This is a genomic window from Shinella sp. HZN7 (genome assembly GCF_001652565.1).
GTDB classification, from domain to species: Bacteria; Pseudomonadota; Alphaproteobacteria; order Rhizobiales; family Rhizobiaceae; genus Shinella; species Shinella granuli.
On record NZ_CP015737.1, the window covers coordinates 228188 to 284254 of the forward strand.

Annotated in this window: 54 protein-coding genes and 1 pseudogene (2 of these 55 only partly in view); 37 read left to right on the plus strand and 18 right to left on the minus strand. The window is 66.4% G+C overall.

Annotation, left to right across the window (positions count from 1 at the left end):
- From shn_RS23460 to shn_RS35970, 5 genes are all read left to right on the plus strand, one after another.
- Positions 1–632, plus strand: partial view of an SDR family NAD(P)-dependent oxidoreductase gene (locus shn_RS23460; protein WP_064332935.1) — the 3' portion only. The gene continues 67 nt to the left of window position 1, outside the view; 632 of the gene's 699 nt are visible here — the last part of the coding sequence; the start codon falls outside the window, past its left edge; the stop codon is at positions 630–632.
- Positions 583–1797: an iron-containing alcohol dehydrogenase gene (locus shn_RS23465; protein ID WP_245337453.1), complete on the plus strand. Its 1215-nt coding sequence runs from the start codon at positions 583–585 to the stop codon at positions 1795–1797. Before shn_RS23460 ends, shn_RS23465 begins: the two co-directional genes overlap by 50 nt.
- 374 nt (positions 1798–2171) lie before the next feature.
- Complete coding sequence (locus tag shn_RS23470; RefSeq protein WP_064332937.1) at positions 2172–3368, plus strand: PepSY domain-containing protein; 1197 nt, start codon at positions 2172–2174, stop codon at positions 3366–3368.
- On the plus strand, positions 3365–3910 hold the full coding sequence (locus shn_RS23475; protein ID WP_064332938.1) for a hypothetical protein: 546 nt from the start codon (positions 3365–3367) through the stop codon (positions 3908–3910). The genes shn_RS23470 and shn_RS23475 overlap by 4 nt, the downstream gene beginning before the upstream one ends.
- Complete coding sequence (locus tag shn_RS35970) at positions 3907–4116, plus strand: hypothetical protein (RefSeq protein ID WP_145926041.1); 210 nt, start codon at positions 3907–3909, stop codon at positions 4114–4116. Before shn_RS23475 ends, shn_RS35970 begins: the two co-directional genes overlap by 4 nt.
- A 270-nt stretch (positions 4117–4386) precedes the next feature.
- On the opposite strand, the gene shn_RS23480 is transcribed toward shn_RS35970, so the two are convergent.
- The 7 genes from shn_RS23480 to shn_RS23510 all read right to left on the minus strand — a co-directional run bounded on the left by shn_RS23480 (position 4387) and on the right by shn_RS23510 (position 10938).
- On the minus strand, positions 4387–5181 hold the full coding sequence (locus shn_RS23480) for an ABC transporter permease (RefSeq protein ID WP_064332939.1): 795 nt from the start codon (positions 5179–5181) through the stop codon (positions 4387–4389).
- Between the two features lie 11 nt (positions 5182–5192).
- On the minus strand, positions 5193–6056 hold the full coding sequence (locus shn_RS23485; protein WP_064332940.1) for an ABC transporter permease: 864 nt from the start codon (positions 6054–6056) through the stop codon (positions 5193–5195).
- Positions 6053–7126 (minus strand): ABC transporter ATP-binding protein, encoded by a 1074-nt coding sequence (locus shn_RS23490; protein ID WP_064332941.1) that lies wholly within the window; start codon positions 7124–7126, stop codon positions 6053–6055. The genes shn_RS23485 and shn_RS23490 overlap by 4 nt, the downstream gene beginning before the upstream one ends.
- A gap of 119 nt (positions 7127–7245) precedes the next feature.
- Positions 7246–8292 carry an ABC transporter substrate-binding protein gene (locus tag shn_RS23495; RefSeq protein ID WP_064333269.1) on the minus strand — a complete coding sequence of 349 codons (1047 nt, stop codon included), beginning with the start codon at positions 8290–8292 and terminating at the stop codon, positions 7246–7248.
- A 67-nt stretch (positions 8293–8359) separates the two neighbouring features.
- Positions 8360–9022 carry an RraA family protein gene (locus tag shn_RS23500; protein WP_064332942.1) on the minus strand — a complete coding sequence of 221 codons (663 nt, stop codon included), beginning with the start codon at positions 9020–9022 and terminating at the stop codon, positions 8360–8362.
- Positions 9023–9133: 111 nt separating this feature from the next.
- On the minus strand, positions 9134–9937 hold the full coding sequence (locus tag shn_RS23505; protein ID WP_084438403.1) for a carbon-nitrogen hydrolase family protein: 804 nt from the start codon (positions 9935–9937) through the stop codon (positions 9134–9136).
- 104 nt (positions 9938–10041) lie between these two features.
- The gene (locus tag shn_RS23510; RefSeq protein WP_064332943.1) at positions 10042–10938 is read right to left on the minus strand and encodes a LysR family transcriptional regulator; all 897 of its coding nucleotides are present in this window, start codon (positions 10936–10938) and stop codon (positions 10042–10044) included.
- Positions 10939–11212: 274 nt separating this feature from the next.
- Between shn_RS23510 and shn_RS23520 the strand changes: the two genes are divergently transcribed.
- The 9 genes from shn_RS23520 (at position 11213) to shn_RS23560 (ending at position 19686) form a co-directional block, all read left to right on the plus strand.
- The gene (locus shn_RS23520; RefSeq protein ID WP_064333271.1) at positions 11213–11827 is read left to right on the plus strand and encodes a cupin domain-containing protein; all 615 of its coding nucleotides are present in this window, start codon (positions 11213–11215) and stop codon (positions 11825–11827) included.
- A gap of 137 nt (positions 11828–11964) precedes the next feature.
- Positions 11965–12906: a substrate-binding domain-containing protein gene (locus shn_RS23525; RefSeq protein ID WP_064332945.1), complete on the plus strand. Its 942-nt coding sequence runs from the start codon at positions 11965–11967 to the stop codon at positions 12904–12906.
- A gap of 70 nt (positions 12907–12976) precedes the next feature.
- The gene (locus shn_RS23530; protein ID WP_064332946.1) at positions 12977–13777 is read left to right on the plus strand and encodes an ATP-binding cassette domain-containing protein; all 801 of its coding nucleotides are present in this window, start codon (positions 12977–12979) and stop codon (positions 13775–13777) included.
- A gap of 86 nt (positions 13778–13863) precedes the next feature.
- Positions 13864–14784 carry an ABC transporter permease gene (locus shn_RS23535; RefSeq protein WP_245337462.1) on the plus strand — a complete coding sequence of 307 codons (921 nt, stop codon included), beginning with the start codon at positions 13864–13866 and terminating at the stop codon, positions 14782–14784.
- 1 nt (position 14785) lies between these two features.
- Entirely contained in the window at positions 14786–15877 is a 1092-nt protein-coding gene (locus shn_RS23540) for a phosphotriesterase (RefSeq protein ID WP_064332948.1), read from the plus strand.
- A 28-nt stretch (positions 15878–15905) separates the two neighbouring features.
- Positions 15906–16670, plus strand: coding sequence for a glutamine amidotransferase (locus tag shn_RS23545; RefSeq protein WP_064332949.1), 765 nt, complete (start codon positions 15906–15908; stop codon positions 16668–16670).
- A 24-nt stretch (positions 16671–16694) separates the two neighbouring features.
- The gene (locus shn_RS23550; protein WP_064332950.1) at positions 16695–17606 is read left to right on the plus strand and encodes a PfkB family carbohydrate kinase; all 912 of its coding nucleotides are present in this window, start codon (positions 16695–16697) and stop codon (positions 17604–17606) included.
- Between the two features lie 5 nt (positions 17607–17611).
- Positions 17612–18445 (plus strand): BtpA/SgcQ family protein, encoded by an 834-nt coding sequence (locus shn_RS23555; protein ID WP_064333272.1) that lies wholly within the window; start codon positions 17612–17614, stop codon positions 18443–18445.
- Entirely contained in the window at positions 18442–19686 is a 1245-nt protein-coding gene (locus shn_RS23560) for a Zn-dependent hydrolase (protein ID WP_064332951.1), read from the plus strand. The genes shn_RS23555 and shn_RS23560 overlap by 4 nt, the downstream gene beginning before the upstream one ends.
- Positions 19687–19689: 3 nt before the next feature.
- Here the strand turns inward: shn_RS23560 and shn_RS23565 are convergent, their stop codons facing one another.
- From shn_RS23565 to shn_RS23605, 9 genes and pseudogenes are all read right to left on the minus strand, one after another.
- Positions 19690–20994, minus strand: coding sequence for an aspartate aminotransferase family protein (locus shn_RS23565; RefSeq protein ID WP_064332952.1), 1305 nt, complete (start codon positions 20992–20994; stop codon positions 19690–19692).
- The gene (locus shn_RS23570) at positions 20972–21676 is read right to left on the minus strand and encodes a cysteine hydrolase family protein (protein WP_064332953.1); all 705 of its coding nucleotides are present in this window, start codon (positions 21674–21676) and stop codon (positions 20972–20974) included. Before shn_RS23570 ends, shn_RS23565 begins: the two co-directional genes overlap by 23 nt.
- Complete coding sequence (locus shn_RS23575; protein WP_064332954.1) at positions 21673–22701, minus strand: branched-chain amino acid ABC transporter permease; 1029 nt, start codon at positions 22699–22701, stop codon at positions 21673–21675. The genes shn_RS23570 and shn_RS23575 overlap by 4 nt, the downstream gene beginning before the upstream one ends.
- A gap of 12 nt (positions 22702–22713) precedes the next feature.
- Positions 22714–23604, minus strand: a complete 891-nt coding sequence (locus shn_RS23580; protein WP_064332955.1) for a branched-chain amino acid ABC transporter permease — start codon at positions 23602–23604, stop codon at positions 22714–22716.
- 5 nt (positions 23605–23609) lie between these two features.
- On the minus strand, positions 23610–24317 hold the full coding sequence (locus tag shn_RS23585; protein WP_064332956.1) for an ABC transporter ATP-binding protein: 708 nt from the start codon (positions 24315–24317) through the stop codon (positions 23610–23612).
- Positions 24310–25044: an ABC transporter ATP-binding protein gene (locus shn_RS23590; protein ID WP_064332957.1), complete on the minus strand. Its 735-nt coding sequence runs from the start codon at positions 25042–25044 to the stop codon at positions 24310–24312. Before shn_RS23590 ends, shn_RS23585 begins: the two co-directional genes overlap by 8 nt.
- A 52-nt stretch (positions 25045–25096) precedes the next feature.
- The gene (locus shn_RS23595; protein ID WP_064332958.1) at positions 25097–26269 is read right to left on the minus strand and encodes an ABC transporter substrate-binding protein; all 1173 of its coding nucleotides are present in this window, start codon (positions 26267–26269) and stop codon (positions 25097–25099) included.
- 121 nt (positions 26270–26390) lie between these two features.
- The gene (locus shn_RS23600; RefSeq protein WP_064332959.1) at positions 26391–27041 is read right to left on the minus strand and encodes an isochorismatase family cysteine hydrolase; all 651 of its coding nucleotides are present in this window, start codon (positions 27039–27041) and stop codon (positions 26391–26393) included.
- Positions 27031–27847 (minus strand): annotated as a pseudogene (locus shn_RS23605) (N-formylglutamate amidohydrolase). The gene shn_RS23600 and the pseudogene shn_RS23605 overlap by 11 nt, the downstream one beginning before the upstream one ends.
- Before the next feature lie 148 nt (positions 27848–27995).
- Here shn_RS23605 and shn_RS23610 point away from each other — a divergent pair.
- The 3 genes from shn_RS23610 to shn_RS23620 all read left to right on the plus strand — a co-directional run bounded on the left by shn_RS23610 (position 27996) and on the right by shn_RS23620 (position 30511).
- A complete protein-coding gene (locus tag shn_RS23610; RefSeq protein WP_064332961.1) occupies positions 27996–28892 on the plus strand; it encodes a MurR/RpiR family transcriptional regulator in 897 nt (298 codons plus the stop codon).
- Positions 28882–30195, plus strand: a complete 1314-nt coding sequence (locus tag shn_RS23615) for a glutamine synthetase family protein (RefSeq protein WP_145926042.1) — start codon at positions 28882–28884, stop codon at positions 30193–30195. Before shn_RS23610 ends, shn_RS23615 begins: the two co-directional genes overlap by 11 nt.
- 82 nt (positions 30196–30277) lie before the next feature.
- Positions 30278–30511 carry a DUF2171 domain-containing protein gene (locus tag shn_RS23620; protein WP_064332963.1) on the plus strand — a complete coding sequence of 78 codons (234 nt, stop codon included), beginning with the start codon at positions 30278–30280 and terminating at the stop codon, positions 30509–30511.
- Positions 30512–30574: 63 nt separating this feature from the next.
- On the opposite strand, the gene shn_RS23625 is transcribed toward shn_RS23620, so the two are convergent.
- Positions 30575–31336 (minus strand): DeoR/GlpR family DNA-binding transcription regulator, encoded by a 762-nt coding sequence (locus shn_RS23625; protein ID WP_064333273.1) that lies wholly within the window; start codon positions 31334–31336, stop codon positions 30575–30577.
- A gap of 230 nt (positions 31337–31566) precedes the next feature.
- Between shn_RS23625 and shn_RS23630 the strand changes: the two genes are divergently transcribed.
- The 7 genes from shn_RS23630 to dmeF all read left to right on the plus strand — a co-directional run bounded on the left by shn_RS23630 (position 31567) and on the right by dmeF (position 40475).
- Positions 31567–32532, plus strand: a complete 966-nt coding sequence (locus shn_RS23630) for an ABC transporter substrate-binding protein (protein ID WP_064332964.1) — start codon at positions 31567–31569, stop codon at positions 32530–32532.
- A 94-nt stretch (positions 32533–32626) separates the two neighbouring features.
- Positions 32627–33646: a glycine betaine/L-proline ABC transporter ATP-binding protein gene (locus tag shn_RS23635; RefSeq protein WP_064332965.1), complete on the plus strand. Its 1020-nt coding sequence runs from the start codon at positions 32627–32629 to the stop codon at positions 33644–33646.
- Positions 33647–33650: 4 nt separating this feature from the next.
- A complete protein-coding gene (locus shn_RS23640) occupies positions 33651–35684 on the plus strand; it encodes a proline/glycine betaine ABC transporter permease (protein WP_064332966.1) in 2034 nt (677 codons plus the stop codon).
- Positions 35684–36595, plus strand: coding sequence for a choline/ethanolamine kinase family protein (locus tag shn_RS23645; protein WP_064332967.1), 912 nt, complete (start codon positions 35684–35686; stop codon positions 36593–36595). The genes shn_RS23640 and shn_RS23645 overlap by 1 nt, the downstream gene beginning before the upstream one ends.
- The gene (locus shn_RS23650; protein ID WP_064332968.1) at positions 36592–39033 is read left to right on the plus strand and encodes an FAD-dependent oxidoreductase; all 2442 of its coding nucleotides are present in this window, start codon (positions 36592–36594) and stop codon (positions 39031–39033) included. Before shn_RS23645 ends, shn_RS23650 begins: the two co-directional genes overlap by 4 nt.
- 89 nt (positions 39034–39122) lie before the next feature.
- Positions 39123–39395 carry a metal/formaldehyde-sensitive transcriptional repressor gene (locus shn_RS23655; RefSeq protein WP_064332969.1) on the plus strand — a complete coding sequence of 91 codons (273 nt, stop codon included), beginning with the start codon at positions 39123–39125 and terminating at the stop codon, positions 39393–39395.
- 87 nt (positions 39396–39482) lie between these two features.
- Entirely contained in the window at positions 39483–40475 is a 993-nt protein-coding gene (gene dmeF, locus shn_RS23660; protein ID WP_064332970.1) for a CDF family Co(II)/Ni(II) efflux transporter DmeF, read from the plus strand.
- Between the two features lie 14 nt (positions 40476–40489).
- Here dmeF and shn_RS23665 read toward each other — a convergent pair whose 3' ends face one another.
- Entirely contained in the window at positions 40490–41131 is a 642-nt protein-coding gene (locus tag shn_RS23665) for a class I SAM-dependent methyltransferase (protein ID WP_064332971.1), read from the minus strand.
- An 80-nt stretch (positions 41132–41211) separates the two neighbouring features.
- On the opposite strand from shn_RS23665, the gene shn_RS23670 reads away from it, so the two are divergent.
- The 13 genes from shn_RS23670 to shn_RS23730 all read left to right on the plus strand — a co-directional run.
- The gene (locus shn_RS23670; RefSeq protein ID WP_064332972.1) at positions 41212–42117 is read left to right on the plus strand and encodes a phosphotransferase family protein; all 906 of its coding nucleotides are present in this window, start codon (positions 41212–41214) and stop codon (positions 42115–42117) included.
- 205 nt (positions 42118–42322) lie between these two features.
- The gene (locus tag shn_RS23675) at positions 42323–43351 is read left to right on the plus strand and encodes a substrate-binding domain-containing protein (RefSeq protein WP_064332973.1); all 1029 of its coding nucleotides are present in this window, start codon (positions 42323–42325) and stop codon (positions 43349–43351) included.
- 101 nt (positions 43352–43452) lie between these two features.
- Positions 43453–44973 (plus strand): sugar ABC transporter ATP-binding protein, encoded by a 1521-nt coding sequence (locus shn_RS23680; protein WP_064333274.1) that lies wholly within the window; start codon positions 43453–43455, stop codon positions 44971–44973.
- Positions 44974–44995: 22 nt separating this feature from the next.
- The gene (locus shn_RS23685) at positions 44996–45985 is read left to right on the plus strand and encodes an ABC transporter permease (RefSeq protein ID WP_064332974.1); all 990 of its coding nucleotides are present in this window, start codon (positions 44996–44998) and stop codon (positions 45983–45985) included.
- 1 nt (position 45986) lies between these two features.
- Entirely contained in the window at positions 45987–46994 is a 1008-nt protein-coding gene (locus tag shn_RS23690; RefSeq protein WP_064332975.1) for a sugar-binding transcriptional regulator, read from the plus strand.
- A complete protein-coding gene (locus tag shn_RS23695; RefSeq protein WP_064332976.1) occupies positions 46991–47986 on the plus strand; it encodes an aldo/keto reductase in 996 nt (331 codons plus the stop codon). Before shn_RS23690 ends, shn_RS23695 begins: the two co-directional genes overlap by 4 nt.
- A gap of 12 nt (positions 47987–47998) precedes the next feature.
- On the plus strand, positions 47999–49747 hold the full coding sequence (locus shn_RS23700; protein ID WP_064332977.1) for a glycerol-3-phosphate dehydrogenase/oxidase: 1749 nt from the start codon (positions 47999–48001) through the stop codon (positions 49745–49747).
- Complete coding sequence (locus shn_RS23705; RefSeq protein WP_064332978.1) at positions 49720–50562, plus strand: class I fructose-bisphosphate aldolase; 843 nt, start codon at positions 49720–49722, stop codon at positions 50560–50562. Before shn_RS23700 ends, shn_RS23705 begins: the two co-directional genes overlap by 28 nt.
- 29 nt (positions 50563–50591) lie before the next feature.
- A complete protein-coding gene (locus tag shn_RS23710; protein ID WP_064332979.1) occupies positions 50592–52121 on the plus strand; it encodes an FGGY-family carbohydrate kinase in 1530 nt (509 codons plus the stop codon).
- 17 nt (positions 52122–52138) lie between these two features.
- On the plus strand, positions 52139–53743 hold the full coding sequence (locus shn_RS23715) for a GMC family oxidoreductase (RefSeq protein WP_064333275.1): 1605 nt from the start codon (positions 52139–52141) through the stop codon (positions 53741–53743).
- 70 nt (positions 53744–53813) lie between these two features.
- On the plus strand, positions 53814–54062 hold the full coding sequence (locus tag shn_RS23720) for a type II toxin-antitoxin system VapB family antitoxin (RefSeq protein ID WP_064333276.1): 249 nt from the start codon (positions 53814–53816) through the stop codon (positions 54060–54062).
- Positions 54059–54472 carry a type II toxin-antitoxin system VapC family toxin gene (locus shn_RS23725; protein ID WP_064332980.1) on the plus strand — a complete coding sequence of 138 codons (414 nt, stop codon included), beginning with the start codon at positions 54059–54061 and terminating at the stop codon, positions 54470–54472. Before shn_RS23720 ends, shn_RS23725 begins: the two co-directional genes overlap by 4 nt.
- 226 nt (positions 54473–54698) lie before the next feature.
- Positions 54699–56067, plus strand: partial view of a bifunctional diguanylate cyclase/phosphodiesterase gene (locus shn_RS23730; RefSeq protein ID WP_064332981.1) — the 5' portion only. Its footprint extends 680 nt past the window's final position; 1369 of the gene's 2049 nt are visible here — the first part of the coding sequence; its start codon is at positions 54699–54701; its stop codon lies beyond the right edge, outside the window.

Sequence of the window (56067 nt, forward strand, 5' to 3'; positions counted from 1 at the left end):
TGCTCGTCGAGCGCGGTTGGCAGGTGACGGCTGCGGGCCTGGAGCGGGAAGACGGCTTTCCCGATGCCGCCCGCTTCGTCGAATGCGACGTCACCGATGCCGCCTCGCTGGCCAAAGTCTTCGAGGGGATCGAGACGCTCGGCGGGCTCGTGACCTGCGCAGGCACCATCCAGTATGACAGGGAGTGGGACGAAGCGGTTTTCGAGAAGGTCATGGCGGTGAACGTCACCGGCGTCCTTTCCTCCTGCACCGCGGCCCGCGACGCGCTCCAGCGCGGCGGCGGCGCGGTCGTCAACATCGCCTCGATGTGGAGCTGGTTCGGCAACCCCGTCGCGCCCGCCTACGGCACCAGCAAGGGGGCCGTCGCGGCGCTGACGCGTTCGCTGGCCGTCGCCTGGGGCGCGAGCGGCATCCGCGTCAACGCGGTGGCGCCCGGCTGGGTGGAGACGCGCATTTCGGAAGGGGCGCGGGCGGATGCGGCGCGGCGCGCCCGGATCGACGCGCGCATTCCCATCGGCCGGTGGGCCGCCACGGTGGAGATCGCACGGGTCGTGGCGTTCCTCCTGTCGGAAGATGCTTCCTATGTCCACGGCGCCATCGTGCCCGTCGACGGCGGCTATCTGGCGGCCTGATCCCATGCAGCCGTTCCAGTTCAACACCGTTCCGAGCCTTGCCGTCGAATGGGGCGGAGCGGCCCATATCGGCGAGAGGCTGGGTGCCTGGTTTGCCGCGCGCAACCTCCTGCTCGTCACGGATGGCGGCCTCACGGCCTCGGGCGTTCTGGACCCCGCGCTTGCCTCGCTTCAGGCGAGCGGCTTCGCCGTCACCGTGTTCGACGCCGTCGTTGCCGACCCGCCCGAAAGCGTGCTTCTCGATTGTGTCGCGCGCGCCAGGGCCGCGCAGGCCGACATCGTGCTCGGCTTCGGCGGCGGCTCGTCCATGGACGTGGCGAAGCTCGCCGCCGTTCTCATCCGGTCCGGGCAAAGCCTTGCCAGCCTCTACGGCATCGGCAAGGTCGAGGGCGGGCGCCTGCCGCTCGTGCAGGTCCCGACCACGGCCGGCACGGGATCGGAGGTGACCAACATCACGATCCTGACCACGGGCGAGACGACGAAGATGGGCGTGGTCGCCGACCAGCTCTATGCCGACCGGGTGCTGCTCGACGGGGCGCTCACCTGCGGCCTGCCGCCGCTCCACACGGCCGCAACCGGCATCGACGCCATGGTGCATGCGATCGAAGCCTATACGTCGCGGCACAGGAAGAACCCCATATCCGACCTTCTCGCCTGCGAGGCGTTGCGGCTTCTGTCCACCCACCTGGTTGCCGCATGCCGCAACGGCAGTGACCGCACGGCGCGCGAGGCGATGCTTCTCGGCGCGACGCTGGCCGGGCAGGCCTTCGCGAATGCGCCTGTGGCCGCGGTCCACGCTCTGGCCTATCCGCTCGGCGGCCGCTGCCACATCCCGCACGGCCTCGCCAATGCGCTCATGCTCGGACCGGTGCTCGATTTCAACCTGAAGGCCGCAGCGCCGCTTTACGCCCGGCTTGCCGTGCCCGTCGGCGCAGATCTCGTCGGTGCGAAAAGCGAAATGGACTGCGCCCGCCGCTTTCTCGATCGCATGCTGGAGCTTATGGATGCTTCCGGTGCGCCGCGCCGGCTGCGCGACGCCGGCGTGGTGGAAGACATGCTTCCAACGCTTGCGGCCGACGCGATGTTGCAGACCCGGCTTCTCGCCAACAATCCGGTGCCATTGAGTGAAGCGGATGCGCTGTCACTGTATCGCTCCGCCTATTAGCGCGTTTCCTCGAATCGCGAGAACGCGTCGCGCGTTTGCCGGAATTGCACCACGCCGGATCGGCATGCGCTGCATCCCTATCGTCGCGGCGAGGAGATGGATGAGCCTTTGACGTGGACCGTCCCGCGTTCATAGCGGGTTGTGAAACGTCGCCCTTCTCGGCTCTGCCGGCATCGCGTGTCATGCGGACCGCGAAACTTCCTCCTGCCGCTCCGCAGCACCTCCGGGGAACGAAGACAGGCGGGCGGGACGCCGGCCGGCACCAACTTGGAAAAATATTTCACTTTGAGGGGTGAGACGCCGGGCAGCGTCGTTCGTCCTGGACAGTAGAGCCATTGTCCCGGCGTTTTGGAAGTTTGGAATTGTTGGAAGCGATGCGGCCCGCGAAGGAAAAGAAGAAGACGTCCCGTTTGTGGCTGATCGTTCATAGCTGGCTGACCTTGCCGCTGTGGGTCCTGATCTTCTTCGTCTGCCTGACGGGAACGATTGCGACCGTCAGCCAGGAGCTCGTGTGGCTGGCAAAGCCGGAGGTTCGGGCGAACCGCCCGGCGCCGGATGCCGTGCCGCTCGGCTACGATGCGGTCCTTGCCGCCGTGGAGCAGGCCGAGCCCGGTATCGCGGTGAACTCCATCGCGCGCCCGGTGAAGTCGATCTTCGCGCTGGATGTCTTCGTGACCTATCCGGACGGGCGGACACGTTCGCTCTACGTCAACCCGTATACGGGCGCCATCCAGGGCGTCGGCGGCGTGTTCGACTTCCGCTACTTCATGCGCGCGCTGCACGGCTGGCTGCTCGTGCCCTTTGTCGGGGCGACGAGCTGGGGCTGGTATCTCGTGTCGGCCTTGTCGATCCCCATGCTTGGCTCGCTCGTCACGGGGCTTCTCGTCTACAAGAAATTCTGGCGCGGCTATCTCAACCCGCGCCTGCGTCTGCGCAACGGTGCGCGCATCTTCTGGGGCGATTTCCATCGGCTGGCAGGCATCTGGTCCGTTCCGTTCATCGCCATCATGGCGGTGACGGCGGGCTGGTTCCTGATTCAGCAGATTCTCGCGGACAACAGCATCACCGTTTCGACCGCCGGCGTGCCCCCGGTCGTGGCACGAGAGGACATACCGGCCGGGAGCGGAGCGAAGGCGCCGTGGATTTCGCTCGACCGGGCCGGCGAGCTGGTCCGCGAGAAATTTCCGGATCTGAGCCCGGATTTCGTCTCGCTGCCCGGCAATGCCTTCAGCCATATCGTCGTCGGCGGGCGTGGGGCCTATCCGCTGATCTTCGAAACCGCCAACGTCAATCCCTACAACGGCAAGGTCGAATGGACGCGCCGGGTCTCCGACCGGTCGGCGCTCGAACTCGTGACCGAGAGCATGCGCCCGCTGCATACCGGCGACTTCGCCGGTCTCTGGCTGAAGCTCGTCTATTTCGTCTTCGGGCTGCTGCTCACCATGATGGTGTTCTCCGGCATGATGATCTGGCTGAAGCGCACGGCGCAGGCGACCGCCAAGCTGGTGCGCGATGTCAGGGCCGAGCGTGCCGCGCCGTCGGTGGGCCGTGCGCGGGAGGCGGCGGAATGAGCACGGCGAAGGTAAAGACCAATCCCCATGCCGGTCTGCCCGGCGGGCGGCATCGGTGGCGCTTTCATCTCAGTGTCCTGCTGCTCATCATTCCGATTGCGCTTGCTCCGAAATTCCTCCGCGAGGAGGCGTTGTTCTTCGGCGATTCCGGCCTCGGCCAGCGCGAACTGGGTGAGATGGCCATCGGCCCCTGGCATGTCAGCGTTGCCGAATACATGGCAGATACGCCGATCGACCAGGGCCTTGCCGGTCATATGAAGACCTTCGCCATCCGCTGGAACCCTGAAGACGCTAATCATATCAAGGCGAGCTATTTCAAGATCGGCAAGCCGCGCTCACTGCGTGCCGCCGGCGTCGTCCTGTCGGGAGCTCCCTATCGACAGATGGCCGATGTGCCGATCCCGCAGCGCGCCAGGCCTGACGACGCCCTGTGGCTGACCGTCGAGGGCTGGGATGACACCGTGCACCAGGTGGCCATTCCTCTAAACGAAGCATCACCCGCCACCATCGCGTGGCAGAAGCAGCGCGAAGAAGCGCAATGAGAAAACGGAATCTCTGGCGCGTCGCCGCGCTGGCCGCAGCGATCGCTTCGCCCGCACAGGTGCATTACCCTACTGCACCTGTGCGATGGAGACGGGGCACCCTCACCGCAGCTCCCGGCGAATGGACCACAGCGCGCGTCGAAAAAATTGCCGCATGGCTCAAAGCCAACAGCGTCTCCGTCGTGCTGCTCGATGCCGCGCCCTGACCGGAGCTCTCGGTGGCCATGAAGGCGGTGAGGCCCGTCCTGCTTGCGACCGTCGGGGCGGACAAGCCCGATATCCTCCAGGTGACGGCCGGCAATCTAGAAGCGCTGACGCGGGCATTCCGGGTGTGACAACCCCCTCCCTTGCACGACCAGGCGGGCGTGCAAGGGGGCTCGGGAAACGGGCGGAGAACGCCCGGTATTTTCGATCAGACCGCTGTCCGCAGGCAGCCATGACTTTGGCATGCCTGGGCAGTCGTGTCGTGCCGCCGCCTATTTGACGAAGGCCTTGCCGAGGCCCATCGCGCGCTCGACGATCATGATCACGGCGAGCGTCAGCAGGATCAGCAGCGCCGAGGCGGCGGCGACGAGCGGGTCGGCCTGGTTGTAGACATAGTTGTAGAGCTCGACCGGGAGCGTGCTGATGCGCGGGCCGGTGAGGAAGAGCGTGATCACCACCTCGTCGAAGGAGACGAGGAAGCAGAGCGCGGCGGCGGCGACGATGCCGGGCGTCAGCATCGGCACGGTGACGCGGAAGAACACGGTGAGCGGCTTTGCGCCGAGCGTGCGCGCCGCCTCCTCGCAGGCGCGGTCCTGCGTGCTGAGCGAGACGGCGAGGACGCGCAGCGCATAGGGCAGCGTCACCACCAGATGGGCGAAGACGAGGCCCTGCATCGTCGCGAGCAGCCCGAAGGAAGCGAAGACGATGAGGATGGCAAGGCCGAGCACGATGGTGGGCAAAAGCAGCGGCGCGGTGAAGAGGTTGAACAGCAGATCCCGTCCGGTGAATTTCAGCCGGGTCATCACCCAGGCGGCCGGCACGGCGATGACGATCGAGAGCGCCGTGACGATCGCCGCCAGCGACAGGCTGGTCCAGAAGGCCTTCAGCATCTGGCTGTTGGCGAAGAGCGCCGAATACCACCGCGTCGACCAGAAGGAGGGCGGGAAGCGCAGCACCTGGTCGCCGGAAAACGACAGCGGGAAGACGAGAATGACCGGCGCCAGCAGATAGACGAACAGCACGAAGACGAGGATGCGCATCGGCCAGGAGGTCTTGTGGATTTCCATGGATTTACCTCCTAGTCGAGACGCCGCAGCACGGCGGAATAGGCCCAGAGCGCGGCGCCGAACACGATGAGCACGAGGATCGAGAGGGTGGAGGCGAGCGGCCAGTTGAGCGTCACGATCGCCTGGTCGTAGATCTCGGTCGCCAGCAGGAAGACCCGCCCGCCGCCCATCAGCTTGGGCGTGATGAAGGACGAGACGGCCAGAACGAAGCAGAGCAGGCAGCCGAGCGCGATGCCGGGCAGCGTCAGCGGCAGGATCACCTTGCGGAAGGTGCGCGCCGGCGTCGCGCCGAGCGTGCGCGCGGCTTCCTCCACCCGCGGATCGAGCCGGCCGAAACCGGCCATCAGCGCCAGGATCATGTAGGGCATCAGGATTTCGGTGAGGCCGATGAAGACGCCCTTGATGTTGAACATCAGGCTCGGCGCCGGCAGGCCGAGCGCCTTGATGGCGCTGACCACCGGGCCGTCGTCGGTCAGGATCGCGATCCAGCCATAGGTGCGCACCACGGCGGAGGTGAGCAGCGGCGAGATGACGAGGACGGTGAGGAACGTCCGCCAGGAGCCGGAGGCGCGATGCAGGTAGAGCGCGATCGGGTAGGAGACGACGAGCGTCGTCAGCGTGATGGCGAGGCTGATCCAGACGGAATTGAGCACCAGCTCCAGATAGAAGGGATCGCTGAGCAGGCCCGCCCAGTTCTCCCAGGTGAAGACCTGCTCGATGCCGCCGCCGATGCGCGACCGGTTGAAGGAATAGCGGGCGAGGTTCAGCACCGGCAGGATGAAGCCGATCGCGTTGATGAGCGCGATGGGGAGCAGCAGGAGGACGGCGAGCTGGCCGTCGCGCCAGGCGCGCGGAAGGGCGGGGGCGGCGCTCATTTCTCGCCCGCCGGATAGATGAGCGTGTCCTCGGCCGACCAGCCGAGCGTGACGCTGTCGCCGGCGGCAAGCGGGCTGCGGCCCCGCCGCGTCGCTTCCTCGACGACGATCTCCTCGCCGCCGACGCTGACGCCGTATTGCACGAGGTCGCCGATGAAGGTGATGGTCGATACGGTGCCCTCGACCTTGTTGTCGGCCTCACCCGTCTCCTGGAGGCGGATGCGGTGCGGGCGGACGAGGATGTCGACGGCGCCGGCGGGCAGGCGCGTGGCGGAGCGGAGCTGCTGGCCGGCCCCCGTGAGGGTGCCTTCCGCGGTTACCACGCCCTTGAGGCGGTTCGTGCGGCCGACGAAATTGGCGACGAAGGCCGTCGCCGGGCGCTCGTAGACCTCGGTCGGCGTGCCGAACTGCTCGACATGGCCGCCGCGCATGACGACCACGCGGTCGCACATCGACAGCGCCTCGACCTGGTCGTGGGTGACGAAGACGGCGGTGATGCCGCTCTGCTGTTGGAGGGCGCGGATCTGCACGCGCATCTCGTCGCGCAGCTTGGCATCGAGATTGGACAGCGGCTCGTCGAGCAGCAGGATCGACGGTTCGATGACGAGGGCGCGGGCGAGCGCCACGCGCTGCTGCTGGCCGCCCGACAGCTCCTTCGGCTTGCGATGGGCGAGGTGGCCGAGCTGGACCATTTCCAGCGCCTGCGCCGCCCGCTTTTCCGCCTCGCGGGCGGGGACGTTGCGCATCTGCAGCCCGAACTGGACGTTGTGTGAAACGTCCATGTGCGGGAAGAGGGCGTAGCTCTGGAAGACCATGCCCATGTCGCGATCATGGATGGGAAGGTGCGTGATGTCGCGCCCTCCCACCATGATGCTGCCCCGGGAGGGTTTGTTGAGGCCGGCGATGATCCGGAGCGTCGTGGTCTTTCCGCATCCCGAGGGGCCGAGGAAGGCGACCATCTCGCCCTTGCGGACGGAAAGATCGAGCGAGGGGATCACGTTGACGGCGCCGAAGCTGACGCCGATCCCCTCCAGTCTGAGATGCTCGTCGGGAGCGGAAGTCGTGGGCATGGGGAACTCCTGGGGCAATTCCTGCAGGGAACGCGGCCTGTCCAAGGGCGGAACTGCGGAAAGACAGACAGATAAAGCGTTTCCGTGATCGGAGAAAACGGAAACGCTTCCGGCCGGCATCAGCGGCTGAGCGGAATGACGCGGCGGCGCCACTGCTCGGTGATGGCGTCGCGGACCTTGGCGACCTCGAGCCAGTTGATGTCGATCATCCTGTCCATGGCGCCGGCCGCCGTGCGCTGCAGCGCCTTCTCCGAGATGAGCGCCGCGGCCTTGGCGTTGGTGGGCGCGTAGAACATCTGCTCGGTGAAGGCGGCCTGCGCCTCGGGGCTCAGCGCATAGTCGATGAATTTCTTCGCGCTTTCGCTGGCCGGCCCGCCCTTGACGAGGCCGATCACGTTGATCTGGAAGCCGCTGCCTTCCTCAGGCAGAACCACGCCGAGCTTGCCGTCCGACAGGTCGGCATAGACCTGCGCGCGGGCGTTCCAGCCGATGCCGATCGCCGCCGTGCCGCTGGAGATCGGCTGGTAGACGTCGGGCCGCGGCTCCCAGGTCTGGACGAGGGGCGCAAGTTCCTCCAGCCGCTTGATGCCGGCCTCGACGCTCTCGATATAGTTCGTGCCGCCGGCCATCTTGTCGGTGATGATGGTCAGCGTCGTGCCCTGGATGTCCGGCACGGCCGGAATGGAGACCTGCTTGGCATATTGCGCGTCCCACAGCGCGTTCCAGGAGGTCGGCGCCTGCTGCACCTTGTCGGTGTTGTAGAGCAGGATGAGGTTGTCGAAGGTGACGCCGGCGGCGTTGACGCCCTCGTAGCGTGCCTGGGGATAGAGGTCGGCGAGATGCTTCGTCACCGTCTCGTCCATCGGGGCGAAGATGCCCTCGTCGGTCGCGGCCTTGGCGACCGAGACGTCCATGATGGCGATGTCGATCTGCGGCGCGCTTGCCTGGGCGCGCAGCGTGCCCAGCATCTGGGCGGAGTTCGGCATGCCGTAGAATTCCACGGTGATGTCGGGATTGGCCTTCATGAAGGGCTCGACGACGGCCTTCACGTAGTTTTCCTGGAAGATGCCGGAATAGGCGGTCAGCACCACCGTATCGGCCATCGCCACGGATGTGGCGAGAGCCATTGCAAGCGCGGCAAGGCCGGCGCGGGTTGCGTTCTTCATTGCGGTCATGAGTTTTCCTCCGCTCTTGAACCGATTGTTCCCATTCGCTTTATCGTATTGAGCCGCTTTAGGCGGCCGAGGCTTCCACGATTTTCGTGGCGCCGGAAATGTCGGGCAGCTTTTCGCCGTTGCGCAGTCGCTCGAGCAGGACGAGTTCGCTTTCCTGCATGCCGAGCGCCTTGTCCACGGCCCATTCGGCCTTGGAAGGGTCGAGCACCAGGACGCCGCTCTCGTCGGCAATGATGGCGTCGCCCGGGTTCACCGTCTGGCCACCCACCGAGACGGGCACGTTGATCGCCCCTTCGAGGCCGAGGATCTTCGTGGTGATCGGCGAGGGGCCGCGGCACCACATCGGCAGGTCGACGCGGCGGATCTCGGAAAAGTCCGTCGCCGGGCCGTCGATGACTGCGCCGACGATGCCGCCGAGCTTCATGGAGTGGGTCACGACGCCGCCCCAGCAGGCATGCTTGTCGTCGCCGCAGCGGTCGACGACGATGAAGTCGCCCGGCCGCACCAGCTTGGTCAGGTAGTGCAGGATGGTCGAGTCGGCATGGGGCAGGCGCACGGTGACCGCGGTGCCGGCAATGCGCTTTTCGGGCAGCACGGCGCGAAGCTCGCGGCTCATGAAGCCGGAATGCAGGAAATGGCCGACCGTGGCGGTCTCGACCTGTTCCATCTTCTTGATGAGGGCCGGGGCGATCTGCTGCGGCATGGGATTGACGACGAACATGACAGGAATTGCTCCATAAGGCAGTTCCGGCAAAAATGCGTAACACTTTTGCGTCCGGACCTGCACAAAAACAAAGAGATGGATTTTTCCGGCTGGAAGGGCCGGGATGTCCTAGAGGACGTGGTGCTGGGCGACCGGCACGTCGCGGCGCACGGCGCCGATGCGGCTGAGGTCGATCCTGGCCGTGGCGGCGCCGACGCCGTCCGAGCACTGCGCGACCATGTGGCCCCAGGGGTCGATGACCATGGAATGGCCCCAGCACCATTTCTTGCCGTCCGCATGGGCGCCGGCCTGGCCGACGGCGACGAAATAGGTCTGCGTCTCGATGGCGCGGGCCCGGGCGAGCACTTCCCAGTGGTCCTTGCCGGTCATCAGCGTGAAGGCGGCGGGAAGCACGATGACGTCGGCGCCCTTGTCGCGCAGCGCCCGGAAGAGCTCGGGGAAGCGGATGTCGTAGCAGATGGCGCAGCCGACGGTCGTGTCGCCGACCTTGTAGGTCACCACGTCCTCGCCGCGGCCGATCGTGTCGGATTCGCGGTAGGAGACGCCGCCGGGCGTGTCCACGTCGAAGAGGTGGATCTTGCGGTACTTTGCGATTTCCTTGCCTTCGGGGCCGAAGACGACCGAGGCGTTGTAGTGGTTGTTGCCGGCCTTCTCGACCATCGAGCCGCAATGCAGCGTCACGCCGAGCTCCCTGGCAAGCGCGGCGAAGCGCTGGTAGGTGCTGCCGTCCGGGAAGCTCTCGCCGCTGCCGTGCACGGCGTCGCGTCCCTCGCCGAGAAAGGCGAAATATTCCGGCAGCACGACGAGGTCCGGCTTCTCCCCGGCCACCACGTCGCGCACCATGCGCTCGGCGTCGTCGAGGTTCTTGGCTTTGTCGGAACCGGAATTCATTTGCACAACACTGATCTTCATCGAAGTCCTCCAAGTCTCAGTGGAGGCATCGTCGGGCCTTGCGACGGGAATGACAAACGATAAAGAATTGTCGTTCACGATAGAAAAAACTTGTGGCGAAAACGCTAGGCGGTGATGCCCGTCGTGTCGAGCGAGGCCTCCCGGGCGATCACCGAAAGTATTGACGGGATTAGGTTTTCCGGGTCGTCGGCATAGACGGCGTGGAGCTTCAGGGCCGGGAAGCGCGGCGTGATCGCAAGCGCCTCCAGCGTGCCGTCGGCGATCATCGGCGCCACCATGGGCACCGGCAGCAGCGCGATGCCGATGCCGTCCCGGGCGAGCCGCAGCATGGCGGAAAGCGAGTTGGAGTTGGAAATGACCGGCGGCTGCACGCCCAGCTCCTCGAACTGCCGCAGCAGCCAGATATGCGGCACGCTGTTGCGCGAGAAGGTGAGCACGGGATAGGCGGACAGGTCCTGCAGGCGCAACTCCCGGCCGCCGAACCGGAAGGCGGGGGCGGCGACCCAGGCGCATTCCATCGTGCCGAGGTCGATGTTCTTGAGGCCGGGAGTGAGAACCGGCCCCATCAGCAGCGCGAGATCGAGCCGCCTCTCGCTGATGTCGCGGCCGATCGCCAGCGACGTGTCCACGTTGAGGTCGAGGCCGAGCGCGGGAAAGCGTTCCTTCACCCGCTCGATGAAATTCGGCAGCCAGGCATGCACGATGGAATCGATGGTGCCGATCGACACGGTAGCGCGCAGGTGCTGCGGGCTGCCGACCGCCATCTTGAAGCTGGTGGCCGCCTTCAGCAGCTCCTCGGCGGGCTGCATGGCGCGCTGGCCGACGGCCGACAGCCGAACGCCGCCCGGCACCCGCTCGAAGAGCTCGCACCCCATCTCCGCCTCCAGGCTGGCGATGCGGTTGGAAACGGCGGCCTGGGTGGCGTTCAGCCGGTCGGCCGCGGCGCGGAAGCTTCCGAGCCGGGCCACCCACACAAATGTCTCGACGAAGCGCAGGTTCATTGCCCGTCCATCTCAGGAATTCGTCTTCCTTCGATATACGCGACGACGGGCGATTTCTACGGCTTTGGGACGGGACGGATGTCGCGGCGCATGCGGTCCGCGGCACCCCCTCTGCCGGCCGGCCGCGCTTCGTCATCGCCGACGAGGCGGTCTCGGCGCGCGACGTCACCGTCCGGGCGACGGTGCCGGGTCAACGGCCGGCGGTCTCTGGACAGCCGTCGATCGAAGGATTTATGATTATGGTCTCGATCAATGCGATACTCATATCATGAACATGCTCAAGCCGCCTTCGCCGTCTGACGGCAGCCGGGAGGACAGGATCCAGTCGAATCCGGTGCGGCTCGGCGCACGCCTGAAGCTCGCCCGCCAGACGCGCGGCCTGACGCTGAAGGCGCTGGCGCAGGCGGCGGAGTGTTCCGAAAGCCTGCTTTCCAAGATCGAGAACGGCAAGGCCTCGCCCTCGCTGCCCATGCTGCACCGGCTGGTGCGCGCGCTCGATTCCAATATCGGCTGGATGTTCGAGGAGACCGACGGCGAGGAGGGCGTGGTCTTCCGTGCCGGGACCCGCCCGCTCATCGCGCTCGATCCCCTTCGGCGCGGCGAGGGCATTTCGCTCGAACGCATCATTCCCTATTCGGCCGGCCATCTTCTCCAGTGCAACATCCACCACATCGATGCCGGCGGCCAGAGCGCCGGGCCGATCCAGCATATCGGCGAAGAGGTGGGCTACGTGCTGGTCGGCGAAATCGAATTGATGATCGGCGACAAGACCTTTCGGCTTTCGGCCGGCGACAGTTTCGTGTTCAATTCCGAGCTTGCGCACTGGTATCGCAATGTAGGGGCCGAGCGTGCTTCGATCTTCTGGGTGAATACACCGCCAACCTTTTGATATTTCTTTTAAAAATTCCCTCAGCGGATTCAGCGGCAGCGCCATTCAAGTCTCTTGACAAGAATTCAAGTCACTTGAATAATGCCTCTCGTAAATTCCGGTTGCCGCCAACGGCATCAAACAAGGGGAACATCAAAATGGGTCGGACCAAATATCTCCTCGGCTGCGCTGCAGCCGTCGCCATGACGCTTTCCATAGGCGCCGCAAACGCCTTCGCCGATACGTTCGCGCTCGTCACCATCAACCAGCAGGCGCTCTTCTTCAACCAGATCAATGACGGCGCCAGCGCGGCGGCCAAGGAGGCCGGCGCCGAGCTCGTCATCTTCAACGCCAACAACGTGCCCTCCGCCCAGAACGACGCGATCGAGACCTACATCACCCAGAAGGTCGACGGCATCATTCTGGTCGCCATCGATGTCAACGGCGTGAAGCCCGCCATCACCGCCGCCAAGAATGCCGGCATTCCCGTCATCGCCATCGACGCGCAGATCCCTGATGGCGACAACATCGCCTTCGTCGGCGTCGACAACACGGCGGCGGGCGGCGAGATCGGCAAGTTCTTCTCTGACTATGTGAAGAGCGACATGGGCGGCACCGCCAAGGTCGGCGTCGTCGGCGCGCTCAACTCCTTCATCCAGAACCAGCGCCTCGACGGCTTCAAGGCGGCGGTGACAGAGGGCGGCCAGAACGTCGAATTCCTCAACACCGTCGACGGCCAGAACGTGCAGGACGTGGCGCTTGCGGCCGCCGAAAACCTGATGACCGCCAACCCGGACATGACGGCGCTCTACGCCACCGGCGAGCCGGCGCTGCTCGGCGCGGTCTCGGCCGTCGCCAGCCAGGGTCGCGGCGACAGCATCAAGGTCTTCGGTTGGGACCTGACGAAATCCGCCATCGACGGCATCGACCAGGGTTTTGTCACCGCCGTCATCCAGCAGGACCCGGCCGGTGAAGGCAAGGCCGCCGTCGAAGCGCTCGTCAAGGTGAAGAAGGGCGAGACTATCGAGCCGATCATCAACGTGCCGGTGACGATCGTCACCAAGGAGAACGTCGACCAGTATCGCGACATGTTCAAGTAAGCCGAACCGCCGCTGCCCTGTCCGCGCAAGCGGGCCGGGCAGCCGGAACCTCCTCCAGGGGCCATCGAACATGACCGACACTGACGTCAGCCGCGTCCGGATGACCGGCATATCCAAGCGCTATGGCGCGCTGCAATCGCTCGACAACGCCTCGCTCAACCTCATGCCGGGCGAAGTGCTCGGGCTGGTGGGCGACAACGGCGCGGGAAAATCCACCATGAGCAAGGTGCTCTCGGGCGCCGTCATCCCCGACGCCGGCACGATCGAGATCGACGGCCGGCCGGTGTCCTTCACCTCGCCTGCCGAGGCGCGCGCCGCACGCATCGAGATGGTCTACCAGGACCTCGCGCTCTGTGACACGATCGACGTCGCCGGCAACCTCTTCCTCGGCCGCGAGCCGAAGCGGCGCCTCGCCGGCGTGCCGCTGCTCGACAAGAAGACGATGCACGAGCGGGCGCGCGACATGCTCTCCAATCTCGGCATCGTCATTCCCGATACGCGCATGAAGGTGGAGAACCTTTCCGGCGGCCAGCGCCAGTCGATCGCGATCGGCCGCGCCGCCTCCTTCAATCCCTCCGTTCTGATCATGGACGAGCCGACGGCCGCCCTTGCGGTCGCCGAGGTGGAGGCCGTGCTCGAACTCATCCGCACCGTCTCGAAGCGCGGGGTCTCCGTCATCCTTATCACGCACCGGCTGCAGGACCTCTTCCTCGTCTGCGATCGCATCCAGGTCATGTACGAAGGCCGCAACGTCGCCGAGCGGCGCATCGAGGACACCAATATCGAGGACGTCGTCAATCTCATCGTCGGGCGGAAGTTCACCGCCCGTTCCGCCGGCCACAACCACCAGGAACGAGGCGCCTCCGCATGAGCTCCGAGCCCAACGCCTATTCCAGCCATCCGCCGCGCCTGCGGGATGCGACCATCCTCGACAAGGTCGTCGCCAATGGCGGCGTCATGTCGATCGCGCTGTTCTTCATCGTCTGCTGCCTCTTCTTCGCGGTGACGACGGATGCCTTCCTCACGGCACCGAACCTCCTGAACATCATCCGCCAGTCCGCGCCGCTGCTGATCGTCGCGGCCGCCATGACCTTCGTCATCACGACGGGCGGCATCGACCTTTCCGTCGGCTCCGTCCTGGCGCTGACCGCGACGCTCTCCGCCGCCGCCCTGCAGGCCGGCGTTCCCTGGCCGCTCGCCATCCTGCTGATGCTCGCGCTCGGCGGCGTGGTGGGGCTGATCCAGGGTTATTTCATCGCCTATGAGCGCATCCCCGCCTTCATCGTCACGCTGGCCGGCCTCTCCGTCATCCGCGGCTTCGCGCTCCTGATCACCGGCGGCTATTCGATCCCGATCGAGCCGACGAGCCCGTTCGTCACGATCGGCCGGGCCTGGATCCTCGGCATTCCGGCGCCGGCGCTCATCGCCATCGTCGTGCTGATTGTCGCCTATATCGCCTTCAACGAGACCCATTTCGGCCGCTACGTCACCGGCGTCGGCGCCAATGCGGAGGCCACGCGCCGGGCCGGCGTCAACACGCGGCGCATCATCCTGTGGGTCTACATCCTGTCGGGCACGGCCTCGGCAGCGGCCGGCGTCATCCTCTCCGCCCGTCTCGGTTCCGGCTCCTCGAATGCGGGGCAGGGGTTCGAACTCGACGTCATCGCGGCCGTGGTGCTCGGCGGCACCAGTCTCTTCGGCGGGCGCGGCTCGCTGGTCGGCACGATCCTCGGGGCGCTGACGGTCGCGGTGCTGGCGAACGGCCTCATCCTGTCGCATCTCTCGCCCTTCTTCACGCCCATCGTCACCGGTCTCATCATCCTGGTCGCGATCTGGCTCAACTTCCGCCTCTTCAAGGGCGGGGCGAGGGGGCGCTGACATGCTCGATCACCTCTTTGCCGAGGAGCCGCGGAAACGCCATCCGATCGGCGTCAGGTCCGGCACCGCGATGACCGTGACGGGACCGGTCCCGATCGAAGATCTCGGCGTGACGCTGATGCACGAGCATATCTTCCTCGATGGTGCGCGCAGCTGGATCTGCCCCTGCCATCCCGATGAGAAGGCGATCGCCGAGCAGAAGGTCAATATCGAGATCGTCGGCGAGCTGCGGATGAACCCCTACATGAACCGGGACAACGTCTCGCTCGACGACGGGGACCTGGCGCTCAGCGAGTTGAAGCGCTTCCAGGCGCTGGGCGGCTGCACCGTGGTGGAGACGACGAATTTCGGCATCGGCCGCGATGCGGCCGGCCTGGCCCGCATCGCCCGCATGTCCGGTCTCCGGATCATCATGGGCACCGGCTTCTATCTCGAACACACCCATCCCGACTGGCTGAAGGCGATGGATGTGGAGGAGGTGACGCAGTTCATCGTCGAGGATGTCGGCGGCGGCGAGAGCCAGCCGGAGATCATGGCAGGCATCATCGGCGAGGTCGGCGTCAGCCGCAACTTCACCACTGAAGAGGAAAAGTCGCTGCGCGCCTCGGCGCGGGCGGCGCGCATCACCGGCCTGCCGCTCTCCATCCATTTGCCGGGCTGGGAACGCCTCGCCCACCGCGTGCTCGACGTGGTGGAGGAGGAGGGCGCCGATCCGGCGCATACCGTGCTCTGCCACATGAACCCGAGCCACAGCGATCCCGACTACCAGATGGCGCTCGCAAGGCGCGGTGCCTTCCTGGAATACGACATGATCGGCATGGATTATTATTATGCCGACCAGGACGCCCAGTCGCCGTCCGACGAGGAGAATGCCCGCGCCATCGCGGCCCTTGTCGACAGGGGCTTTGCCGACCGGCTGCTGCTGTCGCAGGACGTGTTCCTCAAGATCATGCTCACCCGCTACGGCGGCTTTGGCTATGGCTACATCCTCAAGCATTTCCTGCCGCGCCTGAAGCGGCACGGCGTCGAGCAGGCGGCCATCGACCGCATGCTGATCGACAATCCGAAATCCGTCTTCTCTGCCGCGCACTGAGCGCCGGCCAACCGTTCAAGGAGCTACCATGACCAAGAAGAAAGTGCTGCTGGCCGGCGAATCCTGGGTTTCGACCGCGACCCACATCAAGGGCTTCGACCAGTTTCCGACCGTCACCTACCATACCGGAGCCGACGAACTCCTGAAGGCGCTGAAGGACAGCCCCTTCGACGTCACCTTCATGCCGGCGCACGAGGCACAGAAGGAGTTTCCGAGCACGCTGGAGGGCCTTCAGACCTATGACGCCATCGTGCTCTCGGATATCGGCGCCAACACGCTGCTGCTGCATCCCGACACCTGGATCCACTCCCGCCGCACGCCGAACCGCCTGAAGCTGCTGCGCGACTATGTCGCCAAGGGCGGCGCGCTCCTGATGTTCGGCGGCTACTATTCCTTCCAGGGCATCAACGGCGGCGCGCGTTTCCGCAATACGGCCGTCGAAGAGGTCCTGCCCGTCGCGTGCCTCTCGGTCGACGACCGCGTGGAAGTGCCGGAAGGCTTTACGCCCGTCGTCTCGGGCGATGCGTCGCACCCGATCCTGTCGGGCATTTCCGGCGAATTCCCCTATCTGCTCGGCTTCAACGAGGTGACGCTGAAGGACGGCGCCAACCAGTTGATGACCGTTTCCTCCGAATATGGTTCGCTGCCGCTGCTCGTCACCGGCACCTATGGCGAGGGCCGCACGGTGGTCTGGACGTCGGATGTCGGCCCGCACTGGCTGCCGCCGGAATTCATCGCCTGGCCCGGCTACAAGACCCTGTTCGAGCAGATGCTCGCCTGGGCGACGGACTGACCGGAGGTTCCAGGAAACAGCCCCATGACCATCCACGTCGTCGGCAATGTCTGCGTCGATACGAGCTTTCGCCTGGCGCGGCTGCCGCTGCCCGGCGAAACGCTGAATGCGGCCGCTGCCGGCGACGGTCCAGGTGGCAAGGGCGCCAACCAGGCGGTTGCCGCGGCCCGTACGGGGGCTGCGGTGGCGCTGTGGGCGCCGGTCGGCCGGGATGCGGCGAGCGACTGGGTCGAGGGGGTGATCGCCGCCGAGATCCCGGATCTCCGCCTCGTGCATCTCGACCTGCCCTGCGACCGCTCGGTGATCATGATCGACCGCGCCGGCGAGAATGTCATCATCACCGCCGCGGCCTGCGCGGAGGCCTTCGACCCGCTCGCCATGACCACCCTCGGCGACACATGGGCGGCCGGCGACATGCTGCTGATGCAGGGGAACCTTTCGACGGCCGCGACGATGGCCTGCCTGGCGGCGGCGCGGGCGGCAGGCCTCGTCACGATACTCAATCCGAGCCCGCTTTCCGCCGATCCGCTCGACCTTGCGGCCGTGTCGCTCATCGTCGTCAACCGGCCGGAGGCGGAGGCCCTGACCGGCGAGGCCGATGCCGAGCGTGCAGCGCGCCGCTTGCTGGCGATGGGTGCAGATAGCGCCATCGTCACGCTCGGCAGCGCGGGCGCCCTGCTTCTTGAGGCAGGCACTTCGTCCGCCGTCCGCCTCCCGCCCTCCGATGTGGAGGCCGTCGATGCCAGCGGCGCGGGCGATTGTTTCGCCGGCACGCTTGCCGGCCTGCTGGCGCAGGGGGCATCGCTCCCCGATGCCGCGCGGCTGGCAACCCGGGCGGCAGCCATCGCGGTCGCTCGTCCCGGCACGCTCGCCTCCTTCCCCACGCCGGCGGAAATCGCCGCCCTCACCAAGACACTGAAACTGGAAAACGTGTGATCGCCATGAGCAACCCCATCGGACGGCAGGACAAGGATACGCTGAAGACGCTTTTCGGGCGCGACAAGCCGGTGATCGGCGTGGTGCACCTGCTCCCGCTGCCGGGCGCACCGCGTTATGACGACGAGGGCGTGGAGGCGATCTACGAGCGCGGCCTTTCGGATGCGCGCGCCTATCTTTCCGGCGGCTGCGACGCGCTGATCGTCGAGAACCACGGCGATGTGCCGTTCTCGAAGCCGGACCAGATCGGCCACGAGACCTCCGCCCACATGGCCGTCATCGCCGACCGCATCCGCCGCGAGCTCGGCCGCCCGATCGGCATCAACGTGCTTGCCAATGCGGCGATCCCGGCGCTTGCCATCGCCTCGGCCTCCTCGGCCTCGTTCATCCGCGTCAATCAGTGGGCCAATGCCTATGTCGCCAATGAGGGCTTCGTGGAGGGCGAATCCGCCCGCGCCATGCGCTACCGGGCGCAACTGCGTGCCAGAGGCATCCGCATCTTCGCCGACGCCCATGTCAAGCACGGCGCGCACGCCATCGTTTCCGACCGGCCGGTCGAGGAGCAGGTCAAGGACCTCGTCTTCTTCGATGCCGACGTCGTCATCGCCACCGGCCAGCGCACCGGCCATACGGCCGATCTCGGCTATATCCGCATGATCAAGGAGGCCGCCTCGCTGCCGACGCTGGTCGGCAGCGGCGTCACCCATGACAATGCCAACGACATCCTCGCCGTCGCCGACGGCGTGATCATCGCCAGCGCCCTCAAATATGACGGCGTCTGGTGGAACGCGGTCGATCCGGACCGGGTGAAGCGCTTCATCGCAGGCCTCGGCCGATGAGCACAATGCCGGAGGTCAATCCCGCGCGCCTCCTCACATCCATCGCCGATTTCGCGGCCATCGGCGCGACGCCCGCCGGCGGCGTCAACCGGCAGGCCCTGAGCGTCGAAGACCGTACCGCCCGCCGCTTGCTGGCCGAGCGCGCTTTCGCGCGGGGCTTCACCGTCTTCCAGGATGAGGCGGCCAATCTTTTCCTCCGCCGCGACGGCCGGGATGCGACGCTGCCGCCGCTCCTCATCGGCAGCCATCTCGACAGCCAGCCGACCGGCGGCCGCTACGACGGCGCGCTCGGCACGCTCAGCGCCTTCGAGGTGCTGGAAGCGCTCGCCGATGCGGGCGTCGAGACCGACCGCACCATCGAGGTCGTCGCCTTCACCAACGAGGAGGGCAGCCGCTTCTCGCCGGGCTGCATGGGCTCCATGGCCTTCGCCGGCGCGGGTAACCTTTCGGATTGGCGCCGGGCGCGGGCGACGGACGGCGCGCTGCTCGCCGACGAACTGGCGGCGACGCTGCAAGCGCTGCCGGAAGCCCGCATGCGGCCCATCGGGCACGCCATCTCCGCTTTCGTCGAGCTGCATATCGAGCAAGGCCCCGTTCTCGAACGCGAGGACGTGCCGATCGGCGTGGTCACCGCCGTTCAGGGCACGAAATGGCTGGAGATCGCCTTTTCCGGCGAGGCGGCCCATGCCGGGACCACGCCGCTGGAATTCCGCAAGGATCCGATGGGCGCGGCGGCGGCGGCCATCGCGCGCATCCAGGACGACATCATGCCCGCCGATCCCGAGGCGCGGCTGACGGTCGGCCGCATCGCCGCCGAGCCGGGCTCCATCAACGTCATCCCGAGCCGCGTCTCCTTTACCGTCGACATCCGCCATCCGGACGCGGCGGCGCTTGCGGCGATGGACCGGCGCGTGAGGGAGGAATGCGAGGCCGCGGGCGCGCGGTGGGGCTGCGAAACGGCCATCGAACTGCGCGTCGACATGGCTCCCGGCCGGTTCGCCCCGGAGGTGACGGCGGCGATCGAGGAGACGTGCCGGGCGCTCGCGATCCGCAGCCGGCCGATGGTGTCGGGCGCCTTTCACGATGCGCTCTTCGTGGGCCGGCTCGCCCCGGCGGCGATGATCTTCGTGCCCTGCCGCAACGGCATCAGCCACAACGAGGCGGAGTTCGTTTCCGACGCGCATATCATCGCCGGTGCGCGCACCCTGCTGGGCGTGGCGCTTCGTCTTTCGGCCGCCTGAAACCTACCAGCCGGCGAAATCGGCAAGCAGCGCCTCGTCGACCCGGCCCGCCGCGACATCGGCGAGCGCCTGGTCCAGGATGGCGACACCCTCCTGGGCTTCCGCCTCCGTCAGGGTCAGCGGCGGCGTGAATTCCAGCACGTTGGAGTTGACGCCGACATAGTAGAGCACGAGGCCGAGCTGGAAGGCGCGGTAGACCGCCAACGCCGTCTGCCGCAGGGCCGGTGCGCCATCCGCAACAAGCTCGACGCCGAGGGCGAGGCCCCGGCCGCGCACATTGCCGATCAGGGCATGGCGGGTGGCGAGGCGGTCGAGCGTCTCGCGCAGCATGCGTCCTGTCCGTTCCGCATTGGCGACGAGATTGTCGCGCTCGATGGTCTGCAGCACGGCGAGCGCCGCGGCGGCGCAGACCGGATTGCCGTGCACGGTCTGCAGCGAGAAGGCGACGGCGTGGTTCAGGATGGCCTCCGGGCCGACCACCGCCGAGACCGGCAGCCCACCGCCGAGGCCCTTGCCGAAGACGACGATGTCGGGCTCGATGCCGGCGTGCTCGAAGGCGTTGAAGCGCCCGGTGCGGCCGAGGCCGACCTTCACCTCGTCTGAGACGATGAGGATGCCGTGTGTGCGGCAGAGCGCTTCCACGTCCTTGAAAAACCCGTCCGGCGGCACCAGCATGCCGCCGTCCGACTGGATCGGCTCTATGAAGAAGGCAGCGATCTCTTGCGGCGGGACCTCGGTGGCGAAAAGGGTTTCGAGATAAGCGAGGGCGGCGTCCTTCGCGGCGTCGGGGCCGCCGGCGGCGTAGCTGTTGGGGTAGGGCACCAGCGTCAGGCCCTTCGCCCGCGCACCCTGCTGGGCGGGGTGGCCGGAGACGGCCATGGAACCGACGGTGCCGCCGTGATAGGCGCCGTTAAAGGCAAGGATGCGCGGCCGGCCGGTGGCGGCGACGACCATGCGGGCGACCGTCTCGTTGGCGTCCGAGCCGGAATGGCCGAACCAGACGCGGCCGCGGGCGCGTTCCGGTACGAGGGAGAGCAGCTTTTCGGCGAGCAGCACCGAGGGTTCGTTGGCCGTGGAGAGATAGCTTGCGCCCGCCTGGTCGGAAAGCGCGCGGTTCACCGCCTCGCGGATGGCGGGATGCGAATGGCCGAGGCTCGCCGCGCCCCAGGAGGCGGCGAAGTCGAGGAGTTTGCGCCCGTCGTCGCCGGTGAGGTATGCGCCGCTTCCGCCGACCACCGCCTGCGGAAAGAACCGCAGATGCGCCATCGTCGAGACCGATCGGCTTTCACGGGCGTAGAGGCCGGACATGTCGCTCTCCCGATTCCTTGAAGAAGGTCAGGACCTCGTCAAGCTGGACGACGTGGCAATAGATCATGTTGATGATCTCCAGCTCCCGCCGGTGCAGCTCGTCCGTCGCCGCCGCGCCGCAATCGTCGACGACGACCACGCCGAAGCTTTCGTCCGCCAGGCTGCGCACGGTGGAGGAGACGCACTGGTCGGTGAAGATGCCGCAGCAGATGACGTCCTTGATGCCCATATTGTGGAGGATCAGGCGGAGGTTCGTGCCGGTCAGCGCGCTGTCGGTCGTCTTGGTGATGACGATCTCGTCGGGACGCGGTTCGAGTTCCGGCACGACCTGGCCCTCGGGCAGGTCCTTCGGCAGAAGCAGGTAGTTGAAGCCGGGCTTCTTCTGGCTCAGCGAGCGGTCGCGGCCGTCCGGCTTCAGGCAGGCGATGCGGGCGAAGATGACCTCCACCTTGCGCTTGCGGCATTCCTCGATCAGCCGTGCGGTGTTCGGGATCACCGTTTTGCGCATGCGATCATAGAAGGGCTGCCAGCGGGCGGTCTCTTCCGGCGTGTCCTTCGGGTCGAGATAGGTGTTCTGGATGTCGATGACGAGCAGCGCGGTCGTCTGCGGATCGAGCACGATGTCGTCCGGCGCCTCTGCGTTGGCGTAGTAGAAGGAACGGTAGGCGGTCTTCCAGCTCATGCAACTGTCTCCTTCTTGCGGCGGGCGCGGGTGAGGATGTGGCCGATCTCGCGGTTCGGGAAGAGGCCGCCGGGCTTGACGATCATCACGGCGATCATGGCGAGCGCCAGCACGATCTCGGTGAGGCCGACGACCTGGCCGGCGCCGATGGCGGTGGCGTTCAGCGCGCTTTCGGTGCCGCGAAGGCCTTCATAGGCAAACGTGATGAGGATCGTGCCGGCGACGGCGCCGGTCACCGTGTTCGCCCCGCCGATCACCAGCATGGTGATGATGAGGAAGGTCTCCTTCAGGTAGAAGGCCTTCGGCGCGAAGGAGGTGATGAAATGGCCCCAGAGAGCGCCGCCGATGCCGGCGATGAAGGCGGCGAGGATGAAGGCCCGCCAGCGCAGGTGCGGGATGTTCGCGCCGAGCGCGGCGGCGGCGACCTCGTCCTCTCGGGAGGCACGGAGCAGCTTGCCGGTGCGCGATTCCTTGAAGAGCAGCGCGACGATCACGACGACGGCCGCGACGATGGCGGCGATCGGCAAGTCCGTCGTCTTCGGCAGGCCGAACAGCGTGCGCGGGCCGTTGGTGAAGGCGCTCCAGTTGTTCATGACGGTGTAGAGCACCACGAGCAGCGCAAAGGAGGTGATGACGGAGGCCGCATCCGAAAGCCGCATCAGCGGATAGGCGACGACGGCCGCCACGACCGCGGCAAGCACGCCCGCAGCCAGCATGGCCAGAAGCGGCGAGATCTCCACCACCTTCATGAAGTCGTAGAGGTCCGGCAGCGCCATGCCCTTCATCTGGGCCGGGATGGTCAGCACGGCGGAGGTGTAGGCGCCGAGGCCCATGAAGCCGATATGGGCGAAGGAGAGCAGGCCCGAATTGCCCATGAAGGTCTGCAGGCCGACGACGAGGACCAGCGAGATCAGCAGGTTGGTGGCGATCCGGTCGTAGAGGCGGATGCCGATGAGCTGGCTGCCGATGGCGATGGCGGCGATGACGGCGATGAGGATGAGGGCGGTGAGATAGGAATGTTTCATGGTCTCCGCTCCTCAGGTCCGCTGCCCGCTCGCCGGGCCCTTGATGAGGCCCTGCGGGCGCCAGAGCAGGATCAGGATGACGAGGCTGAAGGTGAAGGCGTCGCGGAACTTCAGGAGATCCTGCGACAGGGTGTAGTTGAGCGTCGTATCGATCAGCGCCAAGAGGAAGCCGCCGACGACGGCGCCCGGAAGGCTGCGCATGCCGCCGATCACGGTGGCGATGAAGGCGACGAGCAGCGGCTCCAGCCCGACGCCCGGCACGACCGTGCCGATGCGGCCGATCCACAGGATGCCGACGACGCCGGCGAGGAAGCCGGAGAGGGCGAAGGCCGAGGAGATGATGAGGTTCGCCGGCACGCCGAGCATGCGGGCCATGGTGAAGTTGGTCGCCGCCGCGCGCATGGCGATGCCGAGCGTCGTCCTGCGCATCAGGAAGGCGACGGCGGCGAGCAGCACGATGGAGGCGGCGATGGTGATGAGGTTGCGCACCGGCGTGATCGCGCCGCCGATCGAGACGGTCTGCGAGAAGATGTCCGGCAGGGGCACGTTGCGCGGGCGCGGCGAGATGAAGAGGAGGGCGGCGTTCTGCAACAGGTTGGAGAAGGCGAAGGAGGTGATCAGCACCGCCGTCACCGATTTGGCGCGCACCGGGCGGAAGGCGGCATAGTCGGTGAGGATGCCGAAGAGCACCGCCATGGCGACGGCGAGTGCGGCCATGACGAGCCAGGGCAGGCCCGAGCCGCTGGAAAGATACATGGTGTAGCCGGCGACCATGATGAGTTCGCCATAGGCGAAATTCACCAGCCGCAGGATGCCGTAGATGATGACGAGGCCGAGCGCCATGAGGGCATAGGCCCCGCCGAGGCTGAGGACGTCGATGACGAACTGGATCGCAAAAGCCATCGGAATCAGCCTCCCAGATAATGTGCGCTGAGATCGCTTCCCGAGCGGATCTCCTCGGCGGTGCCGGATGCGACGATGGCACCGAGCCGCATGACATAGGCGCGGTCGGCGACGGCGAGCGCCTGGTTCACGTTCTGCTCGACGAGCAGGATGGTGAGGCCGGACTTTTTGAGTGTCTCGATCATCTCGAAGATGCGCTCGACGATCGCGGGCGCGAGACCCAGCGAGGGCTCGTCGAGGAGGAGGACGCGCGGCCGCGCCATCAGCGCGCGGGCGATGACGAGCATCTGCTGCTCGCCGCCCGAAAGCGTGCCGGCCGGCTGGCTCGACCGCTCGGCGAGGCGCGGGAAGAGCGTGTGCAGCCTTTCGAGGTTCTGCCGGTTGCCGGCCTGGTCGCGGCGGTGGATGTAGGCGCCGAGCATGAGGTTTTCGGCGACCGTCAGGTCCGGGAAGACGTCGCGGGTTTCCGGCACGGTGGCAAGGCCGGCGCGGATGACCTGCTCGGGATTGGCCGCGGTGATGTCCCGGCCTTCGAGCACGATCGAGCCGCCCGCCGCCTTCAGCGCGCCGGCGATGCATTTGATGGTCGAGGATTTGCCCGCGCCGTTCGCGCCGAGCAGGCTCACCAGCTCGCCCCTGGCGACGGTGAGGCTGATGCCGCGCACCGCGCGGATCGTGCCGTAAATGACGGAGAGGCCGGTGATCTCAAGCATGGGCCGCCCCCTTGCCGAGATAGGCTTCGATGACATCAGGATGGCTGCGGACATGGGCGGCGTCCCCTTCCGCGATGGTGCGTCCGGAGGCGAGCACATGCAGCCGGTGGCAGAGGCGCATGATGAGGCCCATGTCGTGATCGATGATGAGAAGGCCGAGGCCGCGTTTCCTCGGCAGTTCGGAGAGGGTGTGCAGCAGGGTTTCCGTCTCCGCGTCGTTCATGCCGGCGGCGGGTTCGTCGAGCAGCAGGAAGCGCGGTTCGGCGGCGAGCGCCCTTGCGATCTCGACGCGGCGCTTGTCGCCGTAGCTGAGGCTTTCGCCCAGCTCATCCGCCTTCGCCGAAAGGCCGAGTTCGTCGAGAAGGTTTTTCGCGCGCTCGGTGGCGACCCCGCGGGAAGCGCCCTTCGCCAGGGCTGCCGCCTCGACATTCTCCAGCACCGTCATCGTGTTGAAAAGGCGCACGATCTGGAAGGAGCGGCTGACGCCGGCAAGGGCGATCTTACGCGGCGAGAGGCCGGAAAGGGTTATGTCGCCGGCGGTGATCGTGCCGCCCGCCAGCTTTACCTGGCCGGTGATGGCGTTGATGAGCGTCGTCTTGCCCGAGCCGTTCGGACCGATCAGGCCGACGACCTCGCCGGTGAGAACGGAGAGCGACACATGGTCGAGGGCGCGGAGGCCGGTGAATTCCACCGACACGTCGTTTACCGCGAGGCGCGTTTCAGACATGGCTTTTCCGAAGGTGATGGGCCGGCTTTGGCGGCCGGCCCGTAAAGTACGATCAGGGCTTCGGCAGGGATTCCGGCTTGCGCCAGCCCACGAAGGTCGGCTTGCCGCCCTTCAGCTCGATGAGCGCCGCCGCCTTGTTCGGAACGTGGCCCTCTTCGGCCGTGCCGTAGTCGAGGTCGCCGGTCAGCAGCTTGAACTGGCCGTCTTCCAGCGCCTTGGCGAGCGCGCCGCCTTCCGTCGTGCCGGCCGCCTTGATCGCCTCGGCGATCATCATGATCGTGTCCCAGCCCGTCGAGACGAAGGACGTGTCCGGCTCGTTGCCGAACATCTCCTTGTAGAGACCGATGAATTTCTCCATTTCCGGATCCGCTCCCGTTCCCATCCAGGTATGGGTGACGAAATAGACGTCGTTGCCGAACTTTTCGCCGAGCGCCTCGTGCATCGCCGGGTCGTCATAGGCATCGCCGCCGAGGATCGGCGCGTCATAGCCGACTTCGCGCAGTGCGCGGATGATCACGCCGATATCCGTGCCGTAGGACGAGACGAAGATCACGTCCGGCTTCTTGCCGAGCGCCTGGAGACGCGCGAGCTGGGCGGAAAAGTTGTTGTCGCCGTTCGTATAGGTGTCTTCCAGGATGATCTCGCCGCCATCGGCCTTGAACTGCTCGACGAAATACTTGGAGAGCGACTTGGTGTAGGCGATGAACTGATCGGTGACGACATAGGCCGTCTTCCAGCCCTTCTCCTTGAAGGCGAAATCGGCTGCCGTCGCGCCCATCGTGGTGTTCCACATCGAGAGCGTGAACTGCTTGTCGCCGAGCGACCAGGAAGAGTAGAGCGGATCGGAGGCGCAGGTCGAGATGCCGACGAGGCCGGCCGACTGCGCCTCGCGGCTCGCCGGCGAGCCGAAGTCGAAATCGCAGGGCGCGACGATGACTTGCGCGCCCTTGTCGATCAGCTCGACGGCGACGTTGCCGACCGTCACCGGATCGGACTTGCCGTCGATGTTGATGAACTCGACCTGCTTGCCGAGCACGCCGCCATTGTCGTTGAGATATTTCACCGCAACCTGCGCGCCGTTGTAGCCGGGCGTGTCGAGCGGGGCCTGGATGCCCGTCATCGAGAGCGCGCCGCCGATGACGATCTTGTCGTCCTCGGCAAAGGCCGCGGAGGCGGCGAGCGCAAGGCTTGCGGCCGCCAGAAGCAGTTTGGAAGTCTTCATCATGGTCGTTCCCCTTTTTGATGCCTTTCGGCAGTGAAATGTCGCGCGGCCCGGCCTTTTGTTGTGTTCTGCGGCCCGCTTTCGGATGCTCCTCGTTTCCGTCCCGTCGGTTCGTCTGCGGGCCTTACTGCCCGATCTCCTTCAGCAGTGCATCGGTCGAGACCTGCCGGCAATAGCCCTTGATGGCGCTCAGCGAGGTGTCGTGGCGCTCCTGCGAATAGGTGCCGCAGGCATCGGGCACCAGCGTCACGAGATAGTTGAGGTCGCAGGCATCGCGCACGGCCGATTCCACGCACTGGTCGGTCAGAAGTCCACACAGCACGAGTTGTTTTACGCCGAGATTGCGCAGGATGTAGTCGATATGGGTGGAGACGAAGACGCTGGACGAGCTCTTCGGGAAGACGATCTCGTCCTCCAGCGGCGCCAGCTCGTCGATGACCTTGCCGTCCCACGAGCCCTTCGGCACGTTGAAGCCGGTGATCTTGTAGTCCAGGCTGCGGTCGCGGCCGTCCCTGGTGAGGCTCTCGATCGTGGTGTGCAGCACCTCGATGCCGGCCTTGCGGAAGCCTTCCAGCAGGCGCTGCATGTTCGGGATCGCGACCTCGTGGATGCGCTTGAAATAATAGCCGTATTTTCCCGCGATATCGGCGTCGGAAACATCCTTGAACTCGCCGCCCTCGCGGCGCACGGAAAAGTTCTGCACGTCGATGAAGAGGATGGCGGAGGCGGCCGGATCGAGCGGCACGTCGCGGGTGGTCGGATGGTCAGCGGCCATCAGGCGTTTCCTTCGAGGCTGTCTGCCGCAAGGCGGAGGGGGCCGGCGAGGCGGCCTGCCCATTCCTCTTGCCCGCGGGCATCGTTGATGAGGTCGTTGCGCACTTCCAGAAGCACATGCGCTATGCCGCGCCGCTCGCCGTGCACCGGGATCGTGTAGTCGGAGATGTCGTCGACGTGATAGGGTGCGTTGAGCTTGACGGTGACGTCCGGATTGGCGGCGCGGAACGTCTGCGCAAGCCGCTCGGCAAGGCGGGCGTCGCGGTTGTAGAGCAGGCCGAGCTCGAAGTCCCGCGTCGCGCCCGTCGCGCGCATGACCGGCGTGAAACTGTGCACCGAGACGAGGACGAGCGGCTTTCCGCTCGCCTGGCGCTGGTCGAGCGCTGCGGCGATCGCCTCATGCAGCGGCTGGTGGATTTCCACGAAGCGGCAGCGGCGGTCGAGATCGCTGATATCGGCATTTGCCGGCACCGGCGTGCCGTCGCTCTCTTCGACGACGCAATCCTTCGCCTCGAAGGGCCGGTTGCAGTCGATGACGAGGCGGCTGTAGCGCTGCAGGATGAGCGCGGCGTCGAGGCGCTCGGCCAGGCCGCGGGCGACGCCCTCCGCGCCGACGTCATAGGCGATGTGGCGATCCATCTCCGCGGCGGGAATGCCGAGATCGCCGAGCGCAGCCGGGATGGCGCGGCCGGCATGTTCGCAGGTCAGGAAGATCGACGAGGCGCCGGCAGGGTTGATCCGTTCCACCGGCTCCGGGTCGCCCGTCTGCAGCAATCTGGTCGTGTCGCGGTCTGCGAACCTGAGCATGGAATGGGATCCGTCACGGGCCCGGCGGGTCGGGCTTTTCCTGACAGGCAGTCAAGGAAATTTTTCGATCATAGTCAATTGCATTTTTCCGTTTGACTAATTTTTTTCATGGCGCGAATATCCGAACCAATCAGGGGAACGAACGCCAATGAGCGATGGGAAATCGTCGACGACGATCCGCACGAGGATCCGCGATGCCGCAGCGCAACTGACCGCCAGCGAGCGCAAGATCGCCAATGCCATTCTTGCCGATTATCCCTTCACGGGCCTCGAAAGCATCCAGGAACTGGCGGCCAAGACCGGGGTCAGCGCACCCTCGATCACCCGCTTCGTCAGCAAGATCGGCTGCGGCGGCTTCCAAGACCTGCAGCGCCAGTTGATCACCGAATTGAAGGAAGGGCAGCGCTCGCCGCTCGACCTGAAATCGAGCCAGAAGCCGGTCGGCCATTCGGAGTTCCTGTCGGAATATGTGGCGCGCGTCTCGGCGGTCATGCAGGAGATGACGGCGACGGTGTCGCAGGCACAGTTCGACATTCTCGCCGACCTGCTCGCCGATCCCTCGCGCAACATCTTCCTGCTCGGCGGGCGCGTCAGCGACAATGTCGCCGCGTTCCTGTCGATCCACCTGCGCCAGATCCGCAGCGGCATCTACCACATGTCCGACAATCCGGAAATGTGGCCGGAGCACGTCTTGCGCATGCGCAAGAAGGACGTCGTGCTGCTGTTCGATTTCCGTCGCTACCAGCTCAGCCTCGCGCGCCTTGCCGAGACGATCGCCAAGAAGCGCGGCGCGACCATCGTCGTCGTCACCGACAAGTGGATGTCGCCGGCCGCGCGCAGCGCCGATCATATCGTCGCGCTGCCGATCGATGCCGGCACGGCCTGGGATACGGTGGCCGCCGCCATGGCGTTGGTCGAGGCGCTGATCGTGCGCGTCTCGGAGGCCGACTGGGAGGCGACGCAGAAACGCATCAAGGATTGGGACGGCATCCGCTTTTCGATGCCGGGTTATGACCAGATCAACGGGGACGCCGATGAAACGTGAGGAAATGATGGTCGCCTGCTGCGGCGACCTTTCGGGCAAGGTGCGCGGCAAGGCCTTTCCGCTGGCGCAGATGGACAAACGCCTGAAGCGCGGCGTCGGCTGGACGCCGACCAACGTGCAGATCACCTGCTTCGACAACATCGCCGAAAGCCCGTTCGGTTCGCTCGGCGACCTCGTGCTCATTCCCGATCCCGCGACACGCGTCAGCATCGAGAGCGAGGAGGGGGCGCCGAACGAGAATTTCGTCATCGGCAACATCCGCTATACCGATGGCCGACCGTGGGAGTTCTGCACGCGCTCGATCCTCGAAACGGCGCTCGATCATCTGCAAAGGGTGGCGGGCGTCACGCTCTACGGCGCCTTCGAGCACGAGTTCCAGATCAAGCACCTCGTCTCCGATATCGGCAAGGCCTTCACGCTCGGCGGGTTTCAGGAGGAGCGGCATTTCTGCGAGGCGATCATCGCGGCGATGCGGGAGGCGGGCGTCACGCCCGACACCATCCTCAAGGAGTTCGGCGCCGGCCAGTTCGAGGTGACGATGGGTCCGCAGAAGGGCGTCACCATCGCGGACCATTCGCTGATCACCCGCGAACTCGTCGGCCTCGTCGCCCGCGAGCTCGGCTACGACCCGACCTTCACGCCGATCCGCGATCCCGCGGGCGTCGGCAACGGCGTGCATGTGCATATGAGCATGCTGGATGCAGCCGGCAATCCGGTCACCCATGATCCGGACGGCAAGCACGAGCTCTCCGATGTCGCCGGAAAATTCGTTGCCGGCATCCTGAAATATCTCGATTCGATCATCGCCATCACGGCGCCGAGCGTCGTCTCCTACCTGCGCCTCACCCCGCATCGCTGGAGCGCCGCCTTCAACAATCTCGGTTTTCGCGATCGCGAGGCCTCGGTGCGCATCTGCCCGGTTTCCGACATCAGCGACATCGCCCGCGCGGCCCAGTTCAACTTCGAGTTCCGCGCTGCGGACGGCGCGGCCAACCCGCATCTCGCGCTCGCCGCCATCGTGCATGCCGGCGTGCAGGGCATCGAGGAGGGGCTGGCCGTGCCGGAGGCGACGCAGGAGGACCTGTCGCTGCTGGGCGTTGAGGCGCTGGCCGCGCGCGGCTATGTGCGCCTGCCGCAGACGCTGGAGGCCGCGCTCCAGCGGTTCCGCGGCAATGCGACGGTCTGCGGCTGGTTCCCCGAGGGCTTTGCCGACGTCTATGTCAAGCACAAGGAAGGCGAGATCGCCTATCTCTCGGGCAAGACGCAGGCGGAGATCTGCGCCGCCTACGAAAGCGCCTACTAGCCACAAGGTCCTTGGGCGCGGGGAACCACGCACGGCTCCCCGCGTTCCTTTCGGGTGAATTTGACCTGAAAGGAGAATTTCCATGGTCGCTGCAAGCGAAATTCGTGAACATATGGAAGTCCGCGCCGCCGATGGCAGCCATGTCGGCACCGTCGACCACATGGAAGGCGACAGCCGCATCAAGCTCACCCGGAGCGATTCGAAGGACGGCCAGCACCACCTGATCCCCCTCGACTGGGTCGATCATGTCGACGCCCATGTGCATCTGAACAAGGACGCACAGGAAGTCGAAAGCCAGTGGTCGACGATGAACTGATCGTCCCGCCTCTCGGCAGGATCCAAAGCGGTTCGGCGAAATGTTCGCCGGGCCGCTTTTTCGTCAGCGCGCCAGCGTGACGTTGACGCCGGCCGCCTTCAGCGAGGCGGAGACATCGCGGGGCGGCGCCTTGTCGGTGAAGAGATCGGTCAGCATGCTGAATTCGCAGACGCGCACCAGCCCCTGCCGGCCGAACTTCGTGTGGTCGGTGACGACGACGGCCCGTTTGCCGCGCGTGACCACGGCGCGCGCGAATTCCGCTTCCTCCAGGTCGTAGTCCATCACGCCGATCGCGGCATCGATCGCGCCCGTGGAAATGACCGCATGGCCGACGGTGAAATGGTTGATGAACTCGATCGCCGAGACGCCGAAGGCCGCGCCATTGTCGCTGCGCAACTCGCCGCCCGCCATGTAGACGCGGTTGTCGTTGACCGTCGAAAGCGTGCGCGCGATGTCGGAGGAGTTGGTGACGACCGTCAGCCGCCGGTGGCCGAGCAACTCGCGGGCGAGGTAGCTCGTCGTCGTGCCCGTATCGAGCATGATCGAATCACCGTCGCGGATCGTCGCGGCCATGGCGACGGCGATCGCCTTCTTCGCCTCGCTGTTCTCGCGCATGCGCTTTTCGAAGGGCGCTTCGCCCACCACGGAAGGCAGCGCCACGGCGCCGTGCATCTTCAGCACGGTGCCGTTCGTCGTCAGCGGCTTGATGTCCCGCCGCACGGTTTCCAGCGAAACGTCGAGTTTCTTGGCGAGGTCGGCGATCGTCACCGTGCCGTCCTGCTGGAGCAGCCTCAGAATGTCGTTGTGGCGTTTGGAGTGGTTCATCGTCGTCGTGTCCGCATGCGTTTCCTGCTTCATAATCCTAGACGGATCATCTGGCAAGAAAGCCGCAAATTCGGTCACAAAGGCAGAAAAAGCCACATTTCAGGATTGACAGCCGCTTTCATCCAGCGTGTGATCGGCACCATGCGCAGGCCGACAGATACAAAAGTACGGGGAACGGCATCCGGCGCATCAGAAAGCATCGACTTCAAAGTGCGACCGGGAGATCACGCATGTTTCAACCTATTCGCCTGTCAGGACTGTTCGCCGCGACGCTGTGCCTGTCCGCGGCCTTCACGATTGCGCCCGCGGCGGCGCAGGAATCCACCGATCCGATCAAGCTGACGCTGCACGACTGGACGGGCCAGCTCATCACCACGGAAATCATGGGCGAGGTGCTGAAGAAGGCCGGTTATTCCGTCGACTATGTTCAGGCCGACTATCTCGCGCAGTTCGCGGGCCTGGAGACCGGCGACCTGCACGTCGCCATGGAGATGTGGGAGACCACCGGCCGTGACGCGATGGACGCCGCGACGGCCACCGGCAAGGTCGAGAATTTCGGCGAGACCGGCATGCAGGCCAAGGAAGAGTGGTGGTATCCGGCCTATATGAAGGAGAAATGCCCCGGCCTGCCGAACTGGGAAGCGCTGAAGAGCGAAGCCTGCGCGGAAGCCTTCTCGATCCCCGAGACCGCGCCGAAGGGCCGTTATCTCGGCGGCCCCGTCACCTGGGGCGGTTTCGACGACGAGCGCGTCGAGGCGCTGGACCTGCCCTTCGAGGTGATCCACGCCGGCACGGACGCCGCGCTCTTCGCGGAGCTGGAAAGCGCCTACCAGCGCCAGGCGCCGATCCTGCTGTGGATCTATGCGCCGCACTGGGCGCCGGCCAAGTACCAGGGCGAGTGGGTCGAGTTCCCGCCCTATTCGAAGGAATGCTACGAGGACCCGGCGGCCGGCGTGAACCCCGATGCCGCCTATGACTGCGGCAAGCCCTTCGGCCCGATCTGGAAGGTCGGCTGGTCCGGCCTCAAGGACAAGTGGCCGGGCGCCTATGCCGCCATCAAGGCGTTCAATGTCAACAATGACGAGATGGGGGCGATGATCACCAAGGTGGACCTCGACGGCAAGAAGGTCTCCGAGGTGGTCGCCGAGTGGATGGCGGCGAACGAAGCGCGCTGGTCCGGCTGGATCAAGAAGTAGCGCGCAAGGCCCGGCCCTCCGCCAGCAGGGGAGGCCGGGCGCCTTTTGTGCGGTCCCATAGGGACCGCGTTTCGATCACGCGACCGGAATGACGATGGCCTCTAGCGAACCGAAACTTGTCTGCCGTGGCGTCTGGAAGATCTTTGGCGCAGGCGGCAGATCCCTGGCCGGCCCTTCGGCCGCGCGGCTGACGAGCGCGGAGCTGCGCGCGGCCGGCGCCGTCGGCGCGGTGCGCGACGTCAATATCGAGGTGCGCGAGGGCGAGATCTTCGTCATCATGGGCCTGTCCGGCTCGGGCAAGTCGACGCTGGTGCGCTGCCTCTCGCGCCTCATTGAGCCGACCTCCGGCGACATCCTCTTCAACGGCGAGAACCTCCTGGCGGCAAGCGAGGCGCGGATGATCGAGATCCGCCGCCACCAGATGGGCATGGTCTTCCAGCATTTCGCCCTGCTGCCGCATCTTACCGTGCTGGCGAATGTCGCCTTTCCGCTGGAGATCCAGGGCATCGAGCGGGCAGCGCGCGAGGAGCGGGCGCGGCGCATGATCGACCTCGTCGGCCTTTCCGGCCGCGAGAACGCCTTCCCGCGCGAGCTGTCCGGCGGCCAGCAGCAGCGCGTCGGCATTGCCCGCTCGCTCGCCGCCGAGCCGGAGCTCTGGTTCCTCGATGAGCCCTTTTCCGCGCTCGACCCGCTGATCCGCCGCGAGATGCAGGACGAGTTCCTGCGCCTGCAATCGGTGCTGAAGAAGACCATCGTCTTCATCACCCACGATTTCGACGAGGCGATCCGCCTTGCCGACCGTATCGCCATCATGAAGGACGGCGAGATCGTGCAGGCGGGCACGCCCGAGGATCTCGTGCTGAATCCGGCGACGCCCTATGTGGCGGAGTTCACCCGCAGCGTCGCCCGTGCCAAGGTCGTCAAGGTCGCCGCCCTGATGCGGCCGCTGAACGGCACGCTGCCGCCGACCTCGATCCGCGCGAGCGCGCCGGTGGCCGAGGCCGCGCCGCTCTTCTCGCAAGGCGCGGAGACGCTGGCCGCCCTCGACGGGGCGGGAACGCCCGTGGGCCTCATCGACCGCGCGGCGGTCGTCGATGTGATGATGCGGGGCTGACGACATGGGCGCGTCCTTCCCCGTCCTCCAGCCCGTCTCCGAGCCGATCCCGGAAAACCCGGCCGCGCGCGGTGCGGCGCGGGCGCGCTGGCCGTGGCCGCTCGCCCTCGCCCTCTTCGTCCTCTTCTGGCAGTTCGGCGAGGACTTTGCGAAATGGGCCTTCTCCTATCCGCGCGCCTTCGAGATCCCGGCGGCGCGCTGGATCGGCAGGGCGACGAAATGGCTGGTGGACGAGGCGAGCTTCGGCCTCTTCACCTTTACGGACCTTACCCGTTTCCTCGCCGAGATCATCGACGTTCCCTACCGGGTGGCGCTCGGCCTCCTGTCGAGCGGCCTCCTGTCGGGGCAGGGCTCGAGCGCCGTGCAGCACCTGCCGCCGCTCTCCTGGCTCGCGGTGCTCGCCATCGTCGCGCTGATCGGCCACCATGCCGGCGGCGCGCGGCTCGCCGCGCTCGTCACGGCCTGCTTCGGCTTCCTCGTCATCTTCGGCCAGTGGACGAGCGCCATGGTGACGCTCGCCTCCATCGTCGTCGCCGTGCCGATCGGCGTGGTGGCCGGCCTCTTGCTCGGCCTTGCCGCCTGGCGCTGGCCTTTCTTCGAGCGGATGCTGGTTCCCGTTCTCGACCTCATGCAGACGATCCCGGTCTTCGCCTATCTCGTGCCCGTGCTCGTCTTCTTCGGCTTCGGCCCGACGGCGGCAATCGTCGCGACGCTGATCTATGCCCTGCCGCCGATGGCGCGCGTCACCATCCTCGCCATGCGCTCCGTGCCGGCGGAGATCCGCGACCTCGGCAACATGGTCGGCTGCAGCCGGCGGCAGATGACCTGGAAGGTCATGGTGCCGTCTGCCAAGGACAGCCTGATGGTCGGCGTCAACCAGGTCATCATGCTTTCGCTCAACATGGTCATCATCGCCTCGATGATCGGCGCCGGCGGCCTCGGCTTCGACGTGCTCGCCGCGCTGCGCCGCCTCGATATCGGTGCGGGCCTCGAAGCGGGGCTCGCCATCGTCGCGCTCGCCGTGGCGCTCGACCGGTTGAGCCAGGCCTATGCGGAAAAGGCCGGCCGGCCCGCGGCCGGTCTCCCGGCAAGCGGCGGCCTCGTGTCCCGACACCCCTATCTCCTCGCCGCGCTCGCCATCGTTGTTGCGACCTTCCTCGCCGGGCTTGCCGTGCCCGCGCTCCAGAGTTTCCCGGAAAGCTGGCAGGTCTCCACCGGCACCTTCTGGTCCGAGGTGGTGCGCTGGATCAACGTCAACTTCTTCGACACGCTGGAGGCGATCCGCAACGTCATCCTCCTGAACATCCTCGTGCCGCTGAAGCGGCTGCTCGGCGACCTGCCCTGGGCCGGGGTCGTCGCGCTGCTGGCGCTTTCGGGCTACCGGCTGGGCGGCCTGCGCCTTGCCGCGCTGGTCGGCGTGCTTTCCTTCCTGATCGCGGCGACCGGGCAATGGGAGAAGGCGATGATCACCGTCTATCTCTGCGGCATCTCCGTCGTCTTCGCCTGCCTCATCGGCGTGCCGCTCGGCATCCTGGCGGCCGAGCGCGAACGGCTGTGGCGCTGGCTCCAGCTCGTCATCGACACGCTGCAGACACTGCCCTCCTTCGTCTATCTCATGCCCGTCGTCATGCTGTTCCGCGTCGGCGATTTCACCGCGATGATCGCCGTCGTCGCCTACGCCGTCGTGCCGGCGATCCGCTACACGGTGCTGGGGCTCCAGCGCGTCGATCCGCGCGTGGTGGAGGCGGGCCGCGCCATGGGCTGCACGCAGAGGCAGATCCTCGCCAAGATCAAGCTGAAGCTGGCGCTGCCGGAAATCCTGCTCGGTCTCAACCAGACGATCATGTTCGCCCTCTCCATGCTGGTCATCACCGCACTGGTCGGCACGCGCGACCTCGGGCAGGAGGTTTATATCGCGCTCACCAAGGCCGATACGGGCCGCGGCCTCGTCGCCGGCCTTTCGATCGCCTTCATCGCCATCATCGCCGACCGGCTGATTTCCGCCGGCGCGAACCGCATCCGCGAGAGGGTGAGCTGATGGAGGGCCATGTCGAGCCCAGCCGCGCCGTCGAGGACCGCATCCGCGCTCTGCCCTGCTGGGCGGGCCGCATCGAGATCGCGCCGCTGAAGGGCGGCATCAGCAACGAGAGCTATCTCGTCAACGATGCGGCGGGGCGCCATGTCGTGCGCTTCGGCCGGGACTATCCCTTCCACCATGTCTTCCGCGAGCGGGAGCTGATGACGGCGCGGGCGGCCCATGCGGCCGGCTTCGGCCCGGAGGTGCGCTACGCCGAGCCCGGTGTCATGGTCTCGGCCTTCCTCGGCGCGAAGACTTTTGGCGCGGAAGACGTTGCCGCCGAGCGGCGGCGGGTGGCGGACCTGCTGCGCCGGTTCCACGACGAGATGCCGCAGGAGGTGAGCGGCGCCGCCTTCCTTTTCTGGCCCTTCCATGTGGTGCGCGACTATGCCCGCACGCTGCGGGAGGGCGGCAGCCGCATGAAGCCGCACCTTCCGGGCTATCTGGCGCTTGCCGAGGAACTGGAGGTGGCACAGGCGCCGCTGCCCATCGTCTTCGCGCACAACGACCTGCTGCCGGCCAACATTCTCGACGACGGCGCGCGGCTCTGGCTGATCGACTTCGAATATGCCGGCTTCTCCACCGCCATGTTCGACCTTGCCGGCGCCACCTCCAATGCCGGGCTTTCGCCCGACGAGGCGGAGGATTTCCTCGCCGCCTATTTCGCCGGCGCGCCCGACCCGGCGATCCTTCGCTCGCATGCCGCCATGCAATGCGCCTCGCTCTTGCGCGAGGCGATGTGGAGCATGGTCTCCGAACTCCATCTTGCAGCGCCCGGCGCCGACTATGTCGGCTACACGGCCGAAAATCTCGATCGTCTCGACGGGGCGCTCGACCATTACAGAACAAAATACGGGAAACACACCAAATGACCCTGCCATCCCATGCTGAGATCGTTGTCATCGGCGGCGGCATCATCGGCTGCTCGACGGCCTATCATCTCGCCCGCGACCACAAGGCGGACGTGATCCTCCTGGAGCAGGGCACGCTGACCTCGGGCTCGACCTGGCATGCGGCCGGCCTCGTCGGCCAGCTCCGCTCCTCGGCGTCGATCACCCGGGTGCTGAAATATTCCGTCGATCTCTACAAGGGCCTCGAAGCCGAGACGGGCCTTGCGACCGGCTGGAAGATGACGGGATGCCTGCGGCTCGCCACCAACCAGGACCGCTGGACGGAGTTCCGCCGCCTCGCCACCACGGCGAAGAGCTTCGGCATGGACATGCAGCTTTTGACGCCGCAGGAGGTCAAGGCCATGTGGCCGCTGATGGAGGTCGGCGACCTCGTGGGCGCGAGCTGGCTGCCGACGGACGGCCAGGCAAGCCCTTCGGACATCACCCAGTCGCTCGCAAGGGGCACGCGCATGCACGGCGCGAAGATTGTCGAGAACGTGCGCGTCACGGGCTTCGACATCGAGGACGGCCGCATTCGCCGCGTGCGCACGACGCTGGGCGACATCGCCTGCGACAAGGTGGTCAACTGCGCCGGCCAGTGGGCGCGGCAGGTCGGCGCGATGGCCGGCATCAACGTGCCGCTGCAGCCGGTCAAGCACCAGTATATCATCACGGAAACCGTGCCGGGGCTCGCCACCGATGCGCCGACGATCCGAGATCCCGATCGCCGCACCTATTTCAAGGAGGAGGTCGGCGGGCTCGTCATGGGCGGCTACGAGCCGAACCCGCAGCCCTGGACGACCGGCGACGTGCCCGACGAGTGGGCCTACCGGCTCTTCGACGACGATTTCGACCATTTCGAGCAGCATATGGTGGAGGCGATCGCCCGCGTGCCGGCGCTGGAGAAGGTCGGCGTCAAGCAGATGATCAACGGGCCGGAGAGTTTCACGCCCGACGGCAACTTCATCCTCGGCGTGGCGCCGGAATGCAGCAACATGTTCGTCGGCGCGGGCTTCAACGCCTTCGGCATCGCGTCCGGCGGCGGGGCGGGCTGGGTGCTGGCGCAATGGGTCGTCGACGGCGAGGCGCCGCTCGACCTCTGGGTGGTCGATATCCGCCGCTTTGCCGGCATGCACCGCGACCGCCAATGGGTGCTCGACCGCACGCTGGAGGCCTATGGCAAGCACTATACGATCGGCTTTCCGCACGAGGAATACGAGAGCGGCCGCCCGCGCGTCGTCTCGCCGCTCTACGAGCGGCTGAAGGCGCATGGCGCGGTGTTCGGCTCCAAGCTCGGCTGGGAACGGCCGAACTGGTTCGCGCCGAAGGGCATGGAGGCGCGCGACGTCTATTCGATGGGAAGGCAGAACTGGTTCTCGACGGTCGGCGACGAGCACCGCCATGTGCGCGAGGCCGTCGGCATCTTCGACCAGTCCTCCTTCGCCAAATACGAGATGACGGGGCCGGACGCGCTGAAGGCGCTCGACTGGATCTGCGCCAACGATGTCGGCAAGCCGGTGGGGCGGCTGACCTACACGCAGCTTCTCAACACCCGCGGCGGCATCGAGGCGGACCTGACGGTGGCGCGGCTCGCCGAGGAGAAATTCTACATCGTGACCGGCACGGGCTTCCGCACCCATGACCTCGGCTGGATCGCCGATCATCTTCCCGGCGGCCTCGACGTGACGCTTCGCGACGTGACGGAAGATTTCGGCACGCTGTCGCTGATGGGGCCGAAGGCGCGCGAGGTGCTGGCTGCACTTGCCGACACCGATGTCTCCAATGCCGGCTTCCCCTTCGGTCATGTGCGGGAGATCGTGCTTGCCGGCCATGTCGTGCGGGCGCTGCGTGTCACCTATGTCGGCGAGCTCGGCTGGGAGCTGCATGTGCCGATCGAGGCCATCGGCACGGTCTTCGATGCGCTGATGACGGCGGGCGCCCCGTTCGGTATCCGTCCGGTCGGCTATCGCGCGCTGGAATCGCTGCGTCTCGAAAAGGGTTACCGCGCCTGGGGGTCTGACATCACGCCGAACGACACGCCCTTCGATGCCGGCCTCGGCTGGGCGGTGAAGCTGCGCAAGAACACCGATTTCCTCGGCCGCCGGGCGCTGGAGGCGCTGCAGGGTGAAAAGCGCAAGAAGGCGCTGGCCGGCTTCACGGTCGACAATCCGGACATCGTGCTCGTCGGCCGCGAGACGATCCTGCGCAACGGCGAGCCCGTCGGTTACCTCACCAGCGGCGGCTACGGCTATACACTCGGCAAGAATGTCGGCTACGGCTATGTGCGCCGCGCCGAGGGTGTGGACGACGATTTCCTGACGGGCGGCGACTACGAGCTCGTCGTCGCCATGGAACGCACGCCGGCGAAGATCCACCTCGAACCGCTCTACGACCCGGCCGGTGCGCGCGTGAAAGCCTGATCCTGCGGCAGGGGAGGCCTCCGGGCCTTTCCGGATCGGCCAACCTATAGTATACCCCTCTATACTATGGATTCGAAAGGCGACCCCGCATGAGCCACACCATCCAGCAGAAGGACAAGCTGATCGCCCGGGTGCGCCGCATCCGCGGCCAGATCGAGGGCATCGAACGCGCGCTGGAAGGCGAGGCGGGCTGTGCGGAGATCATGCGCCAGCTCGCCTCCGTGCGCGGCGCGCTCGGCGGCCTGACGGCGGAGGTGATGGAGGATCATCTGCGCCATCATGTGATGGAGGCTGAGACGAAGGCGGACTGTCTTCAGGGCGGCGAGGAGCTGATCGGGGTCATCCGGACCTACATGAAATAGCCCAGGTCCCGCAGCAGGGCGAAGCAGCCTTGCCGCGGGCGCTGCCGAGGGCATTCGGTCCCGCCTGCCGCAACGAAAGGGAGTCCCATGGCAAACGATACGACGGCAAGGCCCACCCATGACCACATCTTCCTCGGCGCCGACCACAGCCGCAACGAGCGCAGGGTCTGGCTCGTCATCGCGCTGACGGCCGGCATGATGGTGGCGGAAATCGTCGCGGGCACGATCTACGGCTCGATGGCGCTGGTGGCGGACGGCTGGCACATGTCCACCCATGCCGGCGCCATGCTGATCGCGGCGCTCGCCTACTCCTATGCGCGGCGGCATGCGCGCGATCCGCGCTTCACCTTCGGCACGGGCAAGCTCGGCGATCTCGCGGGCTTTGCCAGCGCCATCGTCCTGGCCTTCATCGCCCTGCTCATCGGCTGGAAAAGCGTCCTGCGCCTTGCCGATCCGGTCGAGATCCATTTCGGTCAGGCGATCGCCGTGGCCGTCGCCGGCCTTGCGGTGAACCTTGTCAGCGCCTGGCTGCTGCGGGACGACCATGCGCATCACCATCACGGCTATCACGCTCACGGCGGCCATCATCATAACCACGATGACCATCATCACCATGACGGCCACGATCACCACCATGCGCACCACCACCCGCATTCGGCGCGCGACAACAACCTGCGCGCCGCCTACCTGCATGTGCTGGCGGATGCGCTGACCTCCATCCTTGCCATTGTTGCGCTGCTGCTCGGCCGGAGCTACGGCTGGCTCTGGGCCGATCCGGTGATGGGTGTCGTCGGGGCGCTGGTCATCGCCCGCTGGTCGTGGAGCCTCGTCCGCGAGGCTGGCGGCGTGCTGATCGACGCGGTGCCGGAGGGCGGGGCGCTGGCGGAGGATATCCGCACGGTGCTGGAACGCGGCGACGAGCACATCACCGACCTGCATGTCTGGCAGGTCGGCCCCGGCCATCACGCGGCGATCGTCTCGCTCTCATCCCCGCACCCGAAGGCGCCGTCCGACTACAAGGCACGGCTTGCCCATCTCGGCGGGCTGTCGCATGTGACGGTCGAGGTGCAGCCGGCCTGACCGGCGGCGCTGCCTCAGGCGTGGCGCAGTACCTTCAGCACCACGCCGCGGCTCGGCACGGTGCCCGTCTCGCCGGGCATCGAGACATAGGGCGCGGTCTCCTCGGCCCGCGCGAGGATGCCTTCGCGCTCCAGGGCCGCCAGCCGGTCGGAAAAGCCGTCGTTCCACAGCGTGTTCTTCACCGTCAGGACGAGGACGCCGCCCGGCCGCGTGATGCGGATGAGTTCCGGCAGGCCCTCGACGCCGACATGGCCCGACGTGAAGACGCCGGCCGAGACGATGCCGGCGAAATGCCCGTCCGGAAAGGGCAGGGGATTGCCGAGGGCGGCGCGGTGCAGGGCGGCATAGACGGCCTTCGCCGCCGCCCGCTGGAGCATGCCCTCGGAAATGTCGAGGCCCTCGACATGGGCATAGCCGAGGATCGCCAGCCATTCGCCGATGAGCCCGGTGCCGGCGCCCGCATCGAGCAGGGGCGCGGCGCCGCGCGGCAGGTGGCGCGCGAGGAGCGCGACGCAGATCGATGGATGGCGGTAGCCGGCGCTCGCCATGTCGGCGTCGTAGGTCTCCGCCCAGCCGTCGTAGAGGGCCGCGACCTCCTCCGTGCCGCTTGCATTGTAGACCGCGCCGAGTGCACCCTCATGATGTCCGTTTGCCATGGCCTTCCCTCATGTTTTGATGATGATAGCGAAAGGCTGAAATCTGTGAAACCGTCGCGGACGGCCAAAAGGAGGTGTTCATGAGCGAAGAGCGGCAGGCCCTGGATGCAATCGCGAAAATTCCCCTTCTGGAAGGGTATGACGGCCCGGTGGAACGGCTCGGCGGCCTCACCAATCTCGTCTTCCGCGTCCGCGACTGGTGCCTGCGCGTGCCCGGCAGGGGCACGGAGGAATATATCGACCGCGGCAACGAGGCCGTTGCGGCGCGGGAAGCGGCGCGGGTCGGCGTGGGGCCGGAGGTCTTTCACGCGGATGCGGCGAGCGGATTGATGGTCACCCGTTTCATTCCCGGCGCGACGACGATGACGCCGGAGGGCTTCAAGGCCGTTGCCGGCGCGCCGGCGCGGGCAGGCGAGGCCTTCCGGCGCCTGCACGGCAGCGGCGCGGTCTTTCCGGCGCGCTTCGAGCTCTTCCAGATGATCGACGATTATCTTGCGGTGCTCTCCACCAAGGATGTCGCCCTGCCGGAAGGCTATCACGACGGGCTGCGCGAGGCGGAAACGGTGCGCGCCGCGCTCGCCGCCCATCCGCTGCCCGTCGTCGCCTGCCATTGCGATCCGCTCTGCGAGAACTTCCTCGATACGGGAGACCGTATGTGGATCGTCGACTGGGAATATTCCGGCATGAACGACCCGATGTGGGACCTCGGCGATCTCTCGGTCGAGGCGGAGTTCGACCGCGAGCAGGAGGAGGCGATGATCCGCGCCTATTTCGGCGGCGAGCCGAAACCGGCCGAGCGCGGCCGCATCGTCATCTACAAGGCGATGTGCGACCTGCTCTGGACGCTCTGGGGGCTGATCCAACTTGCGAACGGCAACCCGGCCGCCGATTTCCGGGCCTATGCGGACGAGCGCTTTGCCCGCTGCCGCGCGCTGATGGCCGATCCGGTCTTTGCCGCGTCGGTGGCGGCCGTCGCGAAGGGATGAAAGATATTTCAGCCGTCGGGCTTGATTTCATGATTTGGATATGAAATATATTTCATTGTCTGAATTATATTGACACTCCCTCTGCTTTGCGATTAGCTGCCCATACCGGACTTCGAGGAGGAATTCCGGTCTTCACGGAGATCACCGGCGTCGGAACGACGCCCACGGGCTTTTTGGGAGGGGCTTTCGCCCCGGAGGAGGATACTTGCGCACTTTTCTGACGACGACCGCGTTGGCGGTCCTTGCGACGACGCTTTTTGCCGGTTCCGCGGCGGCCGAGACGGAGAACCCGTTCCGCTGCAAGCCGGGCGAGAAATACGTCATGAATGTCATGGTCTCGGGCGTCGAATACTGGTTCCCGGTCTATGAGATGTTCAAGCAGGCCGGCCAGCAGCTCGGCTGCGAGACGGAATATACCGGCACGCCGGAATATGACGTCAACAAGCAGATCGCCACCTTCGACCAGGCGCTGGCGCAGAACCCGGCCGGCATCCTCGTCCATCCGATGAACTCCGATCCGTTCATCGAGCCGATCAACCGCGCCATCGACCAGGGCACGGCGGTCGTGACCTTCGCCGCCGACTCGCCGCTTTCCAAGCGCGTGTCCTTCATCACCTCCGACAACACCCGCGAAGGCACCTATGCGGCCGATGCGATTGCCGAGAAGATGGGCGGCAAGGGCGAATATGCGGTGCTCGAAAACCCCGGCCAGGACAACCACGACAAGCGCATCGCCGCCTTCATCGCCCGTATGGAGGAGAAGTGGCCGGACATGAAGCTGGTCGGCCGCGCCGCCTCCAACCAGGATCCGACCAAGGCCTATCAGGGACTTTCCAGCATCATCCAGGCCAATCCGAATCTCGGCGCGGTCTTCATGCCGGAAGCCAACTCCGCCATCGGCGCGGCGCAGGCCAACAAGGAGGCCGGCGGCAACGTCCTCGTCATGTGCGCGGACGTCAACGCCAACATCCTCGACATGATCAAGGCCGGCGAGGTGTTCGGCTCGATCAACCCGAACCAGGGCATGCAGGGCTATATGGGCTTCATGCTGCTGTGGCTCGCCAAGCATCCGGAACTGATCGACCCGATGAACGATGCCAAGCGCTCGGGCTTCAACCCGATGAGCATCCCGGTCGTCGACAATGGCCTGTCCATCGTGACGGCGGAAAATGCCGACGACTTCTACTGGGACAAGTACCTGAAGCGTCGCGGCACCAAGGGCATCGAGGAGTAGTATCGGCGGCTCATGCCTTTGGCCGCTTCCACTGTGGCTTCCCCTCTCTGCCCTGCCGGGCAGAGGGGGGAGCTATGGACGACGATTTGGAAGGAAAGACGATGGCGGAGCCGGTGCTCACCATTCATGGCGTGACCAAGCATTTCGGGGCGGTGAAGGCGTTGACCGAGGTCGACTTCACCCTGGAACGCGGCGAGGTCCATGCGCTCTGCGGCGAGAACGGCGCCGGCAAGTCGACGCTGATGAACATCATCGCCGGCGTCCTGCAGCCGACCGAGGGGGAGATCCGCGTCGACGGCAAGGCCGTGCGCATCGCATCCCCTGCCGCCGCCCAGGCGCTCGGCATCGGCCTCGTCCACCAGGAGATCGCGCTCTGCCCGGATGCGAGCGTGGCGGAAAACATGTTCATGGCCGCCACCAACCGTCGTCGCTCGCCCTTCATGAACTACCGCGCCCTGGAGCGCGATGCGCAGGCCGTGATGAACCGCCTTGCCGCCATCGACGTCCGCCGCAAGGTGGCGGACCTGCCGATTTCCAGCCAGCAGCTCGTCGAGATCGCCAAGGCGCTGACGCTCGACTGCCGCGTGCTGATCCTCGACGAGCCGACTGCCGCGCTTACCGAAACCGAGGCGCAGCAGCTCTTCTCCATCATCCGCGACCTCAAGGCGAACGGCATCTCGATCATCTATATCAGCCACCGCATGGCCGAGATTTTCTCGCTCTGCGACCGCGTGACCGTTTTCCGCGACGGGCGCTATGTCTGTACCGACCGCATCGCCGACATCACGCCTGACGATGTCGTGCGCCGCATGGTGGGACGCGAGATCACGCAGCTCTATCCGGACAAGCTCGACACGGAGCCGGGCGCGACGATCCTCGAAGTCGATCACCTCGGTGACGGCGACCGTTTCCACGACGTCGGCTTCACCCTGCGCAAGGGCGAGATCCTCGGCATCGGCGGCCTCATCGGCTCCGGCCGCACGGAGATCGCCGAGGGCATCTGCGGGCTGCGGCCGCACACCGCCGGCACGGTGCGCCTGCACGGCGCGGCGCAGGCGATCCGCTCCTATGCGGATGCGGTGAAGGCCGGCATCGTCTACCTCTCCGAGGACCGCAAGGGATCCGGCGTCTTCCTCGACCTTTCCATCGCGCAGAACATCTCCGTCCTGGACCTCAAGTCGCTGACGAGCCCGCTTGGCCTGCTCAACGGCCGCGCCGAGGCGGCGCTGGCGGAGGACTTTGCGAAGCGCCTCGCGGTGCGCATGGGCGGTATCGATGCGCCGGTAAAATCGCTCTCGGGTGGCAACCAGCAGAAGGTTGCCATCGCCAAGCAACTCGCCGTCAAGCCGAAGGTCATCCTGATGGACGAGCCGACGCGCGGCATCGATGTCGGCGCGAAGACCGAAATTCATCGCCTGCTGCGCGAGCTTGCGCGCGCGGGCATCGGCATCCTCGTCATATCCTCGGAAATGCCGGAGCTGCTCGGGCTCTGCGACCGCGTGCTCGTCGTCCGGGAGGGACGCATCGCGGGGGAACTCGGCGCAAGGGAAATGACGGAGGAGGCCGTGATCCGGCTCGCTTCGGGCCTGGGCACGGCAAGGGCGGCAAACCATGCCGCGTGAGAAGAAACTGGGAGAGACGGGAATGGCAATCGACACGATGGCGGCAGGCACGCCGAAGACATCGTCCTTCAGGCGCATCGGCACCATGCGCGAGGCCGGGCTGATCGCGATCATCCTCGCGCTCTGCGTGATCATGAGCTTCGCCTCGCCGCACTTCCTGACGCTCGGCAACTTCCGCGCCATGCTGATGAGCTTTTCGGTGGAAGGCATCGTCGTCGTCGGCATGACGATCCTCTTGATCGTCGGCGGCATCGACCTTGCGGTCGGCTCCGTCGTCTGCTTCGCGATGGTGCTGTCCGGCTCGCTGTTCCTCGCCGGGCTCGATCCGTGGACGGCCTCTCTGATCGGCATCCTCGCCTCGGGCGCCATCGGCGCCGCCATGGGCTTCTTCGTGACGGTCGTCGGCCTCAACCACTTCATCACGTCTCTGGCAGCCATGGTGATCGTGCGCGGCCTCTGCCTCATCATCACCAAGGGCACGCCGCTCTCGCTCTTCACGCTGCCGGCCGGCTTCAAGGCCGTGGGGCAGGGCACCTTCTACGGCGTGCCCTATGTCATCCTGATCTTCGTCGCCGTCGTCATCCTGTTCGATTTCCTGCTGCGCCGGGCGACCGCCTTCCGCAAGGTCTTCTATACCGGCAGCAACGAAAAGGCCGCGCTCTATTCCGGCATCAAGACCAACCAGGTGAAGTTCTGGGTGACGGTGCTGTGCTCGACGCTCGCCGGTGTCGCAGGCGTCATCTACATGTCCCGCTTCGGCGCCGCGACCCCCACCTTCGGCGTCGGCATGGAGCTCAACATCATCGCGGCAGCGGTGATCGGCGGGGCCTCGCTCAATGGCGGCTCGGGCACCATCCTCGGCGCCATCCTCGGCATTGCGCTGCTCTCGGTCGTCACCTCCTCGCTGATCCTGCTCAATGTCTCGGTCTACTGGCAGGACATGATCAAGGGCTGCATCCTGCTCGCCGCCGTCTCGATCGACCATTTCCTGCACAAGCGGAAGGCCGCCTGACATGCCGATCGCCAAGCTGAAACCCAAGACCACGGCGCCGCGCGAAGAGATCGTGATTGCCCGACAGATGCACCAGGCGCTCGTGCTGCACTTCCTGGAAGGCCTGACGCAGGCGCAGATCGCCGACCAGCTCGGCCTGTCGCACGCCACCGTCAACCGCCTCATCAAGCGCGGCCGCCAGCTCGGCCTCGTCGAGATCAAGATCAAGTCGCCGGTCGAGCCGCTGGTCGACATGGAGGAGCGGCTCCTGGCACTCGGCGGCATCCGCCGCGCCGTCGTGGTGCCGACCGTCTCCGACAATCCGCAGACGGCGCTCCAGGCCGTCGGCGAAGCGGCAGCCCGCCTGCTGCTTAAGGAGATCGCCGACGGCGACACGATCTGCATCACCGGCGGCAAGGGCGTCAGCGCCGTCGTCGCTGGCCTGCAGGCGCCGCGCCGCTTTGATGTCGAGGTCATTCCCGCGACGGGCTGCGTGCAGGGAAAACACTATACGGACGTCAACCATGTCTCGACGCTGATGGCCGAACGGCTCGGCGGGCGCTCCTACCAGATCCACGCGCCGCTTTTCGCCGACGATGCCGAGCAGCGGGAAATGCTGATGAACATGCGCTCCGTCGCCGACGTCTTCCAGCGGGCGCGCGAGGCGAAGGTGGCCGTCGTCGGCATCGGCTCGATCCTCAGCCCGGACTCGACCTATTACGACCTGCACCCCTCGTCGAGCGAGGACCGCAAGGCCATCGAACATTCCGGCGCGAGCTCGGAGCTTCTCGCCCATCTCCTGGATGGCGAAGGCCGGCTCTGCGACTACAGCCTCAACCGCGCGCTGGTCTCGCTGACGCTTTCGGAATTCGCCTCGATCCCGACGAAGATCGGCGTCGCGAGCGGCTTCAACAAGGCAGGCTCCATCCTCAGCGTCCTGCGCGGCGATCATCTCGACACGCTCGTCACCGACGAGGCGACCGGCGCGCGCATTCTTGAACTGGCATCCGAAGAAGGAATTTCCGCATGAGCGGCGAACAATTGATCCGCGACATCGGGCGCTCCGGCGTCAAGGCCTCGGCCGTCGGCCTCGGCACCTGGGCGATCGGCGGCTGGATGTGGGGCGGCACGGACGAGGCGCAATCCATCGCCGCCATAGAGGCCTCGCTCGACGCCGGCGTGACGCTCATCGACACGGCGCCCGCCTATGGCCTCGGCCGCGCGGAGGAGATCGTCGGCAAGGCCATTGCCGGGCGCCGCGACAAGGCTGTCATCGCCACGAAATGCGGCCTCGTCTGGCACACGCGGAAGGGCAGCCATTTCTTCGACCAGGACGGCAGACCGGTCCATCGCTATCTCGGCCGGGACGCGATCGTCCACGAGGTGGAGGAGAGCCTGCGCCGGCTCGGCACGGACTATATCGACCTCTACATCACCCACTGGCAGGACGCGACGACGCCGATCGGGGAGACGGTCGCGGCGCTGGAAGAGCTGAAGACGGCCGGCAAGATCCGCGCCATCGGCGCGAGCAATGTCAATCGGTCGGAGCTCGAACAGTATATAGAGACCGGGTCGCTCGACGCGATCCAGGAGCGGTTCAGCATGATTGATCGCAAGATCGAGGCGGACCTGCTGCCGCTCACCGTTCGAAACGGCGTGGCGACGCTCAGCTATTCCTCGCTGGCACTCGGCCTGCTCTCCGGCACGATCGGCCCGGACCGCGTCTTCTCCGGCGACGACCAGCGCAAGGACAATCCACGCTTCTCCGTCGCCAACCGGCAGAAGGCGAAGGCCTTTTCCGATGCGATCCGCCCCGTCGCCGAGCGCCATGGCGCGAGCATCGCCCAGGTCGTGATCGCCTGGACGCTGGCGCAGACGGGCGTGACCTTCGCGCTCTGCGGCGCCAGGAACCCGGCACAGGCGCTCGACAATGCGCGGGCCGGCACGCTGCGGCTTACGGCGGACGATCTGGCGGCCATCGACGCCGCCATTACGGCGCACCTCGTCTCCATGGACGGATAACGGACTGCCATCATGAACCGGAAACAGACATTGGACGGGCTCCGCCGGAGCCCGAAGGTGGACGTGTGCGTCCTCGGCGGCGGCATCAACGGGCTCAGCGTCTTCCGCGAGCTGGCGCTGCAGGGCGTCGACGTGCTCGTCGTCGAGAAGGCCGACTACTGTTCCGGTGCGAGCGCCGCCCTCTCGCGCATGGTGCATGGGGGCTTGCGCTATCTCGAAAACGGCGAGTTCAGCCTCGTCAGGGAATCCCTCGTCGAGCGCGACCGCCTCTTGCGCAATGCGCCGCACTATGTTGCGCCGCTGCCGACCGCGGTGCCGATCTTCGACATCTTCTCCGGCCTTGCCAACGGCATCGTCCGCTTCCTCGGCCTCACCCGCCGCCCCAGCCGCCGCGGCGCGATCGCCATCAAGACGGGGCTCGGCATCTATGATTTCCTCACGCGCAAGCGGGCGCTGATGCCGAAGCACCAGTTCCGCAGCCGCAGGGCGACACTCGAAAAATGGCCAGCGCTCAACCCGGCGATCCGCAATTCGGCGACCTATTACGACGCCTGGGTCAGCCATCCCGAGCGCCTCGGCATCGAGGTGCTGCGCGACGGCCTTTCCGGCGGGGAGCAGGCCCGGGCGCTCAACTATGCGACGATCGAGGCGGCCGGCGGCGGGCGCTACCGGCTGCACGACGGCCTCACCGGCGAGGCACTGGACCTCCAGCCGCGGCTCATCATCAACGCGACCGGCGGCTGGGTCGACATCGCCAATGCCAGCCTCTTTCCTGCGGATGGCCGGCCCGAACCGCTGATGGGCGGCACGAAGGGCTCGCATCTCATCATCGACAATCCGGCGCTGCGCGACATGCTCGACGGCCACATGATCTATTACGAGAACGAGGACGGGCGCATCTGCATCCTCTTCCCCTATCTCGGCAAGGTGCTGGTCGGTTCGACGGATATCCGCGTTGATGATCCCGGCACGGTGCGCTGCGAGGCGGATGAGCGGGACTACATCCTGCAATCGCTCGCCTTCGTGCTGCCGGGCATCCGCATCCGCCCGGAGGAGATCGTCTTCCAGTTTTCCGGCGTGCGCCCGCTGCCGGCGAGCAAGGACAGTTTTACCGGCCGCATCCCGCGCGACCACTTCTGCACCGTTCTCGAAGGGCGCGACGGCGGGCCGCCGGTGCTCTGCATGATCGGCGGCAAATGGACGACGTTCCGCTCCTTCGGCGAACTGTCCGCCGACATGGCGCTCGACCGGCTCGGCCTGCCGCGCCGCATCGACACGGCGGATCGCCCGCTCGGCGGCGGGCGGGACTATCCGGAGGACGGCGACGGCTGGGTGCGGGCGCTCTCGGCCTCGACGGGCCTTTCCCCGGAACGGGCCGTGACGCTGTTTGCCCGCTACGGCACGGATGCGCGTGACATCGCCCTTTTCATCGCCGCCGGGCCGGATCACCTCATGCCCCATCCGGCCTACAGCGCCCGCGAACTTCTCTGCCTCATCCGCTCCGAAGCGGTCGAGCATCTGGACGATTTGCTCCTGCGCCGCACCGCGCTTGCCATTACCGGCGAGCTCTCGCTCGCCATGACCGAGGCCGCGCTCGATGTGCTGGCCGCCGAAAAAGGCTGGCCTGCGGCGCGCAGGGCCGAGGAGCGCACCCGTTTTCTGACCCTCCTGCACGAGCGCCACGGCGTTACGGAGGAAACCCTTTCCGCAAGGAACGAACAAAGGAGTAATGTATGCGAGACAACCGCAAGGTCCGGATGAACCGGCTGTTCGGCAACGGCCGTTGCCTGGACGTGGCGATCGATCACGGCGTGTGCAACGAGCCGTCCTTCCTCGACGGGCTGGAGGACATGCCGGCCGTGGTGAAGGCGCTGGTCGATGCGAGGCCCGACGCGATCCAGATGAACTACGGCCAGGCCGACCTGTTGCAGGGGCTTCCCGGCAAGGACAAGCCCGCCCTCGTCATGCGCATCGACATGGGCAATCCCTATAACCGCATCCGCCATCGCGACATGTGGGCCGTGCTGCAGAACGAGGCGGAGCCGCTCATCGGCGCGCTGGAGATGGATGCGGCCTGCGTGGTGGTCAATCTCTTCATGCTGCCGGACGAGCCGGATCTCTTCCGCCAGTGCGTGCAGAACATCGCGCGCGTCCGGGCGGATTGCGAGAAGTACGGCATGCCGCTGATGATCGAGCCGCTCGTCATGCAGCCCGTCACGGAGCGCGGCGGCTATATGGTCGATGGCGATGCGGAGAAGATCGTGACCCTGACGCGGCTTGCCCGCGAGATGGGCGCCGATATCGTCAAGGCGGACCCGACCACCAATGCGGAGGATTTCCACCGCGTCATCGAGGCGGCGCGCTGCCCCGTCCTCGTGCGCGGCGGCGGCAAGGAGGACCTTCGCGCGGTCTTCGACAAGTCCGCGGCCTTGATGCGGCAGGGCGCGGTGGGCATGGTCTATGGACGCAACATCTACCAGCACGCCAATCCAAGCGCCGTGGTGCGGGGCCTGATGGCGATCATCCATGCGGATGCGAGCGGCGAAGAGGCTTTCGCGCTTTACCAGCAGGGATAGGATGAAACGAACCTTGGGAGGGGTTCAGCATGCAGGATTATCTGTTGGGGCTCGATGCCGGAAACACCGTGATCAAGGCGGTGATCTTCGACCGGACGGGCCGGGAGCTGGCGCACGCGGGCGAGGAGGGCCATAGCCGCATGCCGAGCCCCGGCCATGTCGAGCGCGATCTCGGCGAGCTCTGGGCCAATGCGCGACACGTCATCCGCACCTGCCTTGACAAGGCGGGCATTGCGGCCGGCGACATCGCCGCCATCGGCTGCGCCGGCCACGGCAACGGGCTCTATGCGCTCGACCGGGCGGGCGAACCGCTCATCGGCATCCAGTCGCTCGACACGCGGGCGACCGGCCTCGTCGAGACCTGGCTGGCCGAGGGCGTCGGCGAACGGACCTATCCGATCGCCCGCCAGCGTCCCTGGCCGTCGCAGACGCCGACCCTGCTCGCCTGGCTGAAGCGTTACCGGCCGGAGCTCTTCCAGCGCATCGGCACGGTGTTCTTCTCCAAGGATTTCGTCGTCAACCGCCTGACCGGCCAGCGTGTCAGCGAGGTCTCGGACATGTCCGGCGCCGGCCTCATCGACCTTGCCGCCCGCCGCTACGACAAGGCGTTGATGGAGGCCTATGGCCTTGGCGACTGCATGGATCTCCTGCCGCCGCTCATCGAAAGCGCCGACATTGCCGGGCGGGTGACGGCGGCGGTGGCGGCAGAGACCGGCCTTGCCGCCGGCACGCCCGTCATCGGCGGGCTCTTCGACGTCGTCGCCTCGGCGCTCGGCTCGGGCGTCTCGCGCACTGGCAGCGCCTCGATCATCGCCGGCACCTGGAGCATCAACCAGGTCGTCATCGAAGGCCCGGATCTCGATGGTCCCGTCTTCATGTCCTCGACCTTCGACCGGACCCGCTACATGGCGATGGAGAACAGCGCCACCTCGGCGGCCAATCTCGAATGGCTGGTGCGGGAGTTCTTCGAGGGCGACCACGCGGCGGAAATCTCGCCCTTCGACGCGTGCTGCGCGCATGCCGCGGCGGTGGAGCCCTCGGCGGACGATCCGCTCTACCACCCCTATCTCTACGGCGCCCAGCAGGACGGCCATGCGCGGGCGGGCTTCTACGGCATTGCCGGCTGGCACACCAGGGGCCATCTGGTCCGCGCCCTGCTCGAAGGCGTCGCCTTCGGCCACCGCCAGCATGTCGAGGCGATCCGCAAGGCCGGCGCGAGCTTCGAGGAGGCGGTCCTTTCGGGCGGGGGCTCGCGCAGCAAGCTGTGGCCGCAGATCTTCGCCGACGTGCTCGGCGTGCCGGTCTCCGTCGCCGTCTCGCGCGAGACGGGCGCGCTCGGCGCGGCGATCGCGGCAGGCACCGGGGTCGGCCTCTTTTCCGATTTCACCGACGGCGCCAATGCCATGGTGCGGACCGACCGGCACTACAGGCCGAACGGCGCGCTTTCGGCGCATTACGACCGGCGCTACGCGCTCTACAGGGATATCGGCGAGGCGATGGCGCCGCTGTGGCGGCGGCTCTCGGCGTCTCGGGACATGGCAGCAGGAGTTGCAGCGTGACCGTCGATGGACAGGAAATGGCGGCGGACGAGGGCAGCTACGACTTCATCGTCGTCGGCGCCGGCTCGGCCGGCTGCGTTCTGGCGAACCGGCTTTCGGCCGATCCGAAGAACCGCGTGCTGCTGCTGGAGGCGGGCGGATCGGATCGTTACCACTGGATCCATATCCCGATCGGCTATCTCTATTGCATGGGCAATCCGCGCACCGACTGGATGATGAAGACGGCCGCGGAAGCCGGCCTCAACGGCCGCGCGCTCAACTACCCGCGCGGAAAGGTGCTCGGCGGCTGCTCGTCGATCAACGGCATGATCTACATGCGCGGCCAGGCCGCCGACTATGACGGCTGGCGGCAGGCGGGCAATGTCGGCTGGGGCTGGGACGACGTGCTGCCCTGGTTCCTGAAGTCGGAGGACAACTACCGCGGAAAATCCGCCCTGCACGGGGCCGGCGGCGAATGGCGCGTCGAGCGCCAGCGCCTCTCCTGGCCGATCCTCGACGCCTTCCGCGATGCGGCCGAGGAGCTCGGCATTCCGAAGACCGACGATTTCAACGACGGCGACAACGAAGGCTCCGGCTATTTCGAGGTCAACCAGCGCGGCGGCCTGCGCTGGAACACCACGAAGGCCTTCCTGCGGCCGGCCATGAAAAGGCCGAACCTGCGTGTCCTGACCGGAGCGGAGACCGAGCGGCTGGAATTCGACGGCAGGACGGTGACCGGCGTGCGCTTTCGCCTGCGGGGCCGCATCTGCCTTGCCCGCGCCACGCGCGAGGTGGTGCTGTCGGCCGGCGCGATCAACTCGCCGAAAATCCTGGAACTGTCTGGCATCGGCCGGCCGGACCTGCTCTCCGCCCTCGGCATTCCTGTGCGCCATGAACTGAACGGCGTCGGCGAGAACCTGCAGGACCACCTGCAGATCCGTACGGTCTTCCGGATCGAGGGCGCGCGCACGCTGAACCAGCTTTACCACAACCTCCTCAGCCGGGCCGGCATGGGGCTGCAATATGCGTTCTCCCGCTCCGGCCCGCTCTCCATGGCGCCGAGCCAGCTCGGCATCTTCGCCAGGAGCGATCCCGCCGTCGCGACGCCTGACCTCGAATATCACGTCCAGCCGCTCAGCACCGACCGGCTCGGCGAGCCGCTGCACCGCTATCCGGCGGTCACCGTTTCGGTCTGCAACCTCCGGCCCGAAAGCCGCGGCACGGTGCATGTGACGACCCGCGACCTTGCCGAGGCACCGGAAATCCGCCCGAACTACCTCTCGACGGCCGGCGACCGGCTGCTTGCGGCGAAATCCATCCGCCATGCCCGCAGCCTCATGCAGACGAGGGCCATCGCGCCCTTCCGCCCGCAGGAAATGTTGCCCGGCCAGGAATACGAGAGCGAGGAGGATCTGATCCGCCGGGCCGGCGACATCGCCACCACCATCTTCCACCCGGTGGGCACCTGCAGGATGGGCAGCGACCCGATGGCGGTGGTGGACACGAAGCTCGCCGTGCACGGCCTGAACCGGCTGCGCGTCGTCGACGCCTCGATCATGCCGACCATCGTCTCCGGCAACACCAATTCGCCTGTTATCATGATCGCGGAGAAGGCGGCGGAGGCTATATTGGCGAAGGGGTGATGGCTTGCCATCAGATGCCATCTTGATGGCAGGATCGGGAGGGACTATATTTCCCTTGAAGGAGGCCGCCATGGCAGAACCGCAGCTTTCCGTCCGCAGCGCCCGCGCGCGCGATCTCGCCCATCGCCTCGCGCGGCGGGAAAACCGCACGATCGCCGATATCGTCGAGCGGGCGCTGGAGGCCTATGAGGTGCGGGAGGCCGGCAGCGAGCCGGCGGCTCGCTTCTACCAGCGACTTGCCGCCGATTTCGGCGCGGAGGTCGATCTGGAGGCCACGATCCGCGAACACCGCACGCCCCATACGGGCCTCGACCTGTGATCTTCCTCGATACGAATGTCGTGTCGGAGACGCTGAAGAAGGCGCCTTCGGAAAACGTGCTCGCCTGGCTCGTGCGTTTCGATGCCGAACTGGCGCTACCGACGGTGACGATTGCCGAAATCGCCTTCGGCATCCAGAGGATCAGGCCGGACGAGCGGGCAGACCGGCTGGCACAGGGCCTGGCCGAATGGCGGCGCCGTTTTGCCGGACGGATTTTCGGCCTGACGGAGGCGGCAGCGCTTGTTTATGGCGAGATCATGGGCCAGGCGGTGCGGGAGGGGCGCCCGATGTCGGCGCCCGACGGCATGATCGCCGCGATCGTCCGCGTCAACGGCGGCCGGCTTGCGACCCGCAACACCCGCGATTTTACCGGTACCGGCATCGAGCTCGTCGATCCCTGGGCGTTCTAGCGTTCCGAACCGGGGCGCAAACGTGCCGATGGAATGCAATCTCATGGTTGCATTAGGGGTTTTCTCACACTCTTGTGCTCCACTCGTCCGTACCGAAGCGATGGTGCGGTTGCCGGTTTCCGGCTGTCTGCGCGCAGGGGGCAGGCGTGGTGAGACGGGTGCGGCCTTTGAACAGGACCACAGCGATCGCGAGTGACGGGGAATGCCGCATCGGGGTGGAGACGACATGCTTCGGGGTGAACCGGGCGGCACGGTGCCGGCCATGATGCGATACCCTCGAAGCACGCTTCGCCTGATCTCCGTCGCCTGGCCCTTCGTCCTGATCGTTCTCCTGCAGACTGCGCTTGCCACGTTCAGCCTGCAGGTCAGCACCTCGCTGCGCGCCTTCGTGACGGGCGAAAGCCTGTGGTCCAAGGGGCAGCACGACGCGCTCTACTACCTCAATCGCTATGCCGACACCGGCAACCGTTCCTTCGTCGATCGTTATCGTCAGGCGATGCTGGTCCCGCTGGGCGACCGTGCGGCGCGGCTTGCGCTCGAGGCCGACCCGCCGGATATCCAGGCTGCCTATCAGGGTTTCCTTGAGGGCGGTAATCATCCGGACGACATTCCGAACGTGATCTGGCTGTTCCGCTACTTCCGCTGGCTTCCGGTGATGGAGGCCTGCTTGCGCGACTGGCGCACGGCGGAAGGGGTGCTGCTGCAATTGCTGCCGATTGGCGAGGCGATCGATGCGTCCCGCCATATCAGCGAAATCGACCGCCGTGACATCACGCGCCAGCTCGACGAGATCAACGCGCTGGTCACGCCGCTCACCAAGCGCTTCTCCGATCGCCTCGGCGCGGGGACGCGGCAGGTCCAGGACGTGCTTCTCGCGGCCAATGTGGCGATGGCGCTGCTCTTCATCGTGCTGACGGTCTGGCGGCTCGACAGCTTCCTCACCCACCGGCGCAAGATCGAGGAGCAACTGTCCTTCAGCGCCAATCACGACGACCTGACGGGCCTTGCGAACCGTCGGCTCTTCGAAGACGAATTGGAGCGCATGCTGGCGGGGCCGAAAACCCGCCATGCGCTGATGTTCATCGATCTCGACCAGTTCAAGGCCGTCAACGACAATGGCGGCCATGCGGCCGGCGACGAACTGTTGCGCCGTGTCTCGCGCGATCTCGCCAACGCGATCCGCGGCACGGATCTTCTCGCAAGGCTCGGCGGCGACGAATTCGGCATCGTCCTGCCGAACTGCGCGCCGGAGGATGCGCTGCGGATCGCCATGCGTCTTCGCGAGATCACCGAGGCTATCGATTTCGTCTGGAACGGGCATCGCTATTCGATCAGCGCCAGCATCGGCGTGGTGCACCTCGCCGGGCGCAGCTACACGCTCCAGGAAGCGCTGCGCGCGGCCGACATCGCCTGCTACATGGCCAAGGAGAAGGGCCGCAACCGCGTGCATGTCTACGAGACGACCGACGTGGCGCAGACCCAGTTCACCGCCAACCTCAACTGGGTGCAGCGCCTGCACCGCGCGCTGGAGGAGGATCGCTTCCGGCTGTTCTCCCAGGCCATTGCCACCGTCCGGCAGGATGGCGAGACGGGCG

What these genes read in the sequence shown, in the direction of transcription:
- shn_RS23465 (WP_245337453.1), top strand. Translation starts at nt 583, where the DNA reads ATGTCCACGGCGCCATCGTGCCCGTCGACGGCGGCTATCTGGCGGCCT.
- shn_RS23470 (WP_064332937.1), top strand. Translation starts at nt 2,172, where the DNA reads ATGCGGCCCGCGAAGGAAAAGAAGAAGACGTCCCGTTTGTGGCTGATC.
- shn_RS23475 (WP_064332938.1), top strand. Translation starts at nt 3,365, where the DNA reads ATGAGCACGGCGAAGGTAAAGACCAATCCCCATGCCGGTCTGCCCGGC.
- shn_RS35970 (WP_145926041.1), top strand. Translation starts at nt 3,907, where the DNA reads ATGAGAAAACGGAATCTCTGGCGCGTCGCCGCGCTGGCCGCAGCGATC.
- shn_RS23480 (WP_064332939.1), bottom strand. Translation starts at nt 5,181, where the DNA reads ATGGAAATCCACAAGACCTCCTGGCCGATGCGCATCCTCGTCTTCGTG.
- shn_RS23485 (WP_064332940.1), bottom strand. Translation starts at nt 6,056, where the DNA reads ATGAGCGCCGCCCCCGCCCTTCCGCGCGCCTGGCGCGACGGCCAGCTC.
- shn_RS23490 (WP_064332941.1), bottom strand. Translation starts at nt 7,126, where the DNA reads ATGCCCACGACTTCCGCTCCCGACGAGCATCTCAGACTGGAGGGGATC.
- shn_RS23495 (WP_064333269.1), bottom strand. Translation starts at nt 8,292, where the DNA reads ATGAAGAACGCAACCCGCGCCGGCCTTGCCGCGCTTGCAATGGCTCTC.
- shn_RS23500 (WP_064332942.1), bottom strand. Translation starts at nt 9,022, where the DNA reads ATGTTCGTCGTCAATCCCATGCCGCAGCAGATCGCCCCGGCCCTCATC.
- shn_RS23505 (WP_084438403.1), bottom strand. Translation starts at nt 9,937, where the DNA reads ATGAAGATCAGTGTTGTGCAAATGAATTCCGGTTCCGACAAAGCCAAG.
- shn_RS23510 (WP_064332943.1), bottom strand. Translation starts at nt 10,938, where the DNA reads ATGAACCTGCGCTTCGTCGAGACATTTGTGTGGGTGGCCCGGCTCGGA.
- shn_RS23520 (WP_064333271.1), top strand. Translation starts at nt 11,213, where the DNA reads ATGCTCAAGCCGCCTTCGCCGTCTGACGGCAGCCGGGAGGACAGGATC.
- shn_RS23525 (WP_064332945.1), top strand. Translation starts at nt 11,965, where the DNA reads ATGGGTCGGACCAAATATCTCCTCGGCTGCGCTGCAGCCGTCGCCATG.
- shn_RS23530 (WP_064332946.1), top strand. Translation starts at nt 12,977, where the DNA reads ATGACCGACACTGACGTCAGCCGCGTCCGGATGACCGGCATATCCAAG.
- shn_RS23535 (WP_245337462.1), top strand. Translation starts at nt 13,864, where the DNA reads ATGTCGATCGCGCTGTTCTTCATCGTCTGCTGCCTCTTCTTCGCGGTG.
- shn_RS23540 (WP_064332948.1), top strand. Translation starts at nt 14,786, where the DNA reads ATGCTCGATCACCTCTTTGCCGAGGAGCCGCGGAAACGCCATCCGATC.
- shn_RS23545 (WP_064332949.1), top strand. Translation starts at nt 15,906, where the DNA reads ATGACCAAGAAGAAAGTGCTGCTGGCCGGCGAATCCTGGGTTTCGACC.
- shn_RS23550 (WP_064332950.1), top strand. Translation starts at nt 16,695, where the DNA reads ATGACCATCCACGTCGTCGGCAATGTCTGCGTCGATACGAGCTTTCGC.
- shn_RS23555 (WP_064333272.1), top strand. Translation starts at nt 17,612, where the DNA reads ATGAGCAACCCCATCGGACGGCAGGACAAGGATACGCTGAAGACGCTT.
- shn_RS23560 (WP_064332951.1), top strand. Translation starts at nt 18,442, where the DNA reads ATGAGCACAATGCCGGAGGTCAATCCCGCGCGCCTCCTCACATCCATC.
- shn_RS23565 (WP_064332952.1), bottom strand. Translation starts at nt 20,994, where the DNA reads ATGTCCGGCCTCTACGCCCGTGAAAGCCGATCGGTCTCGACGATGGCG.
- shn_RS23570 (WP_064332953.1), bottom strand. Translation starts at nt 21,676, where the DNA reads ATGAGCTGGAAGACCGCCTACCGTTCCTTCTACTACGCCAACGCAGAG.
- shn_RS23575 (WP_064332954.1), bottom strand. Translation starts at nt 22,701, where the DNA reads ATGAAACATTCCTATCTCACCGCCCTCATCCTCATCGCCGTCATCGCC.
- shn_RS23580 (WP_064332955.1), bottom strand. Translation starts at nt 23,604, where the DNA reads ATGGCTTTTGCGATCCAGTTCGTCATCGACGTCCTCAGCCTCGGCGGG.
- shn_RS23585 (WP_064332956.1), bottom strand. Translation starts at nt 24,317, where the DNA reads ATGCTTGAGATCACCGGCCTCTCCGTCATTTACGGCACGATCCGCGCG.
- shn_RS23590 (WP_064332957.1), bottom strand. Translation starts at nt 25,044, where the DNA reads ATGTCTGAAACGCGCCTCGCGGTAAACGACGTGTCGGTGGAATTCACC.
- shn_RS23595 (WP_064332958.1), bottom strand. Translation starts at nt 26,269, where the DNA reads ATGATGAAGACTTCCAAACTGCTTCTGGCGGCCGCAAGCCTTGCGCTC.
- shn_RS23600 (WP_064332959.1), bottom strand. Translation starts at nt 27,041, where the DNA reads ATGGCCGCTGACCATCCGACCACCCGCGACGTGCCGCTCGATCCGGCC.
- shn_RS23610 (WP_064332961.1), top strand. Translation starts at nt 27,996, where the DNA reads ATGAGCGATGGGAAATCGTCGACGACGATCCGCACGAGGATCCGCGAT.
- shn_RS23615 (WP_145926042.1), top strand. Translation starts at nt 28,882, where the DNA reads ATGAAACGTGAGGAAATGATGGTCGCCTGCTGCGGCGACCTTTCGGGC.
- shn_RS23620 (WP_064332963.1), top strand. Translation starts at nt 30,278, where the DNA reads ATGGTCGCTGCAAGCGAAATTCGTGAACATATGGAAGTCCGCGCCGCC.
- shn_RS23625 (WP_064333273.1), bottom strand. Translation starts at nt 31,336, where the DNA reads ATGAACCACTCCAAACGCCACAACGACATTCTGAGGCTGCTCCAGCAG.
- shn_RS23630 (WP_064332964.1), top strand. Translation starts at nt 31,567, where the DNA reads ATGTTTCAACCTATTCGCCTGTCAGGACTGTTCGCCGCGACGCTGTGC.
- shn_RS23635 (WP_064332965.1), top strand. Translation starts at nt 32,627, where the DNA reads ATGGCCTCTAGCGAACCGAAACTTGTCTGCCGTGGCGTCTGGAAGATC.
- shn_RS23640 (WP_064332966.1), top strand. Translation starts at nt 33,651, where the DNA reads ATGGGCGCGTCCTTCCCCGTCCTCCAGCCCGTCTCCGAGCCGATCCCG.
- shn_RS23645 (WP_064332967.1), top strand. Translation starts at nt 35,684, where the DNA reads ATGGAGGGCCATGTCGAGCCCAGCCGCGCCGTCGAGGACCGCATCCGC.
- shn_RS23650 (WP_064332968.1), top strand. Translation starts at nt 36,592, where the DNA reads ATGACCCTGCCATCCCATGCTGAGATCGTTGTCATCGGCGGCGGCATC.
- shn_RS23655 (WP_064332969.1), top strand. Translation starts at nt 39,123, where the DNA reads ATGAGCCACACCATCCAGCAGAAGGACAAGCTGATCGCCCGGGTGCGC.
- dmeF (WP_064332970.1), top strand. Translation starts at nt 39,483, where the DNA reads ATGGCAAACGATACGACGGCAAGGCCCACCCATGACCACATCTTCCTC.
- shn_RS23665 (WP_064332971.1), bottom strand. Translation starts at nt 41,131, where the DNA reads ATGGCAAACGGACATCATGAGGGTGCACTCGGCGCGGTCTACAATGCA.
- shn_RS23670 (WP_064332972.1), top strand. Translation starts at nt 41,212, where the DNA reads ATGAGCGAAGAGCGGCAGGCCCTGGATGCAATCGCGAAAATTCCCCTT.
- shn_RS23680 (WP_064333274.1), top strand. Translation starts at nt 43,453, where the DNA reads ATGGCGGAGCCGGTGCTCACCATTCATGGCGTGACCAAGCATTTCGGG.
- shn_RS23685 (WP_064332974.1), top strand. Translation starts at nt 44,996, where the DNA reads ATGGCAATCGACACGATGGCGGCAGGCACGCCGAAGACATCGTCCTTC.
- shn_RS23690 (WP_064332975.1), top strand. Translation starts at nt 45,987, where the DNA reads ATGCCGATCGCCAAGCTGAAACCCAAGACCACGGCGCCGCGCGAAGAG.
- shn_RS23695 (WP_064332976.1), top strand. Translation starts at nt 46,991, where the DNA reads ATGAGCGGCGAACAATTGATCCGCGACATCGGGCGCTCCGGCGTCAAG.
- shn_RS23700 (WP_064332977.1), top strand. Translation starts at nt 47,999, where the DNA reads ATGAACCGGAAACAGACATTGGACGGGCTCCGCCGGAGCCCGAAGGTG.
- shn_RS23705 (WP_064332978.1), top strand. Translation starts at nt 49,720, where the DNA reads ATGCGAGACAACCGCAAGGTCCGGATGAACCGGCTGTTCGGCAACGGC.
- shn_RS23710 (WP_064332979.1), top strand. Translation starts at nt 50,592, where the DNA reads ATGCAGGATTATCTGTTGGGGCTCGATGCCGGAAACACCGTGATCAAG.
- shn_RS23715 (WP_064333275.1), top strand. Translation starts at nt 52,139, where the DNA reads ATGGCGGCGGACGAGGGCAGCTACGACTTCATCGTCGTCGGCGCCGGC.
- shn_RS23720 (WP_064333276.1), top strand. Translation starts at nt 53,814, where the DNA reads ATGGCAGAACCGCAGCTTTCCGTCCGCAGCGCCCGCGCGCGCGATCTC.